This window comes from Pseudoalteromonas sp. T1lg65 (assembly GCF_051930985.1).
Lineage (GTDB): Bacteria > Pseudomonadota > Gammaproteobacteria > Enterobacterales > Alteromonadaceae > Pseudoalteromonas.
Genome location: NZ_CP196837.1, coordinates 3,805,515 through 3,863,185, shown reverse-complemented (window position 1 = coordinate 3,863,185; position 57,671 = coordinate 3,805,515). Strand labels below are relative to the sequence as shown.

Genomic DNA, 57,671 nt, shown 5'->3' with positions numbered 1-57,671 from the left:
CTCCATGTATTCTACATTAACAATATGTGAGCGATGTGTCCGTATAAATTTATCGGTAGCGAGGTGCTGTGCGAGTTGCTTAAGGGTGCAGCGTTTTAAAAATTGTGCGTCAGTGGTGTGGATTTCAACATAATTGCCAGCGGCGTTAATATGGGTAATGTTGTGTTGCTGTACTAAGGTTTTATCTTTACCGTGATCGACCAACAGACAACTTGGTCTAGTTTCAATGACTTGTTTTGGCTTTGCCGGCGAGTGTATGAATAGATGCCAGATCATCACATTGATAAACATCACCATAAGGTGAGTTGAGGCAAAATAGTAAAGGGTATAAACAATCGCATCTTGATAAAAGAAATAATCGAATACTGCTTGAACGAGCATAATGACCAAATACATAATGAAGCTAATTCGACAGGTTGTTTGCCAACGTAAAAGCCCATTTTTTGCCTGATTTTCTAGCCAGTAAAAAGTGATTGGCGTGAACAAATACCAAATTCCCCACTCTTGCAACGCAAACCAGACAGGGTCATCAATGGTTTCACCATCAGCGGCGATTTGATTGTACAGCCATTGAGTGGCCGTTAAGAATAAGATCGCAATGGTCCAGCCCAGGGTCGACATTGCCCATATCTTGTGGCTTTTTTCTGAGCTAAGGTGTGACTTTATCATCGGTATGATCATTTTAGCGTAGCCAGACTTCCTAAGATTAACCGAAAATGCATCTAAAGCACGCGCCCTGAGACCTCGCGATATAAATCAAGTCTCCCCCATGATTGAGCATTATTTGCCTAGAAAGACTTAAGCCAATACCTGAGCCTTGTTGCTTTGTGGTAAAGAATGGTACGAAAATCATATCAACCACATGTTCAGCAATGCCAGCGCCACTGTCGCTGACTTCGATATAGTATTGACCTGCGCTATTAATTCCGGTGCTGAGCGTTATCCGAGCGCAAGCATCTGGTTGATTTAGTCGGTGTTGTTGCACAGCTTCGATAGCATTTTTAGTCAAGTTAATCAGTACTTGCTCTATTTGTGCTATGTCCAGCATGACCAACTGGGAGAGGCGGGCGTTCAAACGCAACTCGATATGACTTTTTTGGCAGTCGCTTAGATGGAGTTGATAGATCCGCTCGACTACCTGTGAGAGCTGTTGTGGTAACAGGGCTGGGCTTGGAAGGCTACTAACTTGCCTAAATCGACCAATAAATTCACCGAGATATTCAGTGCGTTGTGCTAATGTACGCAGTGCTAATTGCAGGTCTTGTTTGTCCTCCTCATCGTCAAATGAGAGGGTTTCAGGCAACAAGCCTTCACAGGTTTGTGCAATGGAGGCCAATGGCGTAATCGAGTTTGCCACCTCATGAGTGAGTACGCGTGTTAGTCGCTTATAAGCTTGCTGTTCTTTATTTTGTAGGGCATCTCTAATGGATTGTAAGGTGACAATCTTGCGAATACGGCCTTGGATCTGCGCGACAGTGATTTGTATAGACAAGTTATCTTGCTGTTCACCATGGTGCCAATTGGCGATGGTTTTCAAGTGCGACTCACAACATTCCACCAAGCTACTGATATGCTCAAGATCTGAAATATGAATGATTGATTTTCCTAGAAGTTTTACAACTGCGGGATTGGATTCAATGACCTTGCCTTTATCATCTAATACTACAACGGCGAGGTCGATATGAACCAATAGAGTCTGTAAAAAATGCGCTTGCTGTTCTGCTTGAAAACGGGCGTGTTGAATGTTGTCCCGGATCTCTTCTAGGTGTGCACGCATCGGGTGGTTTTTACTTAAGCCTAAAGAGCTATCTCCGTTGGCAAGAGACTTGAGCACCAAGGTCATCAGTTTATTTTGTTTATTAAATTGGTGATGCAACGAGAAGGTTAACGCCAAGGTTAGTAAACAGAAAAGCAGCCAAGTTGCAGAAAAGCCACCTTGTATATACAAGAAGGTGACTACGCCAAATGCCGTAAGCAAACCGATTATCGTAAGATATAGAGTCAGCGTCGGATGGTTTTTGAGTTGTAGCAAAAAAATTCCTTAAAATGTCAGTTGGTATCGCGGTTATAGGCCGTATTTTTCTAAGCGGCGATACATCGCACCGCGAGTGAGTCCCAACGCTTTTGCAGCATGTGACACATTGCCCTGAAAGTGAGTGAGAGCGGCACGCACCGTGCGCTGTTCCAATTCTTCCAGGTTAAACGTATCGGCTTGAATGTTAGGTATTGCTTGGTGGTCAGTCGAAGCGTGTTGAGAGGCATTGGAACCTTGCACTACCGTTGAAATATCCAAATACGCTCCATCGCTTAAGATCACCGCTCGTTCAATGGCGTGTGCCAACTCCCTAACGTTACCGGGCCAAGAATACTGTTGTAACAGCGTCATATCTGATGTTTTGATGCTCAGAGTCCTTTTGTATTTTTGTGAGAAGTGCGTTAAGTAGTACTCACTCAATAACGGAATGTCTTCAACACGTTCACGTAGTGGCGGCAGCCTAATTTCTATGGTGTTGATACGATAGAGTAAATCTTGGCGAAATCGGCCCTCATCTACCGCACTTTGTAGATCATCGTTGGTTGCACAGATCAGTCGAATATCAACGGCAATGGGTTTGCTACCGCCTACGGGAGTGATTTGCCTATTTTGTAACGCCGCGAGCAAGGTTGATTGTTGATTTAACGGTAAGTTGCCAAGTTCATCAAGAAACAAGCTTCCTTCATTGGCCAGCTCGAAACGGCCGACTTTATCGGCTTTAGCATCGGTGAATGCGCCCTTCTTATGACCAAACAGCTCGCTTTCAAATAAGTTGTCGGCGATTGCGCCCATGTCCAAGCTAATAAAGGTATTGGCATGTCGAGCACTGGCTTGATGAATGGCGTGTGCCGCAAGCTCTTTACCCGTGCCACTTTCTCCGGTGATTAAAATATTGGCGTCGGTGGCCGCAGCTTTTTCAATGGTGGAAAATACTTGTTGCATGGCGGCACTTTGCCCCAAAAAGGCGAAATTGTTGCTGCCTGATGTTTGATTAAGCGCTTGATTTAGTCCCTGTGTTTGTCGAGTCAGTTTACCGACCTGCTGTTTGTCTTTAGCGTGCGCAAAAGCGGCGGCAACGGCGCCAAGTAATTGGTCATTTTGCCAAGGTTTAGCAATAAAATCAGCGGCACCAGCTTTGATAGCGTCAACCGCCAGTTGAATATCGCCATAAGCGGTCATCAGTAGCACCACAATACTTGGGTCTTGCGCGACAATTTTTTTCAACCAATAAAACCCTTCTTTGCCGCTAATTGCGTCTTGGCTAAAGTTCATATCCAGTAAGATAACGTCTATCTGCTCGGTGTTGATCAGGGTTTCAATATCGAATGGTGTGTCTGTGGTGAGGACTTGTTGGTAGTGTTTTTTAAGCAAGAGCTTTGCTGCTACAAGAATGTCCGTGTTGTCATCGACAATTAAAATGGTGCCCGCTTGTTTCATATCCTGTCCGGCTTTTTCTTTTTAGCCTAACTCAAGTGGGTACAGGGCGTCTATGAGTATGTGTTCATTTTTGGACACTTTGGCCTAACCTGAGTGTTCTATTAGCGGACACTGCGATACTTTCAGTTGGGGTTTTGTATAATTAAGTTATTGTAATATAGGGTTTTTATGTTTTTGGCACAGTGTTTGATTATATCCATACATTACTAGCTCATTAGTCACGCTAAACGGACACTAAGAGGTGTAGTCATGGATAAGAAAATACAACGCTCAGGATTTCAAAAACACTTTAAAAAAGGGATCGTCGTAGTCGCTATGTTCGCTATTGCAGCGGCCGCTGTTGCATTCACCAACACTAGCGCAACTGGACCAAGCCAGAATGTGGATCTCAATAGCCTTACCATCAATACGGTTTCACAGGGGGCGTTTGTTGACGCCTTGAATTTACGTGGACAGGTGGTGCCTAAAACGACCATTTACCTCGATACCATTGCAGGTGGACAAGTGGAGGAGCGCTTGGTCGAGCAAGGTGAATATGTCACCAAAGGTCAGCCTCTGGTGCGGTTAAGTAACACTGGCTTACAGCTTGATGTGATGAGTCGCGAGGCACAGGTGACTGAGCAACTTAACTTTTTGCGTAATACGCAAATGGCAATGGAAACCAGCCGTTTAAACCTTCGTCGCGACTTACTTGAAATCGACTTACAGATTAGCCACTTAGAACGCCGATTTAGGCAATCTAAGCCGTTGGTCAGCAAAGGTGTATTAGCAAAAGATCGATTATCAGAAATTGAAGAGGACTTGGCATATTACCGTGCACGCAAAGAGCTAACACTGGAGCGTCAGGCGCAGGAAAACTCGATCCGTAAAGTGCAAGTCGAGCAGTTAGAAGACAGTGCCAGCATGCTACAAAAAAATCTGCAATTTGCGCGTAAAAACCTCGAAAATCTGCTCATCAAGGCTCCGGTTTCAGGGTACTTAAGTGAATTAGATGTAGAAATTGGCGAATCAAAAACACCCGGTGCTCGTCTTGGGCAAATTGATATCCCCAATGAATACAAACTGGTTGTGCGGTTGGATGAATTTTATTTAAACCAAGTGCAGTTAGGTATGGCAGTGAATGTACTGCTGGATGGTACGCAGCTGACCGCGTCGGTAAGCAAAATCGATAGCCGAGTTGCACAATCTCAATTTCAAGTCGAAGTCGCACTGCCTTCGGGGATCAGCGACATCAAACGCGGTCAGAGTATCGACATTGAGCTCATGCTTGGGGGCGATAAACAAAATGCGCTGCTGTTAAATCGAGGGGCCTTTTTTACCAGCTCTGGTGGCAACTGGGTATACGTTGTTTCAGAAGAGGGTCGTTATGCCAAGCGCAGAGAAATTCGCTTGGGCAAGAAGAATCAACATTATTACGAAGTACTGGATGGGTTAGCCGCGGGTGACAAAGTCATCACCTCTAGCTACAGCAACTTCGATAAAGCACAACAACTGAATTTTTAAGGACATAACAATGATTAAATTAACTAACTTAAACCGTGTATTTCGTACTCAAGACGTTGAAACAACAGCGCTAAACAACATCAACTTGGCAGTAAAAGAAGGAGAGTTTGTTGCCATCATGGGCCCTTCGGGTTGTGGTAAGTCAACCTTGCTATCGATCCTTGGTATGCTGGATTCACCCACATCAGGCAGCTTCGAATTTTCTGGCACCGATATCGCGGGTTATAGCGAAAAACAGTTATCGCAACTGCGCAAAGCGTCTATTGGCTTTGTTTTCCAAAGCTTTAACTTGATTGATGAACTTACCGTTTATGAAAACGTTGAGCTGCCCCTGCAGTATCAAAACATTTCTAAAAGTGAACGAAAACAACGTGTCGATGCCATTTTAAAACGCGTGGCCATCGATCATAGAGCGGAGCATCTACCGCAGCAGCTTTCCGGTGGTCAGCAGCAGCGCGTAGCGGTCGCAAGAGCATTAGTTATAAATCCAAAACTGATTTTAGCGGATGAGCCTACAGGTAACTTAGACTCTAAAAATGGTGAAGAAGTGATGACCATGCTGCGGGAACTCAACCGCGAGGGCACCACGGTGATCATGGTAACGCACTCAGAAAGAGAAGGCAGCTATGCAGATAGAATCGTGCGCTTGTTAGATGGTCAGGTGATGCTGGATAAAGCCAATGCGGTTGCACATCAACATAAGGAAGAGGTGGCTTAGCGATGGTCGGAAATTACATAGTCACGGCCTTACGGTCATTTAAACAACAAAAACAACACTTTATATTAAATGTGTTGGGTCTCAGCGTAGGGCTGGCTGCAGCAATTTTAGTGGCGTTATTTGCCAAAAACGAATTGTCTTATGACCAGCAACAGCCCAATGCTGAGCGTGTCTATCGTGTCGCGCAGGACTTTTCTCAGTTGGGGCTTGGAGTGATCCCAGTTTTTAACTATATCGCAGGCACAAAAGCACTGGAATATAGCCAAATCGAGGAAGTGTTTGCTATCAATATGGTGGAGTTTACCCGTGAAGCCATGGTAGATGTAAAGGTGCATGGTCAGGGCTATAAACTGAATGCGTTATTTGGTGCGACCCCAAATATAGAAAACTTTATTGATGTGACTACTTTGTCTGGCGACTTAAAAGAAGCCATGAGCATACCAGATAGCATTGCGTTAAGTAGATCAGAAGCGATAAGGCTATTTGGCAGCACCGATATCGTTGGTCAAACCATGCAGCATCAGCAAGGTCAATATACGGTAAGAGCGGTATTTCAAGACTTGCCCGAGAACAGCCACTTTGCATTTAAAAACTTAACCTATGTATTTCAAGATCCTGAAAAGTCTCATATTACCTCTAGTTATGTGTACTTTAGGCTAGCGCCCGGTGTTGACGTCTCTGAATTAGAAAAAACCTTAACGGAGAAATATTTTTACGGCGAGTTGAAAGGCAAATTATCGCTGCAATTGCACCCACTGCTAGACCTGCATTTTACCGGCAAATCCCCTTTTGAAATGAAAGTCGGCGGTGCGAAACAAGTGGTGATGATCTGCGTCGGACTGAGTGTGTTACTGATCCTCATTGCGGGTTTTAACTTTATCAATATGACTGTCGCACAATCGACTAAACGTGCCAAGGAAGTGGGTGTAAGAAAAGCTCTTGGTGCGAGTAAAACCCAATTGGTGACCCAGTTTTTATCCGAATCGGTGATGGTTTCGCTATTGTCGATGATCATTGCTTGCGTGCTAGTGGAGTTATTGTTACCGAGCTTTAATCATCTCATTGATCGATCTTTGCGTGTCGATTATGCCTCTATGTTTAGCGTGGTGGTTATCTCTCTGGCTGTGGTGGTTGGTCTATTGGCTGGATTATATCCCGCGTTTTTTATCTCATCATTTAGTGCCAAGCGAGTATTAAGCGGTGATCTGCAGCGTGGCAATACCGCAATATTTGTACGTAAGAGCTTACTTACGCTACAGGCTTCTTTAGCAATAGGACTTATTGTTGCTGCGATTACCTTACAACAGCAACTCGCTTATCTACAAAACCTGCCTTTGGGTTATCAAACCGCGCAGCGCTTGGTGCTTTCAGAGATCCCAGTAAAAGAGGTTTTTACCAAAGAACCGACGGCGTTAATCAACAAAATTGCCGCGATCGACGGAGTACAGCATATCAGCATCATTGATACTCAGTTGACCCGTTCAATTAATAATACTTTGTCAGTAACTTGGCCAAATGGAGAAAAGGCTGCAGGACTCACCCCGGTGATCGGTAGTAGCTACGAGGTAGTGAAAAGTCTTGGCCTCACGTTATTAGCCGGTCGAGATTTCAGCCGTGACTTTGCTGGAGATTGGGCAACTTGGTCAGATGGTGTGACCAAAGTCGGTGTGATTGTCACAGAGTCAGTCGCTAAGCAAGCAGGCTATACGCAAGTGACAGAAATGATTGGTAAAACCATCAAAGATAACAACTGGAACGTGGAAATGCGTGTTGTCGGTGTTGTAGCAGACGTGAAAGTAGGAAACAGCCAAGAAGCCAATACTGACATCATGTTCTTATTGGGCTATACGCAATTTAATCCAACCTCAGAGGTGGTATTAACCATCGAACCTTCACAGCTGATAAATATTAGACAACAAGTGCAGGACCTGTTGGCGCAAAATGCCAATGTGTTTGAACCAAAAATGAACCTGTTATCAGATAGCTATAAAGTGATGCTACGAGGTGATGAGCGCATTTCTAAAGTGGTGCTTATCTTTACCGGCTTGGCGGTGTTCTTGACTTGTTTAGGGACTTTTGGATTAGCGTCTTTTGCAACCGTTCGTCGTCAAAAAGAAGTGGCGGTACGCAAAGTATTGGGCGCGTCACGTATCAGTATCGTCAACATTTTAGCGAAGGAATTTTTGACTCTAGTGGTGCTTAGTGTCGCTATTGCTTATCCCGTCACATATTGGCTGGTCAGCGATTGGCTGGCCAACTTTAATGACAGAATTACACAAGCAAGTTGGGTATACGGCCTTGCGGCAATTGCCGTGGCTTCAATCACCTGGTTAACCGTCGCTAGTTTGGCGTTTAAAGCAGCCAGTACTCGCCCGTCATTGATCTTGCGTTACGAATAATATTTGGTTGAGTGCAGGGGTATGATACCAATTCGCTTAAATATCTGAACAATTTGAGAGATAAAACCTGCTGCTAACTACGTTAAAAATTTCTCATTTAGAACAACTAAATAGCAAAATTTTTACCTCGTTATCAACTAGCTTTTCTCGACTCAAAATTGACCAACTAATTAAGAGAATTGGTATGAAAGTGGTTTTTCACTTTTAAGGAAGAAAAATGTTTATTGTTTATTTGAATACAGCGTTGCGGGCAGCGAAGAAGCAAAAGTTACACTTTGCGCTCAACGTATTGGGTTTTTCATTGGGTGTGTCTGCGGCACTACTTATTTTGCTCTATACGCTGCATGAGCTGTCATTTGACAAGTCTCAGCCCAATGCTGAGCAGGTATACCGAGCTGAGGTCGACTTTTCAAAGTTAGGTCTTGGCACAATACCTACGGTCAACTATCCCCGTTTGTTACAGGCCAAAGATCTTGTTCAAATCGAAGACATGTTTGCATTATTTAAAGCAAAAGATCATGACCCAGCATTTGGCTATGTAAGCACAGGTGAAAACCAATTTCAGTTGAACAATCTTTATTTTGCTTCAAGTAACATTTTGAGCTTCATTGATCTCAAAATACTAGATGGCAACATCGAAACTGCGTTAAGTACACCAGAGCAACTTGTTTTAAGTCGCTTAGAGGCAATCCGGCTATTTGGCCACAGTGATGTCGTGGGCCAGAGCTTGCAATATAAGTATGGTGTTTATACCGTCGCGGCCGTTTTTGAAGATCTGCCAGCCAATACCCATTTTGCATTTGATAGCTTGGTTTATTCACAGCAACCGAATGAAAATCTTTTTATGCACATGCATTACGTTTATGTGCGTCTTAACACCAGCGAGAATATTCCAGCGCTAGAGAGTGAGATCACGCAGCGATTTGTGGCTGAGAGAGAGAAAGGCGCGTTGTCTATTAAATTAAAACCGCTATTAGATCTTCACTTACACCATAATGGATCATTAGCAATGCGGCCAGGTGGCGATATTCAAGTGATCATTGTGAGCATTATTCTTAGCCTTGCATTGTTGTTTGTTGCCGCGATTAACTTTATAAACCTGAGCATTGCGCAAAGTGGTAGTCGTGTTAAAGAGATAGGTATCAGGAAATCTTTAGGCGCTTCAAGAGTGCAGTTATTTTGGCAGTTCATCTGCGAGTACCTGCTTATCGCTGTGGTAACGCTGGTAGTCAGTGCGGCAATGATAGAGTTGAGTCTGCCTTGGTTTAATCATTTAGTAGCTAGAGAGTTGCAGTTTACTTTCTTCAGTTGGCAAGGTGCATTGCTAGTTGTGTTATCGCTTAGTGTCAGCATGCTTGCAGGTATTTATCCAGCACTGTATTTATCTAAGCTAAATCCTAAGGTGATGTTGTCGGACATGCCGTCTATTTCGGGCGGAGCAATTTGGTTACGCAAAATGTTGTTGATGTCGCAATTTATCATTGCGATCGCCCTCATTATTGGCGCAATTACGCTGCCGAGACAGCTAAGCTTTTTACAAACTTTGTCTCCGGGTTATAAAGCGGACAGCCGGTTGTACGTGAGAGAATTACCTAAAGATGAAGTGCTATCAGGCCCAGAGTCGCCTTTTATAGCAGCTGTTAGCAACATTGCCGGGGTGAAGCAGGTTGGGCCCCTTGATACTGACTTGACTCATGATATCAACTACAGCTTCAACCCCATCATGCCAAATGGGAAAGAGTCTGAGCAAGCCATCGCAGGGATTGGAGTCGGATTCAACGCGGCTTCTCTACTTGGTTTAGAGTTAATCGCAGGGCGAGACTTTATCTCTGAATATGCGTCGGACTGGTATGTTCGAAGAGGCGACGAACGTTTTGTCAGTGTTATTGTCACTGAGTCTGTTACTAAATTGGCTGGGTTTTCATCACCGCAACAAATGGTGGGAGAAACGATGCGCCGAGGATCACTGACCATGAAAGTGATAGGTGTTGTTAGGGATATGCAAATTGGTAATGCGAAGCGAGATAAATTGCCAGCAATGTTATTGCCCGGATATAGCCTGATGCCCACTGCCGCCATCATGATCGAAGTAGAAAAATCGCAGATACAAAAAGTGACTTTGCAGTTGCAGCAATTGCTTGCCTCGCGGCTTGGGATTTATGAACCTGAAATTGAGCAAGTGAGTGCTAATTTCAACGCAAACTTCAATGAAGACGCGCGTTTTATTCAGGTTGTACAGACCTTTAGTGTACTTACCTTGTGCCTAGCCATACTCGGCGTGGTCGGGCTTACCTCATTTACCGTACTTAAGCGCCAAAAAGAAGTCGCGGTTCGCAAAGTATTAGGCGCTTCCCGTATCGGCATCATCAATATCTTAGCAAAGGAGTTTCTTGCGTTGGTTGCCTCCAGTATCGTCATTGCTTGCCCATTGGCCTATTGGCTGGTGGACAGTTGGCTGGCCAACTTTAGCGACAGAATTGCGCAAGCAAGTTGGGTATACGGCCTTGCGGCAATTGCCGTGGCTGCAATCACCTGGTTAACCGTCGCCAGTTTGGCGTTTAAAGCAGCCAGTACTCGCCCGTCATTGATCTTGCGTTACGAGTAGCGTGTCACGCTTCACAGTATACCAATGTTATAAGCTGTGAAGCGCCATCGAATCTTGTTTCTAGCCTAATCGCTAGAGCTGAAAAGGACTGTATATGTTGATTTCACACATTATCACTGCATGTAGAGTGTTTAAACGGCAAAAGCTGCATTCACTATTAAATGTTTTTGGTTTAAGTATTGGTTTGGCTGCGGCCATGTTGGTTGCGCTTTTTGCTGAATATGAGTTGTCATTTGACCGCTCAGGACCCGATCACGATCGAATTTATCGCTTACATGTTGATGTTAACGTCCCCGGGTTAGAGGAAATTCCGTTGACCATGGTCAATGTTGCGCAAACCCTAACGTCGCGCAGTGATATTGAGGATTTGCTGATCCTTACCGACATGGTAGACAGCGACTTGCTATCTGAACATGTGAAGATTGCCGGGCGAGCTTATAAGTTACGTAACTTGTACGGCTCTTCGGCCAATATTACTCGCTTTATTGATTTGCAGGTTAAGTGGGGAGATCTTACTAAAGCACTATCGACGCCCAATCATATCGCATTGAGTGAAAGTGAAGCATCACGCTTGTTTGGCAGCGCAGGAGCTGCGTTAGCAAAAACCATGCAAATTGATGAACAAAGCTTTACTGTTGCTGCGATATTTGCTGATTTATCTGACAACAATCACTTTTTGTTTCATGCGTTAGCGCCAGTTGATTTTAACGAGCATAATGAAATATCCAGTTTTATCTATGTGAAAACCCACAAGCAAGCTGATCTAAGCAGTATTGAGCAGCAGCTAGCTACCAGACTTATCGCGCAATATCAGCTGAAAAACAGCAAGCTGGAATACCGTTTGGTGCCGATGCGTGATATTTACTTTAAAGCACATTCGCCATTTGAGTTTAAGCCGGGCGGTTCTGCTTTCTTGGTCGCTATGAGCTTGGGGTTAAGCGTGTTGCTATTGGCGATTGCTGCGGCAAATTATATCAATATTGCGGTGTCGCAATTGCTGTATCGGTGCAAAGAAGTGGCGATGCGTAAGGCGCTTGGAGCGAGCAAAGCACAGTTGTTTTTGCAGTTTTTATTGGAAGCGGTGTTGATGGTGGCGAGCGCGACCATCTTAGCGTTGTGCTGGGTTGAACTCTTATTGCCGGGATTCAGTGACTTTGCTAACAGACCGCTGCAACTGTCTTGGAGTTGGATGCAGGTCGGCGCAATAGTGCTTATGGTAATGCTGCTTGCGCTTATATCCGGTGCGTATCCCGCGTATTGTGTTGCTAGAGCATCATTAAACACCTTATTGGCTGGGCAGCTACGTGTTGGTAGCTCAGTGCGAAAAGGGCTACTGATATTTCAAGCCGCAATGGCCATTGCATTAATAGTATGTAGTTTTGTGAGTCTACAGCAGCTTGCTTATTTGCAATCCTTGTCAGTTGGCTATGATGCTGAGCAGCGTATCGTTGTTCATGACCTTAGTAGTAAGCAATTAATGCAACAAGAGCATGCCATTTTAAATGAGATCCGTGCGTTGCCAGGGGTAGTACAAGTCACCACGACGGATACCGACTTAACCGAGAGTATCCTAGAGAGCTTTTATTTTCGTTGGCCTAATGGCTATGAAGAAAGTGAGCTTCCGCCGACCATCGGCACAGGGTTTCATGCAGTTGAGACATTAGGATTGTCGTTACTTGCAGGTCGGGACTTTTCACCACAATTTCAAAGCGACTGGTTACATTATACATCAGCAGATCATGACCCAGAGGCACCGCAAGCAATGGCGATTTTGGTGACAGAACAAATGGCTAAACGTGCAGGTTATCGTAACGTTGAGGATGTTGTTGGGCTACAAGTTACTGGACTCTATAGAAATGTCACCGCAACCATTGTTGGTGTTGTGAAAGACATCAAAGTAGGCTCAGCAAAAGATGATTGGCTACCTGTTTCATTTTCTAGTGGTTATAGCTCGCAATCTACGGTTCAGTTGGTGATCCGCACCGAGCAAGCCAACATGCCGCAGTTACTTGATGCGTTACGGCAACTCCTATTCAAATTTAACCTCACTGCCGATCCGAAGTTCAGCATGATGCAGCAAGATTTAGCGCAAGTGTATCGCATTGAACAAGATCTCTTTGTACTGATCCAAACCTTTTCTCTTTTGGTGATGGTACTGAGTTGCCTTGGCTTATTTGGCCTCGCCGCATTTGCAGCAAAGCGTCAGCAAAAGCAATTGGCAATTCGCAAGGTGCTCGGCGCCACAAGGCTCAGCTTAGTAAACCTGTTAGCGCGAGAATTTATGCGTGTTATCGTGATGGCGGCGGTGATTGCTTTACCGTTTGCTTATTGGGTGATGCACCAGTGGTTGAACAGTTTTAACGAACGTATTGAGCAAGCATTTTGGATTTACGGTGCGGCCGTGCTGGTGGTAGCGATGTTTACTTGGCTGGTAGTGGCTTCATTGGCGTTTAAAGCGGCGAGCACTCGACCTTCACTAATTTTGCGATGTGAGTAATTAAGCAATGTTATTCAATTACTTAATTACAGCGTACAGAGCTTTTGTTAACAACAAACCACACTTTTTGCTCTCCGTGTTTGGTCTAAGTTTGGGTATGGCGATCGTTATGCTTATTGGACTGTTTGTGCAGCATGAACGTTCTTTTGACCTCACCCAGCCTAATGTAACCAAGCACTTCCGACTGGTAATGCATGCACAAGAGAATAACAATGAGTACATTTTAACGACGCCGCGTGCGGCTAAGCGGCTCAACGAGATCGCGGGTATAGAAGATGTTTTCTATCTATTTAAGACGTTGATGGTCAGTGACGATAAGGTGGTTGTGGGTAATAATGCTTTGCAGTTATCTGCCAATTATGCGGCCACTGCCAACATAACTAATTTCGTTAACATTAAAATACTGGCGGGGAGTTTATACAGTGCACTCAATGAGCCAGATAAAATAGCTTTATCGCGTTCAGAAGCATTGCGTTTGTTTGGTAATCACAGTCAGCTGCAGTCCTTACAGGGTAGAAAATTACAACTTAAGCATAATAACCAAATACTTACCGTGACGGCGATTTTTGAAGATTTGCCGATCAATAGTCACTTTTATTTCCGGTCTTTGGTGAGCTTTTCGCCCTACGAGAACATTCGGGGCAATGTTGCGCATACCTACGTGGCTGTGAGTCCAGAGGCTAATACCGAGCAACTAGCGGAAAAAATAACCGAGATATTTCAGCAAATTTGGCAATGGCAGGGAGTAAGCTATCGTTTACAAGCAATACGAGACATCCATTTAGGAAACAATTATGCACAAGACATGAAAGTTGGCGGTGCACTAAGTTCGGTAATGATCTCTGTGGTGATGGCAATCCTGCTGCTGCTTATTTCGTGCGTTAACTACGTAAATTTCAGTATTGCGCAAGCCTCGCAGCGGGCAAAGGAAATCGGTATACGCAAAGCGCTGGGAGCGAGTCGACTGCAGTTGTTCAGCCAGTTTATGACCGAAGCTATGCTATTGGCATTGTTGGCGATTGTTGGTGCGTGTGTATTGGTAGAACTGGCATTGCCTCACTTTGTTGAGTTGTTAGGTCGACCATTACCATTTACAGGATGGCAGAGTATGCTCTGGCAAATTTTAGGATTGAGTTTGCTGGTGGGAGTGGCTTCTGGTGTTTATCCAAGCCTGTATCTTTCTAGGTCAAATACCAAAGCCATTCTTAGCGGAAAGCTGCAGCGTGGTCGAGCTGCGACTTGGCTTAGGAAAAGCTTGTTATCGGTGCAGGTTGTTTTGTCTATTGGGTTGCTGATAGGGTCACTTACAATAACCAAACAATTGCGATTTTTGCAGTCTTTGCCAGTCAACTATGGAAAGTCGACACAATGGGTGATTGAAGATATGCCAGCTTCGATCATTACCGAACCGAGACACCGTAATATGCTAGACATATTAAAGCAACAGGAAGGTATTCAGGCCGCTGTCGCGTTGGACTTTTCGATTACACAATCAACCAATGCAGGCATTTTTATCGATGATCCGAGCACGCCAAATAAGCCGTTCTCATTGTCACTTGCAGGTGTTAGTGGAAACGTAGTTGAAGCACTAGAGCTGCAATTATTGGTTGGACGAGATTTCTCAATTGCACATACATCGGATTGGTATAGCGCAAAAAACAATCAAGCGTTATTATACCAGAGTCGGTACTGCCTTTACTTGGTTACGAAGACCCAAAAAGTGCACTTTCCCAACAAATTACCTTTGCAGCTGGACCTGTGTCTCGGGCAACTGGGACCATCGTTGGCGTAGTTAAGGACATTAAAGTTGGCCCCGTTAATTACCAAGGAGCGCCTGTCGTGTTTGTTTGTGGCTTGGGTGTTGGTGGCAGTTATTCGCTGATTGTTAAAGTTGACAATCCCAATTCAAAGCAGCTTAAACAATCCCTTACGCACTTTATTGAGTCGCGGTTCAACATTGCACCGCTCAAATTGTCGTTACTGGATGATAACTATCAAGCTTTGTATCACGAGCAGCGACGCCTTAATCAGGTAGTCGGTATTGCCAGTGTGTTGTCAGTTGTGTTGATTTTGTTGGGGGTGTTTGGATTAACGCGCTTTATTGTCAAGCAAAGACAAAAAGAAATCGCGATGAGAAAGGTGCTAGGCGCTGGCCAGTGCAGTATTGTGAATACCATCGCGAAAGAGTTCTTATTTTTGGTACTTTGTAGCAGTGTGGTTGCAATGCCGGTGTCCTATTTTGTGCTGGGAAATTGGCTCGCAGGATTTAATCAGCACATTCCTCAATCGATTTGGACATACGTAACCGCGATATCGGCGGTGTTAGTTGTTACTTGGTTGACTGTTGCCGTACAGGCATATAAAGCCACCCGCGTGCGTCCATCGTTGATTTTACGGCATGAGTAAACTTAGCTTGAACGTAATCACGCGAGAAGTGGCTATTTGCAGACAGAGTAGAATATGAAAGCGATAGGTCTAATAATCTCGCGTGTAACAACCGCACCTCTAATATCATTAACATTAGATTACCTAACGATAGATTGTTGGCTTTTCTGGTGATCTAGTGGTGTTTTGTGCTGAGCAGAGCCTCACCGTGGCTGCGTTTTTGAGTCTTTGGACACTTCCAGTGGCCAGCTATTACTACCAGCAAACGCTTTGATATTAAAAACGACTCTCATTGGGCGTGAATAACAGGTTCAAAGTAATAGGGTTTTTCCAAAACCTACATTTATTTTAAAGACGGGGTGAATAAAAAATGAACTATGTTGTGGTTTTGTGCGTTTAACATTTTAGTTATACCAATATCATTGGGCATTCCTTCAGTAAGAGGACCAGGTTATGTTAGCGACAGAGTTAAGAGAAAAATTAGCTGAGCATGCATTAAAAGCGGTGGTGTTGAGCTACGCGGATTCCAATCACTACTTGGCAGGCGGGCAGGATGCCAAAGGCGAGTTTTATTGTTTAAGCGACGAGGCTGGTCGTTTTAAAGCGTTTAACTCACTGCGTGAAGCCGAACAAGCATTACAGAGTTTAGGTGCTGAACAGGCATTGTTTCGAGTAGAATCAGCATACGATGAGTTCGGTTCTGAACAGCATAGTTCGGTTACTATGGAGCGCGGAATGTTTAGTTAACCTCAGCTGCGCATAAGCGAATTTGCCCAATAAAGCTATTTTGCCACACTCTCTTTGTTGTTTTCACTCGTAATAGCCGACTATTACTTCGTAAAAACGCCTTGATATTGAGCAAAATACCACCATTGGATGTTAAAAGCTAAGCGCCATCTTAATTTTGGATTACCAAAATCCTTATTCGCAGCTGAGGTTAGGTAAGATGCCAGCCAAGCGCTGGCATCTTTGGCAGTTATTCGGTAACTGTAATGAGGGTCGAAACCTGTTTAACTGTGGTTAATTCCCCATCATTGGCGGTCACCGTGACCAAATAGCTCCCTGCCTTACTAACGGTAAACTCTGTGCTTTGGTAGTTCGGACGAGAAAATTCAACCTTGGCTCCTAAGTCATCTTCAACAGACCAATTGAATACCAGTGGATCTTCGTTAGGGTCTGTAGCGATAGCTTCCAAGAGAATTGGCTTATTGACCTTAGGGTTGTCATCTACGTTAACACTTGAAATCACTGGGGCTTGGTTGTTCGGCCGGCGAAGTGTCATTGCCTTAACAAAAGGTTTGCTTGTTAGATGACCGTCGGAAGTTACCAGTGTGATTTCATAACTGCCACCGAAATCAAAAATGAGCTCAGCTTCATAGTAATTCAGAGCAGCGATTGTTGCCGAGCTATGTGCGGGCTTTTTGGTAATTTGCCAGTGATGCTCAAGTTGAGATTCGGACTGCTCTGCATCTTTGCTATTGGCTTCAAGCACCACTCTTTTTCCTTGATTAATCGCTGGTTTTTTGACGACAAAGCTGGCCGAAGGCGGCGTATTTGCAGTGACTGCATGGAAAACATGAACTTTGGTATTGCTTGATTCACCATCGGAGACGGTTAGGCTAATTAAATAACGTCCAACATCTTCTGCTACAAAAGTGGCCTGCGGGTCTTGGGTTGTGGTTAATGTATATTTTGTTCCTGCAGGTTCGCTTACTTGCCATTGGTAGCTTAACTGATCACCATCTGGATCATGGCTGGTTGAACCATCAAGAATGATTTCTTGGTATGTTAAGCCACGTTTTGGTGCATTGACAATGTTTGCGGTTGGTACAGCATTATCGCCTTCAGCCACGACAGTTATAAGCTCAATTGTTGAGCTTTTATCTTTATCGCCTATTAACATGAGTTGTACGGAGTATTCACCTGCGACATCAGGGGTAAAGCTGGTTTCTAGCGTGCTATTACTGGTGAGTTCTGTTTCACTCTCTTTCGGTCCACGATTCAGGAACCACAAAATAGTGGTTCCTTTATACATGGTGCTATCGGCGGCACTTATATGAACAACATCACCAACTTTGACAGCAGCAGGTAAGGAAATAACAGGTTTTAGCGGTGTATTGGTCACATCAATATTTGCTGAAAACACTTCAGTGTCGACCCCATCTGATACCAGTACCGATACTTTGTATTTGCCAAGCGTTGTGGCTTTGAAAGAAATTTTTGCTTTATTCTCATCGCTTACCGTAAATTCAGCGTTCTCGGTTGGCGCGTTCACAATCCACTGGAAGGTCAATCTATCGCCATCGGGATCGGAACTTCCACTGGCGTCGAAGGTGGCGACTTCATCGGGATAGAAGTTATCAAACTTATAATTGAATCTTGCTACCGGTTTTTGATTGGCTTTATCTGTAAGCGTGGAAAAACGGGTGCGCGTGACTGAGCGTTTGTCGTCACTATCAATGATAAATTGCAACTCATACTCACCTTCCACATCCACGGTAAAAGTGGGCTGTAATGATTTTGGATCACTGAGTTCAGATTTACTAGCTTCCGGCTTTTGCAACCATTGCCACTGATATGATGCGCCCTTTGGGATTAGGCTGCTGGTAGCATCAAGCGTAAGCTTTTTACCCACTTTGGCTGTCGTGACAGGTGCTATCCGAGCAACCGGCTGCTGGACATTCTCCGTATCTATTACAGGAAGGCCGGTAGAATATGAATCGCCACCACAGGCTGTCAGACCAATGGTGAATACCACGGCTGCGATAAGTGTTATCGCTTTCATACAATCACCTTTGATTATGGCTTAAACTTGGACTTGCAGACGCAAGTCCTATCCTTCATTTATCATTTTAAAGATGCCAGCGGTAAAACTGGCACCTAGATTGGCAGGTTATTCGTTAATGCGAACACCCTTGGATCGCGGAATACGGCTTTCTAGAGTGCCATCACTGGCATAAACACCGACAACGTAAGCCCCTGCTTTGTATATCGTTAATTCTGCTTTCGACGTTGTTGATGGCTTGAGCTCATAGCTTCCACCACTCAATGACCTTACTCTCCACCGAAAAGTGAGAGGCGCGCCTTCAGGATCAGATGCAATCGCTTCCAGAGTGATCGGTACACCGATTTCTATGTTTTCGGGAATAATAATTTTGCTAACAACGGGTCTTTGGTTTGTTTCGTGCTCCAGCTCAAGTTCCTCGGTATAAGGTTGACTTTCCAACTGTCCATCTGACGCGACGACTTGAACTTTATAAATACCACTGGCGTCGAAAGTTAACTCTGCATGTTCATGATTAAGTTGCTTGATGCTTGCTTTGCTACCATCAGGCTGATGTTCGATGGACCATCTATAAATCAGAGTGTTGTTTTCATCATCGCTACCACGCGCTTTTAATATTCGCACAGGCTTAAGAGGCTCTTTGGGATATAGTACTGAAAAGCTTGCGGTTGGTGCCGTATTACCTGACACAACTCGGTGTGTTAAGGTGGCTTTATGGCTTAACTCACTATCTGACACCGTCAAACTAAAGCGGTAACTTCCTTTGGTTTCAGCCATAAATGTGGCGTTCGCTTCGCTTGTGTTAGTGAGGGTGTAGCGAGCACCTTCAGGCGCTTCAACTTGCCATTGATAGCCTAATGTATCACCATCGGGGTCAAAGCTGGCTGCGCCATTAAGTGTGACTTCTTCATGGGTTGTGCTTTGCGTCGCAGTATTTCGGATAATCGCTGTTGGTGACGAATTGGTCTCATGATTTTGAACCGTGATCTCCGCTATTGCTGTGCTGAAATCACCGCCTTCGTCAGCAAGCATTAACTGCACCGAATACAAGCCTGCCACATCAGGAATGAAACTGAGTGCCATGGTATTACTACCATGTAGCTCAACTTTACTATTCTCTGGCTTATTATTTAGTCTCCAGGTTAATTCAGTGTTGCTATTTAACGTGCTATTTCCTGCTGTTAAAAATACCTCATCACCAATTTTGGCAGACGATGGGGCAATAATTACGGGTTTTAATGGCGACTTAGTGACGTCAATGGTTTTACTGAAAGTATCAGTCAGGGTGCCGTCCGAAACCGTTAAGTTGACAACGTACTTACCAACTGTTGCTGTGCTAAATGTGGCTTTAACCGTATTTCCTTCAGTGATGGAGTACTCCGCGTTATTTCTAAAAGTATCGACGCTCCACTGATAAGTTAGCTGGTCTCCGTCGGGATCGGAACTGCGACTGGCATCAAACGTCACGGCTTCATTGGGATAAAGGTTGGTAGTGTCTGCAGAAAAAGTCGCTGTTGGTTGTTGGTTTTCCGTTGATTGTTCCAGAGTAAAACTCACATTGGCAGCGGATGTTTTGTCACCGTTGGTAAGAAGTAGTTGTACCTCGTATTTACCTGCGACGTCGACCGTAAAACTTGGCTGTAGCGTTTTGGTGTCACTCAATTGTGCTTTGCTTGACTCTGGTTTTTCTAACATCAGCCAGAGGACCATGGTACCTTCGGGGAGCGAGCTGGAGGAGCCATCTAAAGTGATGGTTTGTCCAATCTCGACATCATTAACAGCATTTACTTTAGCTACTGGCGGTTGTGACTTTACCTTGCCATCATCGACCTTTGGTGGGGGGTCTTTTTTGGGGGATGAACTTGAACTACCGCCGCAGGCAGTTAGTCCCAAAGTTAAAATTGCGCTTATCATAAGCGTGACAGCTTTCATAAAATTTCCTTTTTAAGTTCCTTTTTTAGGGATGTTATAACAAAATCAATACCACCACATAAATTTGCGGTGATTTTTATCTATGATTTTGTTATTTGAATACTGGAAGTTAGTTCAATTTGGAATAAACGCTCTAATTCAGGACGCGATAGCATATTTGAATACCAGGAACCATGAAGGAATTAAGCGCCGAGTAGGGCGCTTAATTCCTTTTACAATTTTACTCTACGGTCAAACTGAACGCTTTAGTTGCAACCGCACCTGATTTGTCGTCCACCACATTGAGTTCCACGTGATAGTTTCCCGTGTCGGTAGGGGTAAATTGTAAGCCAACGCCCTGTTGAATTGTGTCCGTAATCACTTGGCCTGTTGGGGAGAACACTTTCCAGAAGTAAGTTAAATCACTGCTTTCACTGTCTTGATCTACCACAGTGGAGGTAAGTTGGAGTAGCGAGTTGCGTGATGGTGTCCCTTGGTAACCTATTGATGTGATGCTCGGCGTACTATTTTGCGCTTCACTCACTTTAACTGCTGCCACGGTCCAAGCCTCTAACTCTCCGTCTGAGGCGACACATTTCACAATATAGCTTCCTGCTACATCAAAAGTGATTGCAGCTTGATCGCCAGTATCATTAATGACAGCTTGACTGTTATCAGGCTTTGCGTAAAGAGACCAAGTGTAAGTCAGCGTATCGCCGTCTTTATCTGAACCAGTGACATAGAAAGTTTTGGTTTCACCTTCTGAAGCTACAGTGGTTTTCGGACTAATTTCTATTCTGGGTGCGTAGTTCTCAGGGTCTACGTATAAATGTCCTGGTGCAATGTCACTCAACTCGCCATTACTGACTTCAACTTGATATTTGTAAAACCCTTCAGAGTGCGGTGTAAACTTAACCGTATGGGTGTTTTCGTCTTCAACAGAGTAGGCCATGTCGGCTGTTTTAGGTTCGAATGTCCATTTGAATGTGAGTGGTCTGCCATCCAGATCTCGACTTCTTTTGGCGCTTATTTCAACCGTATGGTTTACTCTACCAGATTCCGGTCTGTCTAGATAAACCAAGGGCCTAGATGGGTCGCCATATTGCGCTGTAAAAGTATGGGTATCTTCACTGAGTTTTCCATTTCTGTCTTTAAAGCTTAAGCGGATCTGATATTGTCCGGGTTTGTCCACAGTCATGGAAGTATCGAATCCATTAACACCAAGGATAACAGGGTTGCTATCCTCTGGTTTACTATCAATGCTCCACAAAGGTAAAACACTGCCATAAAACTGGCTCTTATCGGTACTGTTGAGCGTCACTAGGGTGATCAATCCACTAAGGGTGACTTCGGTTGGTGCGGTGATAACGGCATTGAGAGGCTTAGCCGTTGCAGGCGGTTCACCGGCAACGGTTATGTTGGCGGATTGACTATGAGATGCTTTGCCATCTGTCACCGTTAATGTAATGGTGTATTCCCCTGGAAAACGAGAGGCGAACGAGGCCACGCTATTTTTTGGGCTGACCAAGATATATTCAGGAACATTTTCAGGCGCTTTAACTTGCCACTGATAACTTAAGTTATCGTTATCTTTGTCCGAACTAGCTCTACCATCAAGCTTTAAATATTCATTTACCGCGATTTCTTGCTTGGTGAGTGTAAAGCTGGCAACTGGCGGTGTATTTTCTGTTGGTGGCGTTTTGTCTTTTATCGTAATAGTAAATTGGGCTGTGGCTTCATTTGCACCAGAGCGAATAAATAGTTTAACGATATAGGTACCCGCGACATCAGCGGTAAACTGGGTCAGCGTGGCGTTAGGATCTGCAAATTGCGCCGTGCTCCCCGTCGGTTTGGCAGCCCAGCTCCACGCTAGTTGAGCATTTGCTGGGATGGTGCTGCTTACAGCACTTACTTGCAGTGTATCGCCAGTATAACCTAGTACGCTAGATTGGATTTTAGCGATGGGGATGATGGTAGCAGCTTTATCCTTTATCGTGATTGAAAACTGCGCTTTAGCTTCATTTTCGCCTGATGTTATAGTCAATTCAACGATGTAAGTACCTGCCACATCCGCTGTAAAGTATGTTTGTTGGGCATGTTCATCGCCAAATTTTGCCGTGCTGCCATTCGGTTTGGTTTGCCAGCGCCAAGACAACTTAGCATTGGCAGGGATAGTACTACCAGCTGCGCTCACCTGCAGTGTATCACCTACATAGCCTTGCGCAGTCGATTGGATCTTAGCGACAGGAGTTACGGAATCAACTTTATCTCTTACGGTAATGGTAAATTGTGATTTGGCCGTTTTTCCATTTGATTCAATCAATAGTTCAATGATGTAAGTACCTGCCACGTCCGCAGTAAAGTGCGTTTGCTGTGCTGTTGTGTCTGCAAATTGCGCTGTGCTGCCATCAGGCTTGCTCTGCCAGCGCCAAGACAACTTAGCATTAGCAGGAATAGTGCTACCAGCAGCGCTTACTTGCAGTGTATCACCAGCGACACCTGATGCACTCGATTGAATTTTGGCAACGGGTTGTGTGCTGGTTGAACCTCCACCAGTAGTGCCGCCGCCTCCAGGAGAGGTATCTACAGGTTTATCTGAAGATGATTTGTTACTTGAGCCGCCACATCCAACAAGTAACAAAGAACAGCAAAGTATTGATGTTATTAAGCTTTTGTTCATTTAAAAATCCTTCTTGTACCTTGAATCGGGGAATTTATACTTTTGTATTAAATTATTCCAGTTAAAAAGTGTACAAAGTAAAAAAGTGATTGTTTCAGTTTTAAAGTTTCGACTATAATCCGGTTAAATTTCGAATCGAAACTTAAGTGATGACAAAACGAAACACTCAACAACGCAGGCACACAATACTTTCCAGAGTGAATGAACAAGGTGAAGTCAGTGTTGATAACCTCGCTGCTGAGTTTGAAACTTCAGAAGTTACGATCCGCAAAGATTTAACCGCGTTAGAAAAAAGCGGTTTGTTACTGCGTCGTTATGGTGGCGCGGTGGCGCTGCCAAAAGAGATTATCGCCAGTGACAATGGTAAGCAGGATTCACAGCGTAAGCAGGCGATTGCTAAAGCAGCTTCATCTCTGATTAAAGATCACTACCGCATCATTATCGACAGCGGTAGAACCACCGAAACCTTAATTCCTGAACTGGCTAATAAGCGCGGTTTGGTGGTGATGACTAACGCTATTAATATCGCTAACCGATTGCTGTCACTAGAAAATGAACCTACTTTATTGATGACCGGTGGAACTTGGGACCCGCATTCGGAGTCTTTCCAAGGCCAAGTTGCAGAGCAAGTGCTGCAATCGTATGACTTTGATCAGCTATTTATTGGTGCTGATGGTATTGATGTAGAGCGTGGCACGACTACCTTTAACGAGCTGATTGGATTGAGTCGCGTGATGGCACAATCTGCACGCGAAGTCGTGGTGATGGTTGAATCAGAAAAAATAGGCAGAAAAATACCAAATTTAGAGATCCCATGGGCACAGATCACCACTTTGATCACTGACAACAACTTGAGCGACGACATGCGCCAAGCGATCAAAGCGCAAGGTATTCAATTGATCTGTGCTGAACTTAATCAACCAGCTCAATCCGCTGGTTAATTGACACACAACGTGCAAATAACGGAGAGATTATGTGTGGAATCGTAGGTGCTGTAGCAGAGCGCCCAGTAAACAAAATTTTAGTTGAGGGCCTTAAGCGCCTTGAATACCGTGGCTATGACTCTGCTGGTGTAGCATTGGCTGATGCTGGAACATTAAATGCCGTCAAAGCGGTAGGTAAAGTCGTTAATCTAGAAACTGCGCTTAACGATGCACAAGTTAAAGGCACGACCGGCATTGCGCACACTCGCTGGGCAACCCATGGTGGCGTCACAGAAGCCAACGCCCACCCGCACATTTCTAATAATGAGTTAGCACTGGTTCACAATGGTATTATCGAAAACCACGAAGGTTTGCGTTCAGCATTAAAAGAAGACGGCTACGAGTTTTTATCTGACACTGACACCGAAGTGATGGTGCATTTAATTCACCAACTGCGCCAACAACACAACAGCTTACTTGAAGCCGTTATGGCAGCGGTTAAGCAGCTGGAAGGCGCGTATGGCACGGTGCTATTCGATAAAGCTAACCAAGACGAGATGATCGTAGCGCGCTCAGGGAGCCCGCTGGTTATCGGTCTTGGTTTAGGCGAAAACTTTATTGCATCTGATCAGTTAGCACTGTTACCGGTAACGCGCAGCTTTATCTTCTTAGAAGAAGGCGATGTTGCTCGTATTACACGTGAAACGGTAGAAATTTATGATCTGAACGGCAATCGCGTGGAGCGCGAGGTGGTTGAGTCAAACATCAGCCAAGATGTGTCAGGCAAAGGCGAATATCGCCACTACATGCTAAAAGAAATCTACGAGCAGCCAATGGCGGTCCGCAATACATTAGAAGGCCGTCTAGACAACGATCGTGTTGCGGTGGACGCTTTTGGTGATAAAGCCAACGAAATTTTCAAAGACGTAAAACACGTACAAATTATTGCCTGTGGAACTTCTTATCACTCAGGCATGGTTGCGCGTTATTGGCTAGAGCAATTCGCAGGCGTGAGCTGCAATGTAGAGATTGCTTCAGAGTTTCGCTACCGCGAATCGTTCGTGCATGAAAACAGCTTATTAGTAACCATTTCACAGTCGGGCGAAACCGCAGACACGCTCGCGGCATTACGTCTAGCCAAAGCGCAAGGTTACATGGCCTCAATGACTATTTGTAACGTACCCGGCTCATCGCTGGTACGTGAATCAGATTTAGCCTTTATGACCAAAGCGGGTGCAGAAATTGGGGTTGCATCTACCAAAGCCTTCACGACACAACTTGTCGGCTTGTTGATGCTAACAGCGTCAATTGCGCAGGAAAAAGGCCGAGATCAGAGCGTTATCGTCAACGCCATTAAAACCCTACCAACCAAGCTTGAAGAAGCCCTGAGCATGGCCGACGGTATTGAAGTATTGGCTGAAGAATTTGCCGACAAACACCATTCACTGTTTTTAGGTCGCGGCTCACAATATCCAATCGCGATGGAAGGCGCACTAAAGCTCAAAGAAATTTCCTACATTCACGCTGAAGCCTACGCTGCAGGTGAGTTAAAGCACGGCCCACTGGCACTGATTGACGCCGACATGCCAATCATCGTCGTTGCTCCAAACAATGAGTTGTTGGAAAAGCTCAAATCCAACGTTGAAGAAGTACGCGCTCGTGGCGGCATCATCTACGTATTTGCAGACAAAGACTCAAACTTTGCCTCAGACGACACCATGCGCGTGATGAACGTCAACCACGTTGAAGACATCATCGCCCCAGTTGTCTATACAATCCCACTCCAGCTACTTTCCTACTACGTAGCGGTGATCAAAGGCACCGACGTAGACCAACCAAGAAACCTAGCCAAGAGCGTAACGGTAGAATGATGAAAGGCGCGAAAGCGCCTTTTTTTGTGGGTGAACAATAAAGTTTCACCCCATACAATAAAGTATCATCCCAAACAATAAAGTTTCATACCGGTTATGCGGTTCTGTCCGGTGCCATAACTTATACAAAAGTTAAGATGTGGGGTAGCCGCCATTTTTGTTTCAACTAACAATTCACTGATAGCACTACTCGAATTGGTTCCACTCTATTTTTTAATCCAGTTTAAAATACATTCCAGCCGCAATTACGAATAATGACGTCATCAAGCTAAGAGTTGGTAGGTTATTTCTCCGAGATACTCACCTTCGAGACATGCCTTTGGTGTACGGTCTCGGCCATTTTGCTGTACAGCAAATTCATCTTTCCGACTCTGCTAGATTGTTTTGTATCCAAATAATTGTACTTTAAAGAGGTATTCAATATGAAACTACGAGATAAGGGCAAGATAGAAGTAAAAGGCGTTATGAGTAAAAAAGGCGCTGATGAGGCTTGTAGATTAATTGCCAAGGGGCTGTGTTTTGAGTCTACTTGTCGTGGGTATTCTCTGCTGATTGCTGCTGCGTGTCTATTGATCAAATCTATTCTAGAGGTGTGGCTGTAAAGTAACGCTAATTTTTTTAACTCTGGCCAGAGTTAGTTGATGTTTTCACTGGATTTGAGCGCTCACAGTGACTTCATGAATTAATAAATTTGCATCACACTTTCACTCTAGCCATGCTGAAATTTCAATCAGTTATAGCGGTATATCATGTCTAGGAAGATTGGCCACACTGAGGCGCAATATCGTAAGTGGATTAAAGAGGGGCGCGGTACTGGCGAGGGCAACATAGAATCAATGACACCCACCATTATTTTCACCCATGCAGGGAAAATAAGCGTTAAAAAGGTCGAAACACATCAATCACTGGGGTCAAAAGTGCTCATAAATGAAGAGTGATTGGCGCTCAAGCGTATCTCATGATTAAAACAGGTTTATCGCGCACTACAACGCACTGTAAATACAGCAGTTAGAAATATAGAGTTGACAGTGTTCGGTCTACTAAGCTAACAAACGCGCGCAGTTTGCTAGGTTTTTTCGTCGTCGTTTTTGAAGCGTATGGCAGTAAGCGGTTATTGTTTGCTCTCGGCCAACAGCACCGTGAAATACTCGAGAAAATTGCGTGGTGAGTTTTATCCAGTTCTCAGGTTTTATATTTAGCCGAGTGAGAATGGGTTGCGCTTCGTTGATGTAACCATGTTTGTCAGCACGAATGATTTTGCCTGTTAATTCAACCAATTCAATATAGGATTTGAGCTCAAAGGGCAGTCCTTTTGGCATCTTTTTTCGTGGGCTGCCAGCAAAGCGTAGTAGGCTTTTTGGTTGTTTTCCCAGCTTTGCGTGGTCAATACGCTTCTTAATACTGGTGTAGCCTGAGGTTGCAGGTGTTTTAGCGATGTTGGCCCGAATAGGATTTAAGTCCACATATACCAAACAAGCAGCCAGTGCTGCCTCGTCCAGTAGGGCTTGAGATTTAAAGCGTCCTTCCCAAAATCGGCCAGTACAATTGTCTTCTTTATTTGCTCGACGGGCGATGTCTTCGTTGAGCACCCGCATAAACCAGCTAATATTAGCCAGTCTTTCTCTGTACTTGGCGACATGCTCATCAAGTATCAACTGCTCAGACTCACTGAGTGGCTCACCTTCAATAAGTTTATGGCTAAGCAAATTGCCTTTAAACAACTTGTGCCATCGTAATACAATCGCTTTATCCGACAGGCGCTTAGCCTTTTTATCGTCAACATATAAAACTACGTGAGTATGATTACTCATCACAGCATAAGCACAAACATCGATACAAAACACAGACCCCAAAATCAGGAGCTTTTCTTCAACCCAATCACGGCGATGTTCGTATGATTTTCCAGTGAATTTATCTTCACCGCATAGAAATGAACGCCTTACGCAGCGTGAGATACAGTGGTAGTATTTTGTATCGGTTAAACTGATTTGTTTTTTGCGAGCAGTTGCCATAGTTTGGCTTCCTCAATCCTTTGAGTTCAGAACTAAATAGTAGACGACACTGTGGAGTGGCACAAATTTGTGGTGGGTGTCAGCTATTTATCCTTCCCAAAATCGGCCAGTACAATTGTCTTCTTTATTTGCTCGACGGGCGATGTCTTCGTTGAGCACCCGCATAAACCAGCTAATATTAGCCAGTCTTTCTCTGTACTTGGCGACATGCTCATCAAGTATCAACTGCTCAGACTCACCGAGTGGCTCACCTTCAATAAGTTTATGGCTAAGCAAATTGCCTTTAAACAACTTGTGCCATCGTAATACAATCGCTTTATCCGACAGGCGCTTAGCCTTTTTATCGTCAACATATAAAACTACGTGAGTATGATTACTCATCACAGCATAAGCACAAACATCGATACAAAACACAGACCCCAAAATCAGGAGCTTTTCTTCAACCCAATCACGGCGATGTTCGTATGATTTTCCAGTGAATTTATCTTCACCGCATAGAAATGAACGCCTTACGCAGCGTGAGATACAGTGGTAGTATTTTGTATCGGTTAAACTGATTTGTTTTTTGCGAGCAGTTGCCATAGTTTGGCTTCCTCAATCCTTTGAGTTCAGAACTAAATAGTAGACGACACTGTGGAGTGGCACAAATTTGTGGTGGGTGTCAGCTATTTATCTTTCTTACAGTAACAGTCCCGCGAAGTCTATCAACTTGAACCCGGCTTTACACTGCGATATCAGGGTGTTGACATTATGTTTCCAATTCAGTAACTTATTTCTGAGTAGTGTTTAAAAGATTTTTAAATAGATTTGGTTTTATCAAGAGCGAAGTAGGTAATCTCTATAGTCTTCTCATTTCAAGGGCTAAATGGAGTGTAACCTCCTATTACCAACACTAGCCGATTTATAGCCAAAAATGACGGTAAGCTGATAGGTATATAATCAGTACCTTTAACTGTTCGAAATGTGAAAAGTTTTTCTGGTAAGGCAATGCTTAAAAGCCTTGTTAGAAATAAAAGCGGCTGTTTTTAGTCAATTTCAGTAAGATAGCTAAAGTCAGACTAAGTAGTGGCCAGGCTTGGTAAAAGATAACCGGATTTACATACAGGAAATATCCGATTTAAAGGAGTATATAACTATGCGTAACTTAGACTTAAACGAATTACAAAAAGTAAGTGGTGGTGATAAGGACTCTGATGCTTGTTACCGTGATGGTAAAAAGTATTCTGATGGAGCTAGAGTAGTGCTCGCAGATGGCACTTCTCAAGTTTGCCAAGGTGGCATATGGCAAGAGAGTGAAAAATAATATGCGTAAAATAAATATAAACGAACTTGAGCTGGTGAGTGGCGGCAATAGCGATACAGGTAGTGATACTGATTGCACTTATGCTGATGTCACATACAAAGACGGGGACACCATCACGCTTTCAGATGGAACCACTCAAACTTGCCAAGCTGGCACATGGCAATAAAATTAAGGTAGGCGTGATGAAAAAAATAGTTTTAGGTACTCTTTTTCTCCCCTGCGTAATTTTTGCTGCAGAAGGAGACTCTACGCAAAAAGAAAGCATGATTACTAAAAGTGATGATGAAACTCAGTTTTGCTATTACGCAGATAACGAATTCTCCGAAGGTGCAAGACACTTTCAAGTAGATGAATGGAAAATCTGTACTAAAGCAGAAAGTGGATTTTTGGTTTGGAAATCGGCTCCACGCGGTATGTTTAATAAGCCGAAGTCGTCACCCAACGATCAGAACCGTCAAAAATCACATCAGTGAGTTGCCCGTTTACGGTGATAATCAATTGAATTAAAAAACTAATTAAGCTAGACAGTCACTCAAACTTGAAACCTGAGTGACTTGTCTAAGCTTTAAGTTCTTCATAATAATTTCAAAATTTCCGGTTCAAGGAGTGAACAATGGGATTAGCAAGGAAGCGGCAAATCAGTTTGTCAGATACTCGGCAAGAATCAAAGAATCAATGACACCCACCATTATTTTCACCCACAAAACCCAGAACTGCCGTTCAAAGCGAACTTTTTTGTGGGTGAACACTTTATATGTACATACTAAAAACATAATCAAACTCAGTTTCTTCCGTAGCTTGTATTTTGTTCCTGAATTATTTACACTTGCCGCGATTAACCATTCATTCACTGTAGAGGAGAGAAAAATATGACATATACATCGTTATCCTTTGCAGGTCTTGCTCTGTAATTCGCGAGCGCTATTTATCATTTATTAGCTTGCGAAAGCATCTGACAGCCTCTTTATATCGGTGATCAAACTTTCTTCCGATCGTTGCTGTAAAAAAGCCATTCTTGACCTGCCAATACACAAATTTTTTAACCTTGTTTCTAATTCTTATAGAAAGGTATTGGTATTATGGGCAAATCCGTCCAAAAAATTTCTGATCGTGTGTGTTTATTCGCTTCCCAAGACACTTGGATTGAAGGCGCGGCGATCCAACAACTGACAAAAACTTCTGAATTAGCCGGTATGCATCGTGTGGCCGGAATGCCTGATCTGCATCCCGGTCGAGGCTATCCAATTGGAGCAGCATTTTTTAGTTGCGATAGACTCTATCCTGCTTTGGTGGGCAACGATATTGGCTGCGGTATGGCGTTGTGGCAAACCACCACAAAGGTCTCAAAAGTAAACTTAGATAAGTTTGCTAAACGTCTGGAAGATATTGAGCTGCCCTTGGATTCAAGTTGGCAGGAAACCATCAAAGCTGAGCAGGCTATTCGTGGTATTGCCGAGGGGCTATTTGAAAGTGCGCTAGGTACCATTGGCGGTGGTAATCATTTTGCTGAGTTTCAAGCGGTGGAAAGTGTTCACAATGCTGCGGCATTTGTTGCACTCGGGCTTGATACAAAACAGTTACAGCTACTAGTACATTCAGGGTCTCGAGGGGTGGGGCAATCTGTGTTAATGGACCACATTTCACGGTTCAATCATGATGGTTTGGCAGCTGATTTGGATGCACAAAGTGAGTGTTCACAGTATTTAGCGCGTCATGATGAAGCAGTTCGCTGGGCTGAGCTCAATCGTTTTTTGATTGCGAAAAGGTTCTTAAAGGCCATTCGTAGTGATGGTCAATGTGCACTCGATGTGAATCATAATTTGGTATCCCCCAAGGTCATTGATGGTAAAGCTGGATGGCTACACAGAAAAGGTGCCACACCCAGTGACAAAGGCGCGGTGGTTATTCCTGGCTCACGGGGGGATTATAGTTATTTGGTACAACCGTCAAACAACCAAGCTGCGTTAAACGCTAGCTTATATTCTTTGGCTCATGGCGCCGGACGTAAATGGAAAAGGGGAGACTGTCAAAGTCGCCTAAGTCATAAATACAAGCGCGAAGATCTGTATCGTACTGCGTTTGGCAGTCGTGTGATCTGTGGTAATAAAGAATTGCTATACGATGAAGCGCCTCAAGCCTATAAAAAGTGTGAAACTATCGTTAGCGACTTGGTTGATGCGGGGCTGATAGAGGTGATAGCGACGCTACGCCCGGTGCTGACATTTAAAACTAATGGGAGTTGCTCATCATGATCTTATTGCAACTTTCCGCAGGAAAAGGCCCAGCCGAGTGCGGTAAAGCCGTTGCTTTGGCGCTTCAGCTTTTTGAGCAACAAGCAAACACGATAGGTGCAGAGTACACTATTCTCAGCCAAGAAATGCACGAGCAGAAAGGCTGTATCAAGTCTGTATTGATCCAATTGGCTGAGAGTGCACGGCGACTTGCTGAGTATTGGCATGGTCCGCTGTTATGGGTAAATCCGAGTCCTTTTCGGATCAAACATAAGCGTAAAAACTGGTTTTTTAGCGGGAAAATGATGATAGTGGATGAGGTTAAAATGGCATCGGAAATTCGCTTCCAAACTTGTCGTGCATCAGGAGCTGGCGGGCAACATGTGAATACGACCGACTCTGCGGTCCGAGCTACACATATTGCCTCAGGGTTAAGTGTGAGAGTGGAAAGCGAGCGCAGCCAGCATGCTAACAAGCGGGTTGCTAAAGCATTATTGTTGCAGAAAATTGCTGAGCAAAGCGAAGCCATTGAAATGGTGAGAGACAAAGCTCGATGGCAGCAACATCAGGCTCTACAGCGTGGCGATCCAAAGTGTACTTTTAAAGGAAACCACTTTGTTCCAACTACGCCCTTTATTTGTGGAGGTAAGCGTTGATGACGCACGTATTGTTTATCTGTAGTCGTAATCAGTGGCGCAGCCCAACAGCCGAGCGAGTTTGGCGAAATCATCCGGGTATTGAAGTTAGGTCTGCGGGTACCAGTGCTAAAGCAAAGCGCGCAGTGAGCAAGAAGGATATTGTGTGGGCCGATAAGATTTTGGTGTCGGTTAAACTGATTTGTCTTTTGCGAGCAGTTGCCATAGTTTGGTTTCCTCAATCCTTTGAGTGCAGAATTAAAGCTTAGGCGGCATCTTAGGAAGGTGCAAATTAGTGGTGGGTGTCAGCTATTTATCTCACAGAACTAAATAGTAGACGACACTGTGGAGTGGCACAAATTTGTGGTGGGTGTCAGCTATTTATCAGCTTTTGAGTTCAGAACTAAATAGTAGACGACACTGTGGAGTGGCACAAATTTGTGGTGGGTGTCAGCTATTTATCTCACCCGTCTATCAAGTTCTAATTAAAAACGACAGCGACTACAGGCATTTTGTGTGTAGTCGCAATGTCCAGTTTCTCTGCGTTTTAGGTTAGTTACGAACATGATTAAACGAAAGAGTATATTAAACATAACTGTGATGTTTATTTGTACTCCAATATGTTGATAAATTTTGCTGGTGTTTGGGTCGTTTTATATCCATGTTCCTGATCAGCGTTAAATTTGATTTGCTCTCCTGATTTTACTAAGTGCCATTTCCCATCATAAAAAACTTCAAGCTGCCCCTCTAGAACGGTTATTGATTCTTCAGCGACATTTTTATGAGCTTCACGTGTATGTAGATTAAAGGGGGCGAAAGAAATATGAAAAACTTCCGTTTTTTTAGCTTCTTTTGAAGCGTAGACAGGGGTAAATATTGCTCCCTCATGGTCGATGGCGTTTTCCATTAAATTAGCTTCTTTTGAATTAAGTAAAGCTGTATATTCGATATTGAGTCCTTGCGATAGCTTCCATAGTAATTCAACAGTAGGGCTTGATTCGAATCTTTCTATTTGGCTGAGCATAGCCTTAGATATCCCAGTATCTTTAGATAGTTGACTAAGGCTTAGCCCTCTCTCAATCCTCAGTGCTTTTACAGAGTGACCTAAATTAATAGAAATTTCAGATTTTACTTTCATATTTGTTTGTACGTTATAACAGACGGTGGTATGGTCGTATGTTATAGCGTACAGAGAAGATAATTTCAATTATAAGGAATCGTATTATGGTTTATAAGTATGTGGTCTGCGCAATCTTGTTTACTTGCTTTACCAGTTTTGCGTCAGACTATTCTGACTTAGACAACTATATTGTTAAGGCCAAATCACTAACACAGTCAGTATCAGGTACATCTGTTGTTTTAATTAAAGACGGAAACATCGTCCATGAAGTCCATGTTGGGATGGCTGATGTAAAAAACAAAATCCCCGTTGATACCAATTCAGTCTACTATTTTGCCTCAACAACCAAAGCCATAATGGGCCTTGCTGTATTGCAGGCAGAGCAAAAGGGTTTGCTAACAAAAGACTCTACGTTGAAACAGTTATTTCCTAACATCAAGTTTAAATACATTGATGCGAATAATTACACAGTGAGAGATTTACTGTCTCATACCTCTGGGCTTGAGAATGAGGCAATGACATGGGCTTTTTCTTACACCGGGGATCACGATAAAGCGCAAAGGCTGAGTTTTGTCGCGTCGCTTAAAAAGCATCCAGAGATAAAAAAAGGTGAATTTGATTATTCAAACCTTGGATATAATTTAATGGCCATATGGTTTGATGAGAACTACACAGGAGGGTGGGGTAATGCTATTAATGAACTTGTGTTGTCTCCAGTTGGTATGAAAAACTCAACGGCAGATGTGGACAACGCAAGGCGAATAGGCTGGCCAATTCCCAAACCATACACATATAAATATCAAGATGGCCAAGCCGAAATCTACATGAATAAAAGTAACAGTACGCTGTATTCGGTGGGGATATTTGCTAGACCCCGTGATTGGGCAAAGTTGATCACGCATTTAATTCCTTCAAACGTAGAGAAATCTGTATTTCCCAAATCGGTTTTAAATGATTCGCGTACACTTTTGGTCAGCAATCTTGACAGTTACTTTTCGGGGTATGGATGGGGCTGGATGCACTCAAAAATAGCAGATGTGCCTGTATTAGCTCATACAGGGGGGTTCGATGGCGCCTCCGTTGAGGTTTCATATTCACCTCAAAAAAATATTGGCGTTGTCATTGTGCATAATGAAAGTGGCCTAATTGCCAATGAGTTAAGTGGTAGTATTTCTGAAATAGCTTACAAGATGTTAACTGGGCAGAAGGTAGCTAATTTAATCGCCTCACACCACAAAGAAATGAAAGAAAATTCGCTGTTTGTCGAAGAGGTTAAGGTTAAGCTTGCAAAAAAACGCAATGAGTTGTCAAATTATGAAGACCGTTTCGCCGAGCGTCATTCATCACTTATTGGTAAATATGTCCATGCTGATGCTGGGACTATTGCTATTAAACCTAAAGACAAAGGGTTGCAACTGTTTTGGGGAGACTTGCAAAGCAAAGTATACCCAAGTAAGTACGACGATAAGTTTATTTTGGAACTTAGGCCAGGCAAATTTTATGATTTAAACGTGTCCAAAGATAGCGCAGTTATTACCCTGAGAGGTTGGAAATTCACGAAACAATAGTGTTTTGAGGGCTCGGCTTAGCTTTGGGAGTTTAGCATTGTGAAGCCGAACCGTGTGCTCAGCAGTTATGAGAAGACAAGTTCGGGCATAATTGGAGTGGCTAATACTTTCGCTCATCTTCGGTTACTTGTTTGTTCGCTAACGCACCCGTAGAGGCAACAAATACGTCTTCAAGCTGCCTTTACCTTAGGGGCAGTTTTCTTACTATAATTTTTAATTGCTAGGCAAAGATCAGACCCTAATGGGCATCGATCATACAACCAAATGTCAGTTTTATTTGCAACTTATCAATGAACTAAAACATCTATTTGCCCACATCACCTAAAATTCAGCCATAAATCAGCCTCACATCATTTGTTTTTCTAGACCCTCATTTAATTTTCAAGTGTTCGATTTACCTACGTTTAGGTATTTCTTGTTGTTAATGGAGAAAATTATGAAGATCAGTTCTACGTGGAAAAAAGTCCTTATCGCTTTGGCTGTTGCGTTGTTGGTGGTTTTGGCTGTAGTTATACATGCCTTGGCAGGGTTGAGTACACAGCCAATTACCTATGCCGAGCCGCCGGTATTTGTCGCGCAATATGCTGAAAAAATGCAGCATTCTGACCCATTATCTATCCCAAATGGGAGGCATACAGGCATTGAAAAAGACAGTGATGCCGAATATGCGAAATGGATGGAGGGATTCTCTTACGAAGAAGCTTTGGTATTTAGGGCGATAATGGTGGGTGAGTCGCTGGAGGAACTTTGGGGGTTGTTTACCCATCCCGATAAAGCCGTACGGATTAAGATAGCGTCAGCATTTGCTGCGGTAAACATTAAATTTAGTCATCATGATGAAAGTGGCTTTCCGCCAAAAAGAAACCAGTTTTGGAAGGATTTGGGTGAGCAATTACCAAACGTAAGAAATGCATTGTCAGAAGGGCTAGTCGAAACTGCCAAACACGGAACCGCAACACGCATTCCATATACTTTGGCTTGGTTGCCAGAACAAGGCCTTGAAACACTTAAGTTATTTGAATGGGCGGCCAAGCATCACCCAGATCCTGGTGTAAGAAGATCTTCCCTGTATTACGTTGCCTATATCGGTCGCGAAGAGGTATTTACTGCCCCTTTGTTGCTCAATCGAGCGCATGACCCTGAATATAGTGTTCGTGAATTAGCGTTGGGGTTGCGTTTTAGACGCTTAGTGGGAGATTTATAACATTGGCTTAAGGATGTAAATGTCAGTAAGCCCAAATGAACAGGGAGGTGATTTGGATTTGCCTATCATTTTTGCAAAAAGGCACTCACTAGCGAAAATAACACCTAGGAAAAACCGATAACTTTTTAATAAGTAATGATAAGTTTTTTATTTTGGTTTGTCTTTTCGCGAGTGTTTCTTGAGCTACCACTGTATGCCAAGTTGAACATTTTATCGTTCTCAGAACAAAATCATCTAATAATCATGACCACGTCAGGTGTTGAATCGTGGTTTTAGTTAGGGTGAAGGAATCTTGTAGCTGCAATAAGTTGTTTGTTTTGAGTAAGGAGCATCATGAAGTTAAACTACTTTTCAATCCTTTTATTGTTTTCAACTGTGATAATGGCTGGCGCCAGTCATAGCCAACAAAAACCGGCGGTTTTAGAAGGTCGTTATTTTGGACAAAAATCTCCGGGGTTAACACCCAAGCCCTTTGCGCCCGGCATTATTGCAACCGAAGCGCACCATGAAACGGAAGTGTTATTTTCAACGGATATGACGGAACTGTCGTTCACGCGTGCCGAAAAGGGTTACTTAAACCGAGCGTGGATACTGATGCAATATCAAGACGGTAAGTGGCATAACAAAAAGATTGCTGCGGCAGACATTCCAAGCTATCAGCAACGCTTTAGCCCACCTCTGTCGGATATAAAAAAGCATGACCGTTTTAAAGATATCCCAATTATCGGTTATACAACGTCAGCCAAAGGCACCTTTTATTTTTACGTTTTAGACTTCAAAGATGGCAGCGGGCACCTAAGCTATTCTCGCTTAATTGATGGTAAATATGAGCAGCCTCATAAAATGAGCGACGCGGTAAACAAAGGCAAATACATAGCACATCCTTTTATCGCGCCTGATGAGTCTTATCTAATGTGGGACGCTGAAGTTGACGGTGCATCGACACCAGATATTTTTATCAGCTTTCGCAATAAAGACGGTTCATGGGGAGAGGCTATCAGTATGGGTGGCGCCATAAATACGCCATTGTATGAGCAGCGGCCGAAGGTTACACCAGACGGTAAATACCTGACTTTTTGGCGTGGAGAGGTGAAGACACGCGCTGATGGAAGTCGTTATCCTATGGGTGATCCTTACTGGGTAGATGCGAAAATCATTGAAATATTTAGAGCTAAATATAAGCAGAGTAATGGTTAATTAACCTGAACTCCGGATAAGCGACATGCTATTGCGCTATTTTTTACGGATTGTCCCCTAGCAATGACAGGCACACACTTCCTGCCATTGCTAGGCTGTTTGGTAGTGATTTACCCTTTGTGGACTAAAGGAAGTATATCCACTGCTTTTTCTAGCCAATTTTGGTATAGCTCAAAAACCCGTTGGGTATAATCTTGTCGGTGATGAAAATCAAAAGCCGCTTGATCTACAAATCGTTCAACCAGAGTGAGTTGAGTACGAGCTTCATTCTCATACAGTTCAAATCTTAGACACCCAACTTCGCTGCGTGTTACCGGTAAAATCGCAACAATGGCATCGATACAGTCCTGATAATGTGTCGGTCTTGGGGTGATGTGGGCCACAAAGTTAACATTATTGTGTTTTGCCATAGCACTTCTCCATAATACGTTGGGTAATGGTTGAAACTGGGCCTGAAAGTAAATATGCCGCTACGAACGAGGCGGGCCAGGCATTGCAAAAGGCATGCGCCCAACGTGCGGTAAAGTTTGTGACGAGTCCTAAATTGATGTAGGTGACCCAACCTGACACCATGAAAGACAGGCATAATGACAGTAATAACGTGAATATAAGTTTTTGCATGTTTTCTCCTTTGGCTGTTGGTATGATTGTAAGGCGTTGACATAAAAGAAGAATGGCTGAAATGGAAAGCAAAGATTGCCAAGGTAAACATGCTAGATGATTTAATACTTTTTATAGAGATCAGTCGCCGGGGTAGTTTTGCGAAAGCTGCGGCACATCTAGGTGTTGGTGCTCCAAGTTTGTCAAAGCGGGTATTAGCGCTGGAAGAAAGGCTTGGCTATCCGTTGTTGATACGTAGTGCCCGAGGTTTGACCCTGACCAATCATGGTCAAACCATTGTTGATAATATGGCAGACCCTTTATTGGCACTACAAGCACAAAGTGATGCTTTGCCAAGGCTTGAAGTGGAATCTTTCAACTTACTTTGTCCGCAAAACTTGATGATAGGACCTTTATATGAGGCGTTGCAGTCATTCCAAACGCGTTACCCGCGTCTTAAATTGCACGTGGAGCCGGCAAATAACATTGAATTGCTCAGTCAGAAACGCTTTGATTTAACAATACGAGTTGGTGAGTCGTCAGATTCTAGCGTATTTCAAAAACGTTTAGGCCAAATTGTGGTCAAAGCGATTGTCGCGAAGCAAAGCCAAGACTCCACCACTTTATTTTTACCTTTTAAAATGTCTCAGTTGCCAGCCACTAATGAATGGCGGACGTTGTTAGCTCGGTTTGATCAGATTTCTTACATTGGTGATATCACCTTAGTACGTAAGTTGGTTGGTTCGGGGAATGGTGCTGGTGTATTGCCCATGACCGAAATCGCGGAACTGATTTCGTCTCCTTCCGAGGCGTTTAGCTACCTAAGTGATTGCCAATTTACCCGTAATGTTTACGCGCTTTGGCCGAGTCAGCGCGTTCCCCCCGTTCATACTCGTGATTTTATCGAGGCACTTCAAGCGCAATGTCAAAAGCTGAGCTATCTGCAAGGTCAAGTGTTGAAGCTATAGTTTTGATTGCGCAGCCAATGAATGGTGCTGTTTATCGATACCTAATCATAGGCTTAGAACGCAGAAGTAAACCCCGATGGTGTTGATTTGCAACCGAAAGGGGTTGGTATAAATTGGTCGTGCTATCGCTGTTTAGCGTGAGAAGTTTGTTGATCAGAGTGGGCTTTGATCTGTTGTTTGAGATCGGACTCGTACAGCGAAGCTGCTATTTTTTGTGTATTACTCTGTGCGGAGTTTAAACTCTTTTGCGCCACTGTAGAGGCTGTTTTTGTCGCGTTTTCCTTTAATTCTGCGGCAAATTTTTTATAAAACTCCAGTGATGCTCTATTGTGTTTGGTCCATCCCTCTTGACCAACTTCGAACTCTAAATTTGCGTATAACTGTTTAAAAAGCTGCTCAATATTATGATCATTCCATTGCTGCTCTGGAGGGAGTGGATTCTTCTGTGGCCCACCATCGATTTGCAATCCATAAATTTGAATATGCATTCTAAACATCAGAATGGCTTTGTCGCCCTCACTCATTCCATCTGTCGATGCTTCCCATGCATCTTTGACAAACTGTGGTGCATTAACTGGTGGAAAATGAATGGTTTTTGCAACTCCGACTTCAACAATGCCATCATTATTCAAATCGACTAAGCCTGTACCATCAGGTCTAGCGAGCAGGTTTTGTGCACCTTCTTTAGTAAGCTGTTCAATATTGATTGTGTCAGCCAGAGAATTTGCCTTGCGCACCAGTTCTAGATCTTGGGCCGATAGCGAGTTTAAAAAGTCTTTTGCGAATCCGTCGTGTTGTTTTGCGTCGGCTAAAATATTGGAGAATTGCTTTATTTCGTTGCCTGTCAGCGAGCGAGCTTGAAGTAATTGCATCCCTTGTTGGCTAAATTGTATAGGCGTCATTATAAGTCCTTCTTTCAAAAGTGAGATCCCGCGCTATCCTCGTTCCGGCAAAATATTGCCAAAAAGCATCAGTAAATCAGAGTAGATAAACAGATACTGAAACAGTACAAAAAATGTGCCAGTTAGGGTTTGTGCTCAAACATGAACTGGAGGCAAGGTTACACAAAGCGCGTTATCCTTCCCAAACCTATGCATGTAGTTTGTAAACGACAAGGTGTCTTGTCTCAAAATGAATCAGTGGTTGGAGCCGCTGGCGTGATGATTTACACGCCAGCATCATCTTTAGAAGTTGTAATTAACGCGCAGCATTACATTTCGCTCTTCGCCAGGCATTCCGCCTAAGAACATTGCTTTGCTGTAATATGTCTTGTTAAACAGGTTGTTGACTTTTAGCTGCATACCCCAGTGCTTAGAGTTGTAAGCAACCGCCGCATCAAACACGGTGTAACTTGGCACGAAACCATCTGGAATACCGAAAGATGTCGATTGAGTGCTGCGTTTGTCTACGTATTGTAAGCCCAGGCTAAATTCTATCGGTGCATGTTGGGTAAAGGCATAACTCGAATGTGTTACCCAACTGCCTACTGTGACGTAAGGGATACCTTTTTGTCGAGTGTCATACGTGTCCCGGTTAGGATCTTTCTGATCTCGCGCATCTTGATAGACAGCATTTACATTGATTTTCCACTGTTCATTTAAGAATGCATTTAGGTCTAATTCAACGCCGTCGGTTTTTTCTTTACCATCATAATAATAGCGAGGGATGTGTGATGATGATACTCCTTCTTCAAAGTCAGGGTTGCCATAACGTAGGTTAGTGCGGCTTGATTCAAACACGACGAGTGAGGCAACGAGTTGATCATCAAATGCTTTTAAGCGCATGCCGATATCATTACTGATTGACTCGGTATCTTCTCTATCATTTTCATTACCAACTACTTCTCCAAGTACACTATAGGCGGTGCGGCCTTTTGCATGGTTCGCAAAAACAGAAAAGTTGTCCGTTGGCATATAGGTCACGCCTAGGTTATAGGTTAAACCACTGTCCTCGGTATCTTGCTCAGGTCTAGGTTTTGCTGCGCTGGCTCTATAACGTGGGTCGACACCTAAATGCGTATAGCTTTGACTGATTTCGTTATAGGCCAATCCCACACGGGTGGTTAAACCAAAATCAAAATAAGCAACGTGTTGTGCGCCGATGCCCCACGCGCTAACCGCTTTGTTGTAGTTACTGGTGTTTAACGGGTCGTGATCTTCAAAACTGCCTTCAGCCCAGTTCGGTGAGCGGATATCAAGAATGTAAGGCAAGGTACCTTGGTAGATCGTCTCACCTTCTGAGTTTTTAATCACTTTATCTGCGTCGTATATTGAAAACTGCTTGAAGCGGATGTCTCGGTCTTCATAGTTGGCATTGATCAAAAACTCATTGTCGATACCGCTGATGCTAAAATCGTAACGCAGATCCGCGAAATACTGCCATGAGCGTTCGTTTGCTTCTACTTTACGATACTCTTGGCGTCTAGCTGCAAAGGGATAAAGTTCTCCGTCGATAACCAGTGGTGCACGAGGATTTTCATTAACTTTTCCTCTACGTTGCCAATAAACATAATTGTATGCGCCAGTTTGACGGGCAAAGCCAGAATCATAATTGCGGTACTGTAGCTGATGGTTAAAATACAGGCTATCGGTTAAGTCGATATTGTGAGTCAGTTTAATACGTAATTCTTCGCCTTCGTTGTCTTTGGCCATTGGTGAGATAATACCGTTGTGGCCAAAAGTATAAGGCGTGAGACCATCATTACTCGCGAGTGAATCCGCAAGTTGTTGACGTTGTGAGTCCGTGAGCAATAAACCTTCACCATTCGGGTCGTTGATAAGATCTTCCCAAGTAACGTCACTTGCCGTTTTGCCACCCGTCGATGCGGCGTTGTAAATACGAATAGGATGACCTATTGAGTCAACCGCAATGCCATCTTTGATATAAGCGCTTGAAAGCATCACATCGTGGCTATCATTAAATTGATACTTAAAACTGACATAGGCTTCGTCTCGGTCGTTGTTTAAATCGCGATAGCCTTTGCTACGGGCCGATTTAACTAACACACGGTAAGCTAATTGCTCAGTCAGCGCATCGGTAGAATCCAGCTCAAATGCGTGTGTGTCCCATTGACCTAGCTCAGCGGTAACGGAATGCGCAGCGCTAAATTCTGGCTTTTTCTCTATTAGGTTGATCACACCGCCGGCGCTGCCCATTCCGTATAGTCCAGTTGCGGGTCCTTTTAACACTTCCACCGATTCAACGTTAGTCATGGAACGAGTCGGATTAAACGTGTTGCCAAGGCCCGCTCCGCCGTACATGCCATCGTAGGTGTAGTTAGCCCCTAAACCTCGGATCACAAGGTTGTCACCAATACCATAGTTGTTACCCGCTTGAGTAACACCACTGATATTGCGGATCACATCTTGTAGATTATTGATCAATTGTGCATTTAACAGTTCACTGTCGATCACCACGACTGCTGCGGGTGTTTCCATTAGTGACATATCCGATTTAGTCGCCAGTCCGGAGCTCTGTACAACTTGGTTTTGGCGATGATATACACTGATCCGCTCAATATCATCCATATTGGTTGAGGCGAAAGTGATCGGACTGGTGGTGGCACAAGCAAGCGCTAGCAAGGACAAATTAAACGGTTTCATAAGGGAATTTACATCTTCATTTAAGAATTTTGCGAATGATAACGAGAGTTATTGTTATTTAGCAATGGGGGAAAGTGAGGTTTAACGGTTATTCAATCTAACTACAAACAGTAGGCATAAATTATTTACAGCTGGCACACATGTTAGGGTGTTTATTGTACTGTACAAAATAGTTCTCAGGATCAGATTACAAATACAATCAATAATTGTTATCATTTATGATTATCTAAACTCAAATACTGTCGTACTGTGAACTCTGCGCGTAAAACTCAATCAATCGTTAACTATGAAGTTGTGCTTCGCATTCTTATTGTCGTCCTGGTCGGTTATCCGCTTGCGATGATGATTGCCATTGTTATATCTCAATTATTACCACTTTCGAAACCTGACTCGGTTGCTGCGGCCTCCTTTTTAAGTTTTGCCGTTTATACCGCCTATATTATGTGGGCATTTGCGCAGAAAGCATGGCAGCGAGTGCTGCGAGTAAGCTGCTTGCTGCTACTGGTTTCGAGTGCACTGCATTTGGCAATTGATTGGCTGATGGGGGCAATATGAAGAGTGGTTTCAGACAGTCGATGGCATGGTTGCATACTTGGACCGGTATCATCGTAAGTTGGTTGCTATATTTTATCTTTGTCACTGGTACGTTAGGTTACTTCGATAGCGAAATCGACGCTTGGATGCAACCGGAGTTACCGCGTAATACGGCATCGGTAAACACCGCGCTCAATACAGCGCAAGAGCATCTTGAGCAACATGGACAAGAGGCAAAGGATTGGCGTATTTATTTACCAATGACACGTACCGAATCTCATCTTTGGCTTGGTTATCAGCAGAAAAATAATGAGCACAAGTTGGTGAATGTTAGGCACAAAATAGCGGCCAATACCGGCGAGATATTACAGGCGAGAGACACCGGTGGCGGCCAAACGCTATATCGCATGCACTATCGTCTGCACTATCTTCCAACCAAGTTGGCGTATTACTTTGTGGGTGTTTTTACCCTGTTTATGTTATTGGGATTAGTGACAGGGGTCGTTGTTCACAAAAAGATATTCAAAGAGTTTTTTACCTTTAGGCCGAATAAAGGGGCGACGTCCTGGCTTGATGGCCACAATTTAATGAGTGTGATGAGCCTACCGTTTCATTTGATGATCACTTACTCGGGCCTGATCATGTTTACTTTTACCTATGTACCGTTTGTGATGAATGCCAGTTATGGCTTTGGTGAACCCAGCAAAAAGCAGTTTTATGATGAGTATTATCAGCGTGGCGCACCAAATGAGGCATCGGGCAAGCCCGCTAGTATGCTGCCGTTACTTGAACTCTACAACAACGCCAATATTTACCTGACTGAACAAGGTAATCAACAAGCCAATTACGCAATACGGCTATATCATCCATATGATGAAAATAGTGTGGTGGTGTTCTCGCCTGAATTATCAACAGCCAGCAATGACGGTACTAAGCTGATCATGAGTGCCGTTACAGGAGAGGTGATCAGTTATCAGCCGCATTACACAGGTGTGCGTCAAATACAGTCTGTCTTTTTAGAGTTGCATGAAGGGATCTTTGCGAATTGGCCAATTCGTTGGTTGTACTTTTTTAGCGGATTAGTTGGCTGTGTGATGATAGCCACAGGGATGATTTTATGGACGACCAAACGTCGTAAAAAGGCGCTGAGCAATCCCGGTGGTGTACCATTCAGCTTTAAACTGACCGAAGGGTTAAATATCGGCACCATTGTGGGGTTACCTGCTGCCGTTGCGGTTTATTTTTTAGCGAATCGATTGTTGCCAGTCTCTTTAGATACACGAGCAGATTGGGAAATGCATGGTTTCTTTATTACGTGGCTGGTGTTTTTGTCACATGGCATGTGGTTGAGCTGGAGAAACAATGGACGAAAAGCGTGGTATCAGCAATGGTTGTTAGCAGCCGTCCTATTCACGCTGGTTCCCGTCGTGAATGCACTTACGACACAGCGTGGTTTATTCGCAAGTATCGCGAGTGCGGATTGGGTTTATGTGGTATTTGACTTAACTAATTTTACCGCGGGCTTGGTGTGTTTTGGTATTGCTTATCAAGTTAAGCGCGCTGGCCAAGTAACGGTGAAAATACCAAGGCGTAAGGCTGAGAAAGAGGTAACCGCATGATTTTATTCCTCGTTATTGGCTTTGTTTGCTTGGCGATGTGCTTATTTTTACTCTCAATGCGCAAGTACACCAAAGTCCTTGGTAAAGAATATAACCCCAGTGAAAAACAGCAGAAGATCAGACGAGTTGCGGCTTGGAGCGTACTTGCATTTGCACTTTACTTAGCAAGCCTTGAGCTCGGTGTCGTCAATAGCATCGTGTTTATGTTTGGCGTCGTTACCTTGTCTGGATTGTCGTTATCATTACTTTTTCAATATTACCCGAGCGCTTTTGCAAAAGCCTTTTATTGGTTAAAGCCGGAGATGGCTAGGCGCGCAGATAACTAGATTGGTTATTTTATGGCGCTGATAATTCAGCGCCATAAAGCAATACAGATATTAGCTGCTATTTGTCTTTGAGAAACGCCTTGATTTCTGCCGCAGCGATATCTCGTTGTGTGGTGTTTAATATTGCATGTGGCGCCCCATCGATAGCAACTAACTTAGGTTTCACTTTGCCTTCAAATAATGCTGCATGAGCTTGTGCACCTTCGTACTGTGTTTTTGGATCCAGTGTTCCTTGCAGAATGAGTACAGGAACATCGCTGTCGGGTACGTGTCCATACCACTTATCTTTTTCGTATGCTGGAATTTGATTTTGCGCTATCAGGTACGGTAGTGGGCTACTAAAAGCGAGCGATTGCTGTTCCTTTAATGCCTGTTCTTTTGTGCGGTCTAAGCGAAGGTTGTTCTCAGATTTAGTGATCAGCTGCACCAACATGATTGACATGCCTTCGTTACTGTAGCTACCAGACATATTGCTCAGCCAATCTTGAAAATCTGAGCCGGCTGCTTGTAATGGCGCACTGTTGCCTGTGGCTAATTGGTCGACAATATACGGTATCTTTGCTCGTATTGTTTCATGGTCAAGTAGTAGGCCAAGATACTGTGACAAAGCTATTTGTGGCAATGCGTTATTGAGGTCTGACAGTAACGGGTATTGTTTCTGAAAGGCGAGAATCTTTTGCTCTATTTTGTGTGGTTCATCGCTGAATTTTGCTAAAGCTTTTAAACCAACCTGATTGACTACTTGTGAACGATTAGAAAGATCAAATCGCTTGTCCAGTTGGTGAGGAACGAATGAGTCAAGAATGACACCGTCTAATTTCACTTTGTTCAGTGACATCAAGCGTGTGGCTAGTTGTGTACCATAAGACACACTGTAAACATAGGTTTTACCTGTGCCATAGTGGTCAATGAGCTGGGTTAAATCTTCAGCAGCATTACTTATGCTAAAGCTTTTTACATAGTCTGGGTTTTGAAAAATGTGTCCAAAACAAGGCCCCCATTCATTGGGTGCGATAGTGACACCTTGCTCTGATTCGATTGTCTCCTGTGGGCAAATTGCACTCGATGCTCCGGTACCCCGATGGTCTTGAACATAAATATCAAATCCTGGGAATTGGGCTGCAAACCAATCAATCTTGTTATAAAAAGAGGCGCCTGATTCTCCCGGTCCGCCAGCTAATAACCATAATGTTCCTTTTGGTTTTCCTTGTGTAGGGAATTTGCGTACAAAAACGCTAACGGTTGAATTTGTGGCTTTGTCTCCGGTTTGGTGATAATTGAGTGGTAGCTTGGCATAAATGCATTCGCTTCCGGCAAGTTCAGAGTGTTGCTTGTCGAGTTCGCAAGCTGTAAATGAAGGTAAGCTAGAAACGGAAAGTGCCGCTGCTATAAGTGTACCGAGCATAAAATTCCTTGTTCATTAATTGGCATCGTCTGCGTAAAGGTTTTTGGCATTAAGATACTACAGATATCAAGTAACTGAAATAGGTACCTAAGCGGTAGCAGGACGCGAGAGCGGTGCCTACACGGACGTAGGTACCTTGGCGGTAGCAGGACGCGAGAGCGGTGCTATCGCCAAGTTTTCCTTGCCTCAAAATAGATCACTTCATTAAGTGGATTGGTATGACTTTAGGATCCGTAATTACATTGACTTGTTTTAAGGTTTTCTTTGATACGGTTGAGAAGGCTGAGTTGCTTATCTTCTGAATCAGATAGCAGTTCGAAGAACATGACACCAGCCAATTTTTTGTCGTTGATATAATGTATTTTTTTAGTTACGAGGTTTGGTGTTTCAAAATAAATATCTTCATATTTTCCATTCGTTAGCGCTGACTTACGGGTATCTAATTTCTTTAGTATTTCTCTGTAAGATACATGTTTAATCTGCTTGTTTTTTCCATCTATAAACTGAATTCCATATGACGGTATGCCGACTATTAATTTACTTTTTTCGAATCCTTGTTGAATGACGAAGTCGATCGCTTTTTTGAAGGTAGGGTAATCAGCGTGGTGAGCAACAGGAGAACTTGGCCAAGCGCCTGTAAAATCATAGGCCATTAGGTTGACGTAATCGACATGATTTTGCAGCTCAGGTAAATATTGTTTTCCCACCCAATTACCAGCAAAAATATCGGTGGTGAGTAAAATACCGTTAGGCAGCTTTGCTCGAAGTTGTTGTAGCAGCTTTACTAAATAAGCGCTTTCAATGGGGTCATTACCTCCTTTTCTCAACTCGTTTTGATACGTCCAATATTCCCAATCAATATCAACGCCATCCACTCTATGCTTCACTGCAAAAGCGACGATATTTTTAACTAACAATGCTGAGGCAGCTTCATCTTTGCTTGCCGCTATAAAGCCCTGACTTCCTTTGTTGCTGCCTCCAACAGAGATAATCACTCTCTTATTCTTTGCCTTGGCTTTACTCACCAGCTCATCGATAAAATGATCGACGCTGTCAGTATGCAAAGCACCATCAGCCAGAGGGTAAATTGACGCAATTGCCAAATAATCAAATTTGTCCCAGCGAATAGTTTGCTGATTTGATGGGGAATCATGCCATGATGGATATACTGCAATAATCGGTTTACATGACTGCGCTTGTGATTTAGAGGTTGCTAGCAACGAGCAAAAAAGTAACAGATAAATGGTGAACTTCATGGCCTTCCTTGTCAGGTTTAAAGGGGTAAATCGGCGAGCTACATAATCTCAACTGCGGATAAAGAACAATACACTTTTGAAAATACGTGTGTTTGCGGCTAGTCGTCAAGGTTGTTTTTTGAGCTAAATTGTAAGAGAAGATAAATAAAAGATGAGAAGGAAAGGTAATAAAAAAGAGTAAGGCAACAATGCACTTACTCTTTTTAGGGGTTATGTTTAATAACATGTTAAGCAGTTAATTATGTCGCTTCTTTTGAATAGTTGTTGAAGTCAGAGATATAGCCCGTCTCTTTTTCAGATACTACACTGAACACATGTTCAATCGCGTTATGGATCCCCCAAATGTCGATATACTCAGGTTCTCCTTCTGCAAGGTTATAAAGCGCTTTTTCTCTGTTGTACCTAGCGTTTACCCAATCAAAACATAATGGCTTTCTGTGGTGGTAATCATGTTGTGGTAGATCACCAACCAGAATAAATAGCCTAATTGGTAAGTGATAAAACAGCTGTGCGAAGTACCATTTTAGCTTTTTAAAAATGCCTTTCTCTGGGTGTTTTGAGCCGCAAAATCTACCCCAAGAGATATCACTGTAAAAGTACGGATCTTCCAAAAGCTCTTGTTTGTTTTTTATATTGTTTTCAAACCAAGCGTGCTCACTACAGATTTCGATGAAGGCACTAATTTGATACAAAAACACCACCGGAATGATGTAGGCGAAGAACAATGCGCTGAAACCACCTGTTAAATAGTACGGCACCACTAATAAGGCGGTGATGTAGGCGATGGAGAATAGACTTCTAACGCTTCTTTCGGCACTGATGTTGTAGCCCAAACGCGTGATAAAGAATGAGATATGGAAGATTGGAGAGAAAATACTGATGAAGAAGTTCATATAAAGATTCTTCTTTTTCTCACCAAGATCGATACCAAATACCGAAAAAAACTGCACTATCGGATCATATTTTGTGGCGAATGTAAGTGGACCATGGTGTATTTTACAGTGATCAACTTTGTAGGTTTTGTAGTCCTGCGTTAGCATCAATAATGTCACAAAGTCGCCGAGCAGCATGTCAAAGCGGCCATTCCCACTCAGTCTCTCGTGTACGCTTTGATGTAAAATAACGGCGGCCATACGTCTTGTCGAAAAGACCAAGCCTGCCCAACATAGCAGCATGACTGCAATGCTTTGCCCTTCCACTTGGTTATAAAATCCGACAAAGTAAGATAGGAAAAAAATGCTCAGTACAAATAGTACGTATACTGACCAGTGTGTTTTTATAAGAGGTTTCTGATCCGCGCACGGTTTTCCAGTTAACCAAGTTGCAAATGATTTAGGAAATAATGAGTTGTTATATGATTCTCTAATTTGTGCACTTTGTTCTTTATTCAACTTCATGGGGTAATTCACTCTACTGAATTATTTCAATATCTGATTTTGGATAGCTCTGACACGCCAGCAACCCGGCCGCATTAGGTGATGTTTTTACTTCACCCGACACTAAGTGGTAGCGGCACTGGCCGCACTCTCCGGAGCCACAGCTATATTTAAAGTCAACGTCTCTGGCACGTAAAATGGTGTCAAGAATGGTCTTACTCTCTTTTCCTTGCATTACGCAGTTGTTGACTGTGATGTTGAACTTTTTACTTCTTTTGAAAAACACGCTATCTCCTTTAGGTCAAAATAAAGTTTTTTAACACAAAAAATACCGCCATACTGGCTAACACCACGACTAAAGTATTTTTCACGAAAAGACTTAATAAAATGGTAATGACGCCCGCTATCAGGAACGGGTTATTGATATCTGTTGTGGTAAATTCCATCGTGCCGAATACGATGGGAGCAGCCATTGCGGTTAAAATGCATGGCGCCGTAAAGCTTAAAAATCGCTGCACTCTTACATCAAGTTTGATTGGTAATTTGTCCATAAAGAATGCATATCGCATAAAAAAGGTGATGCAAGCCATCATGGCGATAAGAAATAGGCTCATGACTTCGTCCTTAATCGTTGTCTTTATCTAAGTAGTAGCCAACTACCATGCCAATCAATGCAGATAGTAGAAGCTCATTCGGTACTTTCATTTTGTGAAAGACCACAGCACAAGTTGCAGAAACGAGCACTGCCGCAAGGACGGGTGAAGACTTTATGTTTGGAACCACCATGGCAATAAATGTGGCTGCAATAGCAAATTCCAGACCTAGGCTTTCGAGATTAGGAATGCTAGTCCCTGCGATGATCCCAACGAATGTAGATAGGTTCCAGATGACGTAGAATGTCGCACCGGAGATTAATGCATAATCAAGTGGGAAGCGGCCTAGCTCCTTGCGTTTGTTTTCAGTGACTGCAAACATTTCATCGGTCAATAAAAAGGCAAGCAGAATTTTGTGACCAAAGGGCAGTTTGGTTGCGCATTCTCGAAATGTTGCTGAGTAAAGCAAATGTCTGGAGCTTATTACTGCAGTACTCCCCAGTATAGTGGTGATGCCACCACTAGCTCCAACAATGGTTAGTGCTGACAATTGTGCTGCGCCCGCAAAGACAAGTAGAGACATCAATTGAGACTGAAGTGGGGTTAAACCCACCTGAATAGCCAAAGAACCACACAGAATGCCCCACGGTATCACTGCGATAGACAATGGCAAAATGTCAAAAAATGCGGCCAACTTAATGGAATTAGCCGACTTAGCTGAATAAACACGCTCCGTGCTCATGATACATACCCAATACATCGTCATGAAAGAGACAAAGAATAGCTATTTTCTCGATTGTTTACTTTTTATTCATCGAAGATATGACGCTATCCTGATATTGTCAGTGATTCAATTACAAATTTTCGGCGGGGAATGTACCCTAAATTGGGTCTTTTATCAACATTAAATAAACATTAAATAAACAATGTTAATGGTGTGTTTGTTTTTTTGTTTTGGCTATTCTTATCATTGTGTTACATGTTTTTTTTTAGGCCTTTCTTGTATTAAATAGAAGTTATCTAGATGACCTTAGTATCCCAAAAAATATAAGAGAGTAAATGCTCTACATCGAGATGTTGCGCATATTTTTTTTATAAACGACTATAAAAACAAATAAAATACCCACTCATTATTGTTCTTTTATTTGCATTAAACTGAAATACACGTGATCACCAGGCTGATTTTAAAGAGGCACAATTTACGTTGCATTATCGGTCTTCATCAATTCGCCAAGTACGAGATAGAGCTTGTCTAAATCAATAGGCTTAGCGATATGCCCATCAAAACCCACTTTGCGATACATTCGCACGCTCTCGGTCATGACATCAGCTGTCAATGCAATGATAGGAATTTCAGGGTTAATTGATTTGATTGATTGACAGGCTTTAATACCATCCATCACTGGCATGTGAATATCCATTAAGATCAGGTCCGGTTTAATTTGCTTGAGAATATTGACAGCTTCTACGCCGTTTTTCGCCGTTTTTAAAATGGCGTTAGTTTTAGACAGCATCGAGTCGATAACGATTTGATTGATATCATTGTCCTCTGCGACCAAAATGGTTTTACCAGATAAGTCGGGCGGAAGAATAGATTCAAGTTTACTGACGTTTTCAGCTGGGGTTGTTGATTTTTTGAGTGGTAGTTGAATCGTGAAGGTTGTACCAACGTTTTCTCGACTTTCAACATGAATACTACCATGCATGATTTCTATCAGGTTTTTGGTGATAGCCATTCCCAAACCCGTGCCGCCAAAACGCCTAGTGATAGTTGATTCTGCCTGTGTAAAGCGACCAAAGAGGTTATCTAGCGCGACTTTACCCATGCCAATGCCTGAATCGATAACGAGAAACTGCAGCATAGTTTGTTGTTGTTTTGATATGGTGCTGACATGGACATCGACTCCCCCTCGTTCTGTAAATTTTACGGCATTAGAAACGATATTAAGTAGTATCTGGCGCACTCGGTAGGGGTCGCCTAGCCAGATCTCATGGTTATCTTCTTCTATGTGCGTATTGAGAGAAAGTTGTTTTTTTTCTGCAATGGGAGCCAGATCAGACGTTACAGAGTCAATAATTTGTTTCACCGAGAATGGAATGGACTCTAATGAGAGCATTCGCGCCTCTATTTTTGAAAAGTCGAGAATATCATTAATCACAGCAAGCAGTGACTTTGAAGAAAACAGCGCGCTAGCAACCAGCTTGTTGTATTTATGGGCACCTAAGTCATCATGGAGAATTCTTAGTGTACCCATGATGCTGTTTAAGGGGGTTCTAATTTCATGGCTCATATTTGCCAAGAACTCACTTTTTATTTGACTAGCCTGTTGTGCTTTCATTCGTTGGGTTTTGATATCTTCTTGATATTTCTCTAGTTCTGTAATATCTCTGATCAGTGCGACAAACAATAGAGTATGTTTCAACTCGACTTTAGACACGACGATTTCTACTGGGAATGCCTCGCCATTCTTTTTAATAGCAGCTAGCTTGCGTGTTTTTCCCAGCACGGATTTTTCAAAGTTATACTGGTTGCTTTGCATGTAGTCATCATGGTGTATCGCGATGTCTTGGGGCATTAACATTTTTACTGAATGCCCTATTACCTCTGATTTTTTATAACCAAATAACCGCTGGGCTTCATTTGAAAATTCCTTAATCTCACCTCCTTTATCAACAACTACAAGCGCTTCCCCGAGCTCTTCTACAAAAGTTTTTTGCATCTCTAGGCTTTCAACGAGCAGTTCCTCTTGTTTTCGTAACTTGGTGAGTACATCCTGGTTCTGACGCCAATAGTGCATGGCAAGACCAAGCAAACAAGACAAGAGTAGCCCCAATATTAATGTAATTTCAGGCAAAGGCGTGCGAAACTGAGCGATGGTTTGAGGGAGTGTGTGAATTTGCAGCTGATATTTGTTGAGCCAAGTTGTACTTGCTGTGATGTTTCCTGAAAAACGCCTTAAATCGTCTTCAGATTGATAGATTGGCATATCGTTGAAATAAATCGCGATGCCAAACTCATCGATGAAACCCTGTTTCATAATGTAGTCGAAGAATTGCGTTAAATCGTAAATGCCCAACATGTGCCCACCAAACCTTTTATCATCGAAAAAGATAGGGGCAGCCATCAGTAATCCATCACCACCTTGTATTAGCGTTACCGGACTTGATAGCACAGTAGTGTTGTAATTTCTTGAGTACTCAAGAACTTGGCGCCTTTTAGGCTCAAATTTAAGATTGATCCCTAGTTCTTGCTCGTTGCCAGTTTCTGGAGATACCCATCTTACGGTTCCGTTTCTGTCAACCCACTCGATGGTTCGATGCCAAGGTTGGTCTTTAATATAGTTATCAGCGTCTTGTTGCCACAACTTATATGTTGTGCCTTCAGCAGCTTCCCAGCGGTCAGCCATTCTAGCCAAGGCGAGTTTGGATTTCTCATAATGAGCATCCAAGGCTGAGGTCAGATTATTTAGCGTGTTATTTGTATAAACTTGAGCGCGATTGACCTCTGTGTTTGTAAACCCAAGCCAAGCTGCGACACTGGCCAGTGAAAGCAATAACATAACATAGCTACTGGCTCGAAATAGTAGCTGTTTAAGGCGCGTGGCCACGCTTAAAATGAGATGCAGGGTAATTAGTGCAAAAGCTATTATAGTTGGAATTGACATTCGAGCTATATGCCCTTCACTTAAACTTCTCTCTAATCCGAGTAATATGCCAGCTAGTGATACCCCAGCGACACTGATTGGAACGGTGATGAGTGCAAAAGCAATTTCTACCGCAAAGGTTCTGCTTTGCCATATTTTATTTATGGTGAAAGCTGTGAAGCAGGCTAGAAAACAGATTGCAGTAGTTGGTGCCATTCTACCAGGAAACAGATCATTGCTGGCCTTTGGGGTAAAAAACAAGGTATCAACACCGATATCAATCTTGAAAATATACTGAGCAAGAGTGGTCACAGTGATAGCCAAACCGATAAAAAGTGAGAGCCAGCTTAGGGCCTTAATACGGTGATGTGTGGACAGTCCTGTCAAAGCGAGTAAAGCGAAACAAAGGGCTGTATTCACCTGCATTTGCGGTAGCGTTGGCACAAAATAAGTCAGTGCTAGGGTATTTGAAAACCAACCATACAGAACAATCAAGCACAGCAGTAGCAAGGAAATATCAGTTATCTGAAGTGTCTTTCGGGTGGTCATCAGCTTCCTTGGGCGTCAGTTAGTAGCACAACGGTTAGTATAGGAACTATCTATAAGGTTCGCCAAAGGACTGTGCTTTTTAGCTTCGGTTCAGGGTTTCAGATAAGCAGAAAACAATCATTTCATAATTTTTGGGTGTGGTTACAATAGCGTCAATAAAAAGTTCTCTTAGTTGTTTGAAAAATGAAGTATCGATGTGCAGGCTATATCCTGATGTTTTACGCAATTCTGGGCTTGTTTGTCTGTCTTTCTATGATAGTAGACAACCAAACTCTGTCGGCAACAACGCTGTTCAGTGGCGTTATCTGCTATATCGTGTTACCGATTTATGGGATTGTTGGGGTAAAAAAGAAAGATCTAACAGCATTGCTTGTGATGGCTTTGTTATTTTTGTTTATCAGTGTTCGTTTTACCGGAGAAGCAGCATGGTTACCCGTTATCTCACCGATTGCGATCTCATTTCCCATAACCGATTTTCCAGAAGGTGAAGGTTATTTACTCGATGTTTTCGCACTGCTGATGACGGGCTGGTTTTGTTGGTTGCTGATAGATGTGCTTAAGCACCGGAATAGGCAACTTTGACTTTATCAAGCGCAGCCCTCAAAACCCACTGAGGGGAACAAAAATCAAACAGCAATCAACAATCAACAGGCCCTAGGAGAAGGCGGTGCTTGAAGTCAGTGAAATTTTCTACGCTTAGACTGGCACCGAGCACGTTGCACATCCGAGGGTTCTTTCCCGAGCTTTGATGGTCGAAAGTTAGGGAAGTGTATAAGTTATCTATGTCTGCTGTGTTATGCTGCGCATCCTAATTTGTAGAAGTAAATAAAAAGAAACCTATGGCTATTTTGGAAATACTCACCGTGCCTGATCCTAGGCTCAAAGTTAAAGCAGAACTGGTTCAAGATATTGAGGCTGTTCAACCATTAATTGATGACATGCTTGAAACAATGTATGCAACAGAGCATGGAATAGGCTTGGCAGCAACACAGGTGGGCCGTAAAGAAGCGATTGTTATTATTGATATTTCAGACACCAGAGATCAGCCACTGATCTTAATCAACCCGCAAATAGTGAGTGGAACAGACAAAGTAATGGGTCAAGAAGGGTGCTTATCAGTGCCTGATTATTATGCAGATGTTGAGCGTTATAGTGCTGTGGTTGTATCAGCGTTAGACAGAACGGGTCAGCCAATCACCGTAGAAAGTGACGACTTCCTCGCTATCGTAATGCAGCATGAAATTGACCATCTCTCTGGCAATGTGTTTATCGATTACCTATCACCACTAAAGCGCCAAATGGCGATGAAAAAGGTGAAAAAGTATCTAAAAGCGACGGCGAGTTAAGGCGTTGACAGGATAGCAGATAGTCAAGATGCAAAACCGAATATTGGAAGTAGTGGAATATAATCCACACTGGATAACCCAATTCGAGCGAGAACAAAAAGTGTTGTCTGCTGTACTGGGCGATACGCTGTTGCAAGTTGATCATATTGGTAGTACTTCAGTAGCAGGATTAGTGGCTAAGCCAATAATTGATATTTTACTCGAAGTATCTTGTCTCAAGCAGCTAGAACAAAACAACGATCTACTGGCAGTAAGAGGCTATACCGCAAGAGGTGAAAATGGCATAGTGGGTCGCCGCTACTTCCAAAAAGGAGGCGTGCAGCGTAGTCACCATGTACACGCCTTTGTTCGCGGTCACATTGAATTGAAAAAGCATAGAGCTTTTCGCGATTACCTTCGTGCATTCCCAATGCATGCTGCAGAGTATGGACGTATCAAACAGCTGGCTGCACAACAAGCTAATCACGATATACCAGTCTATATTGCGTTAAAAAATGACTTTATTGAAAAGCATTTAGCTAAGGCGATGAAGTGGTATCAAGCAACAGTGTAACGTTTAGATTCCTGTAATATGTTGCTTTTTCGGGGTGCGGGTTAGTCACAAGACATAAAAAAGGCCAAATATGATGACATATCGAGCCTGTTTTATCGTTGAATTACTTCAGTGAGTGTTGACCATCGATGATGACGCTTCCTGAGATATTTCGGGTATCGACGGAGCCAGAGGTATCATCAGAGATGGTTAACGACCCAGCCTTAACCACTCGGATGTTACCAGATTCATCTTCAATCTGGACATGGCCGGAAATGTTTTCAATATCTATGTTGCCACTGCTATCGACAACGGCTACCTTACCCTCAATATCTCGCACATAAATACCACCTGAACCGTCGTCAATTTCAACGTCTTTGGCTGTGACTATCGTGATAGAACCAGAGCCATCATCAATTTCTATGTTACCTGCGACTTTTATATTGATGTCGCCTGAGCCATCATCAATCTTTAAGTCGTTTGCTTGCTCAATAGAAATGTCGCCACTGCCGTCGTCAATTTTAGCGCTGGCAATATTACGCAGAATAATATCACCCGAGCTATCATCGATTTCCATCCTACCCTGAATATTGCTGATCTCGATGTCACCCGAACTGTCATCCAAATTGACGGCAAGATTACTAGGAATAGAGATTGTTAGATCGATTCTAGGGCTTTGCCCGTTGTACCAGTTAAGGTTGCTATTGGTGTTCGCTTTAGCAATAAGTTGTGCTCTGTCACCATGTTGCTCCAACGTTAGGCGGAAGCGCTCGTCCTTGGTAGTAAGAATATTGGCGTCAACACGTATTTCTGACAACCCATCTACACCAATAATTTTGATATCGCCACTATCTACATTGGCATGCAATGATGAAATCTGTGTTGTAGATAAGGTTAGTTTTTTTTCCAGTTGATGATTGGCTGGCGACTCTGGGCTTATATGGATAACGCAGCCGGATAAATTACTAACGGCTAATAGACTGGTTAGGATTTTTTTCATTTTTATATTTCCTGTTAGTGGCTCCAAAGCATTTATTCAAAGCATTTTTGCGGAGCATCTAAAACGTATGGAAACTATGATAAGAGCAAATAGCGAAGCTGGCAGTAATAGTGTGCAGTTATTTTGTAACTTTTCGTGAGTGACAAAAAAGAGCTCTTCTCAGACTGCGTGAGACGAGGCTTAAGTTAGATCAGAGGTATCGTCGATCGGAGCAGCCGATGGTTTACTAAAAATATAAATTAGCACTACGATTTCAATCAATGCCACACTCAATAATATCCATGCAGAAGGGCTTTTTAGCCACAACAATGTAAATCCAATGCTCATTCCTAACGCAGCACCAACTTTACCTTTACGTGGAATAACTCGATGGTGATGCCAAGCTTGTAAGCTTGGTCCAAACTTGGGATGCTCGAGCAACCATTGGGCAAATTTGGGAGAAGAGCGAGTAAAGCAGGCTAAAGCAAGGATGAAGAATACCGTCGTTGGCATAACTGGCAGCGCCATACCAACAAAGCCCAGTCCAACAAAGATAATACCCGCCGCGTGTAGCCAAAAGCATTGATTGAACAAAGACTTTTTATCCGCTTTTGGTGTTGTTTTTTGCATCATGCTAGTTGCTGCTACTTGCTGCTCGGTTGGTATGTTAAAGCTTATCACAGTCACCGCGTTTCGCGAGTTTTCTACTAAGCTATCCGTATTGGGAATGTTATGGAGAGGATAGTGGATATTAATATTGAACGATTAAAATCAACCTTAATGGAATTATCGAAATTTGGATATCGAGAGGACGACAAAGGGATCTATCGTCCAGGCTTTAGCGAAGCGGATTTTGCAGCGCGAAAATGGCTGATGTCGATAGCTGAGCAGGAAGGGTTCATAACCAGAATGGACGGTGTCGGAAACGTGATTATTGAATATCATGCTGAAGATGTCGCGCCGGATACGCCAGCGGTGATGATTGGATCGCACCTGGACAGTGTGCCTGCTGGCGGGATGTTCGATGGCACCTTAGGTGTGATTGCTGGATTAGAGTGTATAAGAACGTTGAAAGCGCAAAATATAAAGCTAGCCAAGCCTATCTGGGTCATTGGCACCAGTGAGGAGGAAGGGCGCTTTGGTGGTATGATTGGCGCTCAAGCGTTAACGGGAAAGCTCACCCCACATCAAATACTCACTAGTCATGACCCTGATGGCATCATGCTATCAGATGCCATGCGTAGCCAAGGTTTGGAGCCTATGGAAGCATTGAGTGCGAGGCTAAATCCAAATCTGATTGATAGCTTTTTTGAACTGCATATC

Annotated in this window: 50 protein-coding genes and 1 pseudogene (2 of these 51 cut by a window edge); 29 read left to right on the top strand and 22 right to left on the bottom strand. The window is 43.3% G+C overall.

All coding sequences use genetic code 11. The annotated features are described in order from the left end of the window. The 3 genes from ACSLBF_RS17165 to ACSLBF_RS17155 form a co-directional block, all read right to left on the bottom strand. On the bottom strand, positions 1-621 hold the 5' portion of the coding sequence (locus ACSLBF_RS17165; RefSeq protein WP_440054555.1) for a LytR/AlgR family response regulator transcription factor. Its footprint begins 129 nt before the window's first position; 621 of the gene's 750 nt are visible here — the first part of the coding sequence; its start codon is at positions 619-621; its stop codon lies beyond the left edge, outside the window. 85 nt (positions 622-706) lie between these two features. Beyond that, complete coding sequence (locus ACSLBF_RS17160) at positions 707-2,032, bottom strand: sensor histidine kinase (protein WP_440054554.1); 1,326 nt, start codon at positions 2,030-2,032, stop codon at positions 707-709. A 33-nt stretch (positions 2,033-2,065) separates the two neighbouring features. After that, positions 2,066-3,472 (bottom strand): sigma-54-dependent transcriptional regulator, encoded by a 1,407-nt coding sequence (locus ACSLBF_RS17155; protein WP_440054553.1) that lies wholly within the window; start codon positions 3,470-3,472, stop codon positions 2,066-2,068. Positions 3,473-3,721: 249 nt separating this feature from the next. On the opposite strand from ACSLBF_RS17155, the gene ACSLBF_RS17150 reads away from it, so the two are divergent. The 8 genes from ACSLBF_RS17150 (at position 3,722) to ACSLBF_RS17115 (ending at position 16,326) form a co-directional block, all read left to right on the top strand. Then, the gene (locus tag ACSLBF_RS17150) at positions 3,722-4,975 is read left to right on the top strand and encodes an efflux RND transporter periplasmic adaptor subunit (RefSeq protein WP_440054552.1); all 1,254 of its coding nucleotides are present in this window, start codon (positions 3,722-3,724) and stop codon (positions 4,973-4,975) included. 10 nt (positions 4,976-4,985) lie between these two features. Then, positions 4,986-5,693 (top strand): ABC transporter ATP-binding protein, encoded by a 708-nt coding sequence (locus tag ACSLBF_RS17145; protein ID WP_440054551.1) that lies wholly within the window; start codon positions 4,986-4,988, stop codon positions 5,691-5,693. A 2-nt stretch (positions 5,694-5,695) separates the two neighbouring features. After that, on the top strand, positions 5,696-8,092 hold the full coding sequence (locus ACSLBF_RS17140) for an FtsX-like permease family protein (RefSeq protein ID WP_440054550.1): 2,397 nt from the start codon (positions 5,696-5,698) through the stop codon (positions 8,090-8,092). Positions 8,093-8,309: 217 nt separating this feature from the next. Continuing rightward, positions 8,310-10,697, top strand: a complete 2,388-nt coding sequence (locus ACSLBF_RS17135; RefSeq protein WP_440054549.1) for an ABC transporter permease — start codon at positions 8,310-8,312, stop codon at positions 10,695-10,697. A 94-nt stretch (positions 10,698-10,791) separates the two neighbouring features. Then, a complete protein-coding gene (locus tag ACSLBF_RS17130; RefSeq protein WP_440054548.1) occupies positions 10,792-13,194 on the top strand; it encodes an FtsX-like permease family protein in 2,403 nt (800 codons plus the stop codon). A 97-nt stretch (positions 13,195-13,291) separates the two neighbouring features. Further along, positions 13,292-14,986 carry an ABC transporter permease gene (locus tag ACSLBF_RS17125; RefSeq protein WP_440054547.1) on the top strand — a complete coding sequence of 565 codons (1,695 nt, stop codon included), beginning with the start codon at positions 13,292-13,294 and terminating at the stop codon, positions 14,984-14,986. Continuing rightward, positions 14,953-15,600: an ABC transporter permease gene (locus ACSLBF_RS17120; protein WP_440054546.1), complete on the top strand. Its 648-nt coding sequence runs from the start codon at positions 14,953-14,955 to the stop codon at positions 15,598-15,600. Before ACSLBF_RS17125 ends, ACSLBF_RS17120 begins: the two co-directional genes overlap by 34 nt. 432 nt (positions 15,601-16,032) lie before the next feature. After that, positions 16,033-16,326 (top strand): DUF6482 family protein, encoded by a 294-nt coding sequence (locus tag ACSLBF_RS17115; protein WP_440054545.1) that lies wholly within the window; start codon positions 16,033-16,035, stop codon positions 16,324-16,326. A 229-nt stretch (positions 16,327-16,555) separates the two neighbouring features. Here ACSLBF_RS17115 and ACSLBF_RS17110 read toward each other — a convergent pair whose 3' ends face one another. From ACSLBF_RS17110 to ACSLBF_RS17100, 3 genes are all read right to left on the bottom strand, one after another. Next, the gene (locus ACSLBF_RS17110) at positions 16,556-18,364 is read right to left on the bottom strand and encodes a PKD domain-containing protein (RefSeq protein WP_440054544.1); all 1,809 of its coding nucleotides are present in this window, start codon (positions 18,362-18,364) and stop codon (positions 16,556-16,558) included. A 108-nt stretch (positions 18,365-18,472) separates the two neighbouring features. After that, entirely contained in the window at positions 18,473-20,296 is a 1,824-nt protein-coding gene (locus ACSLBF_RS17105) for a PKD domain-containing protein (protein WP_440054543.1), read from the bottom strand. A gap of 220 nt (positions 20,297-20,516) precedes the next feature. After that, entirely contained in the window at positions 20,517-22,955 is a 2,439-nt protein-coding gene (locus ACSLBF_RS17100; protein ID WP_440054542.1) for a PKD domain-containing protein, read from the bottom strand. A gap of 149 nt (positions 22,956-23,104) precedes the next feature. On the opposite strand from ACSLBF_RS17100, the gene ACSLBF_RS17095 reads away from it, so the two are divergent. The 4 genes from ACSLBF_RS17095 to ACSLBF_RS17080 all read left to right on the top strand — a co-directional run bounded on the left by ACSLBF_RS17095 (position 23,105) and on the right by ACSLBF_RS17080 (position 26,687). Further along, entirely contained in the window at positions 23,105-23,896 is a 792-nt protein-coding gene (locus ACSLBF_RS17095) for a DeoR/GlpR family DNA-binding transcription regulator (RefSeq protein ID WP_440054541.1), read from the top strand. Between the two features lie 32 nt (positions 23,897-23,928). Then, complete coding sequence (gene glmS, locus ACSLBF_RS17090; RefSeq protein ID WP_440054540.1) at positions 23,929-25,749, top strand: glutamine--fructose-6-phosphate transaminase (isomerizing); 1,821 nt, start codon at positions 23,929-23,931, stop codon at positions 25,747-25,749. 422 nt (positions 25,750-26,171) lie between these two features. Further along, positions 26,172-26,351: a hypothetical protein gene (locus tag ACSLBF_RS17085; RefSeq protein ID WP_440054539.1), complete on the top strand. Its 180-nt coding sequence runs from the start codon at positions 26,172-26,174 to the stop codon at positions 26,349-26,351. A 147-nt stretch (positions 26,352-26,498) separates the two neighbouring features. Continuing rightward, on the top strand, positions 26,499-26,687 hold the full coding sequence (locus ACSLBF_RS17080; RefSeq protein ID WP_440054538.1) for a hypothetical protein: 189 nt from the start codon (positions 26,499-26,501) through the stop codon (positions 26,685-26,687). 102 nt (positions 26,688-26,789) lie between these two features. On the opposite strand, the gene ACSLBF_RS17075 is transcribed toward ACSLBF_RS17080, so the two are convergent. Both ACSLBF_RS17075 and ACSLBF_RS17070 read right to left on the bottom strand, forming a co-directional pair. Further along, positions 26,790-27,761 carry a transposase gene (locus tag ACSLBF_RS17075; RefSeq protein ID WP_440054537.1) on the bottom strand — a complete coding sequence of 324 codons (972 nt, stop codon included), beginning with the start codon at positions 27,759-27,761 and terminating at the stop codon, positions 26,790-26,792. Positions 27,762-27,851: 90 nt separating this feature from the next. Continuing rightward, a pseudogene (locus tag ACSLBF_RS17070) lies at positions 27,852-28,343 on the bottom strand (transposase); the annotation flags it as partial. A 553-nt stretch (positions 28,344-28,896) separates the two neighbouring features. Between ACSLBF_RS17070 and ACSLBF_RS17065 the strand changes: the two are divergent. The 6 genes from ACSLBF_RS17065 (at position 28,897) to ACSLBF_RS17040 (ending at position 32,199) form a co-directional block, all read left to right on the top strand. Continuing rightward, positions 28,897-29,064 (top strand): hypothetical protein, encoded by a 168-nt coding sequence (locus ACSLBF_RS17065; RefSeq protein WP_440054536.1) that lies wholly within the window; start codon positions 28,897-28,899, stop codon positions 29,062-29,064. A gap of 1 nt (position 29,065) precedes the next feature. Next, positions 29,066-29,230, top strand: a complete 165-nt coding sequence (locus ACSLBF_RS17060) for a hypothetical protein (RefSeq protein WP_440054535.1) — start codon at positions 29,066-29,068, stop codon at positions 29,228-29,230. A 16-nt stretch (positions 29,231-29,246) separates the two neighbouring features. Further along, positions 29,247-29,537, top strand: a complete 291-nt coding sequence (locus ACSLBF_RS17055; RefSeq protein WP_440054534.1) for a hypothetical protein — start codon at positions 29,247-29,249, stop codon at positions 29,535-29,537. 606 nt (positions 29,538-30,143) lie between these two features. Further along, positions 30,144-31,316 (top strand): RNA ligase RtcB family protein, encoded by a 1,173-nt coding sequence (locus tag ACSLBF_RS17050; RefSeq protein WP_440054533.1) that lies wholly within the window; start codon positions 30,144-30,146, stop codon positions 31,314-31,316. Then, a complete protein-coding gene (prfH, locus tag ACSLBF_RS17045) occupies positions 31,313-31,951 on the top strand; it encodes a peptide chain release factor H (protein ID WP_440054532.1) in 639 nt (212 codons plus the stop codon). The genes ACSLBF_RS17050 and prfH overlap by 4 nt, the downstream gene beginning before the upstream one ends. After that, a complete protein-coding gene (locus tag ACSLBF_RS17040) occupies positions 31,951-32,199 on the top strand; it encodes an arsenate reductase/protein-tyrosine-phosphatase family protein (RefSeq protein ID WP_440054531.1) in 249 nt (82 codons plus the stop codon). The genes prfH and ACSLBF_RS17040 overlap by 1 nt, the downstream gene beginning before the upstream one ends. Positions 32,200-32,534: 335 nt before the next feature. Here ACSLBF_RS17040 and ACSLBF_RS17035 read toward each other — a convergent pair whose 3' ends face one another. Next, positions 32,535-33,068, bottom strand: coding sequence for a helix-turn-helix domain-containing protein (locus tag ACSLBF_RS17035; RefSeq protein WP_440054530.1), 534 nt, complete (start codon positions 33,066-33,068; stop codon positions 32,535-32,537). An 86-nt stretch (positions 33,069-33,154) separates the two neighbouring features. Between ACSLBF_RS17035 and ACSLBF_RS17030 the strand changes: the two genes are divergently transcribed. The 3 genes from ACSLBF_RS17030 (at position 33,155) to ACSLBF_RS17020 (ending at position 37,019) form a co-directional block, all read left to right on the top strand. Continuing rightward, a complete protein-coding gene (locus tag ACSLBF_RS17030) occupies positions 33,155-34,618 on the top strand; it encodes a serine hydrolase domain-containing protein (RefSeq protein WP_440054529.1) in 1,464 nt (487 codons plus the stop codon). A gap of 436 nt (positions 34,619-35,054) precedes the next feature. Further along, positions 35,055-35,822, top strand: a complete 768-nt coding sequence (locus tag ACSLBF_RS17025) for a HEAT repeat domain-containing protein (RefSeq protein WP_440054528.1) — start codon at positions 35,055-35,057, stop codon at positions 35,820-35,822. Between the two features lie 333 nt (positions 35,823-36,155). After that, entirely contained in the window at positions 36,156-37,019 is an 864-nt protein-coding gene (locus ACSLBF_RS17020; RefSeq protein ID WP_440054527.1) for a hypothetical protein, read from the top strand. A 110-nt stretch (positions 37,020-37,129) separates the two neighbouring features. On the opposite strand, the gene ACSLBF_RS17015 is transcribed toward ACSLBF_RS17020, so the two are convergent. Both ACSLBF_RS17015 and ACSLBF_RS17010 read right to left on the bottom strand, forming a co-directional pair. After that, a complete protein-coding gene (locus tag ACSLBF_RS17015; RefSeq protein ID WP_440054526.1) occupies positions 37,130-37,429 on the bottom strand; it encodes a putative quinol monooxygenase in 300 nt (99 codons plus the stop codon). Then, positions 37,413-37,640 carry a DUF2798 domain-containing protein gene (locus tag ACSLBF_RS17010; protein ID WP_440054525.1) on the bottom strand — a complete coding sequence of 76 codons (228 nt, stop codon included), beginning with the start codon at positions 37,638-37,640 and terminating at the stop codon, positions 37,413-37,415. The genes ACSLBF_RS17015 and ACSLBF_RS17010 overlap by 17 nt, the downstream gene beginning before the upstream one ends. 89 nt (positions 37,641-37,729) lie before the next feature. Here ACSLBF_RS17010 and ACSLBF_RS17005 point away from each other — a divergent pair, with 89 nt between their 5' ends. Next, positions 37,730-38,587, top strand: a complete 858-nt coding sequence (locus ACSLBF_RS17005; protein WP_440054524.1) for a LysR family transcriptional regulator — start codon at positions 37,730-37,732, stop codon at positions 38,585-38,587. A gap of 122 nt (positions 38,588-38,709) precedes the next feature. Here the strand turns inward: ACSLBF_RS17005 and ACSLBF_RS17000 are convergent, their stop codons facing one another. Together ACSLBF_RS17000 and ACSLBF_RS16995 are read right to left on the bottom strand one after the other, a co-directional pair. After that, positions 38,710-39,489, bottom strand: coding sequence for a hypothetical protein (locus tag ACSLBF_RS17000; protein WP_440054523.1), 780 nt, complete (start codon positions 39,487-39,489; stop codon positions 38,710-38,712). Positions 39,490-39,771: 282 nt separating this feature from the next. Then, on the bottom strand, positions 39,772-42,189 hold the full coding sequence (locus ACSLBF_RS16995; RefSeq protein ID WP_440054522.1) for a TonB-dependent receptor: 2,418 nt from the start codon (positions 42,187-42,189) through the stop codon (positions 39,772-39,774). A gap of 249 nt (positions 42,190-42,438) precedes the next feature. Here ACSLBF_RS16995 and ACSLBF_RS16990 point away from each other — a divergent pair, with 249 nt between their 5' ends. Genes ACSLBF_RS16990 through ACSLBF_RS16980 form a run of 3 tightly spaced genes read left to right on the top strand, consistent with a single transcriptional unit; the run spans position 42,439 to position 44,668 of the window. Continuing rightward, positions 42,439-42,744, top strand: coding sequence for a hypothetical protein (locus ACSLBF_RS16990; RefSeq protein ID WP_440054521.1), 306 nt, complete (start codon positions 42,439-42,441; stop codon positions 42,742-42,744). Beyond that, positions 42,741-44,342 carry a PepSY-associated TM helix domain-containing protein gene (locus tag ACSLBF_RS16985; protein WP_440054520.1) on the top strand — a complete coding sequence of 534 codons (1,602 nt, stop codon included), beginning with the start codon at positions 42,741-42,743 and terminating at the stop codon, positions 44,340-44,342. The genes ACSLBF_RS16990 and ACSLBF_RS16985 overlap by 4 nt, the downstream gene beginning before the upstream one ends. Further along, the gene (locus ACSLBF_RS16980; RefSeq protein WP_440054519.1) at positions 44,339-44,668 is read left to right on the top strand and encodes a DUF3325 family protein; all 330 of its coding nucleotides are present in this window, start codon (positions 44,339-44,341) and stop codon (positions 44,666-44,668) included. The genes ACSLBF_RS16985 and ACSLBF_RS16980 overlap by 4 nt, the downstream gene beginning before the upstream one ends. Positions 44,669-44,726: 58 nt before the next feature. Here the strand turns inward: ACSLBF_RS16980 and ACSLBF_RS16975 are convergent, their stop codons facing one another. The 7 genes from ACSLBF_RS16975 to ACSLBF_RS16945 form a co-directional block, all read right to left on the bottom strand. Continuing rightward, positions 44,727-46,073 (bottom strand): alpha/beta hydrolase, encoded by a 1,347-nt coding sequence (locus ACSLBF_RS16975; protein WP_440054518.1) that lies wholly within the window; start codon positions 46,071-46,073, stop codon positions 44,727-44,729. A gap of 224 nt (positions 46,074-46,297) precedes the next feature. Then, the gene (locus tag ACSLBF_RS16970; protein WP_440054517.1) at positions 46,298-47,329 is read right to left on the bottom strand and encodes a glycosyl hydrolase family 18 protein; all 1,032 of its coding nucleotides are present in this window, start codon (positions 47,327-47,329) and stop codon (positions 46,298-46,300) included. Positions 47,330-47,568: 239 nt separating this feature from the next. Continuing rightward, positions 47,569-48,726: a fatty acid desaturase gene (locus ACSLBF_RS16965; protein ID WP_440054516.1), complete on the bottom strand. Its 1,158-nt coding sequence runs from the start codon at positions 48,724-48,726 to the stop codon at positions 47,569-47,571. A 13-nt stretch (positions 48,727-48,739) separates the two neighbouring features. Continuing rightward, the gene (locus tag ACSLBF_RS16960) at positions 48,740-48,991 is read right to left on the bottom strand and encodes a 2Fe-2S iron-sulfur cluster-binding protein (protein WP_440054515.1); all 252 of its coding nucleotides are present in this window, start codon (positions 48,989-48,991) and stop codon (positions 48,740-48,742) included. 10 nt (positions 48,992-49,001) lie between these two features. Next, positions 49,002-49,319, bottom strand: a complete 318-nt coding sequence (locus tag ACSLBF_RS16955; RefSeq protein WP_440054514.1) for an AzlD domain-containing protein — start codon at positions 49,317-49,319, stop codon at positions 49,002-49,004. 10 nt (positions 49,320-49,329) lie between these two features. Next, a complete protein-coding gene (locus tag ACSLBF_RS16950) occupies positions 49,330-50,040 on the bottom strand; it encodes an AzlC family ABC transporter permease (protein ID WP_440054513.1) in 711 nt (236 codons plus the stop codon). Positions 50,041-50,497: 457 nt separating this feature from the next. Further along, entirely contained in the window at positions 50,498-53,491 is a 2,994-nt protein-coding gene (locus tag ACSLBF_RS16945) for an ATP-binding protein (RefSeq protein ID WP_440054512.1), read from the bottom strand. Between the two features lie 183 nt (positions 53,492-53,674). Between ACSLBF_RS16945 and ACSLBF_RS16940 the strand changes: the two genes are divergently transcribed. The 3 genes from ACSLBF_RS16940 (at position 53,675) to ACSLBF_RS16930 (ending at position 55,390) form a co-directional block, all read left to right on the top strand. After that, positions 53,675-54,073, top strand: coding sequence for a hypothetical protein (locus ACSLBF_RS16940; protein ID WP_440054511.1), 399 nt, complete (start codon positions 53,675-53,677; stop codon positions 54,071-54,073). 257 nt (positions 54,074-54,330) lie between these two features. Continuing rightward, the gene (gene def, locus ACSLBF_RS16935; RefSeq protein WP_440054510.1) at positions 54,331-54,837 is read left to right on the top strand and encodes a peptide deformylase; all 507 of its coding nucleotides are present in this window, start codon (positions 54,331-54,333) and stop codon (positions 54,835-54,837) included. A 28-nt stretch (positions 54,838-54,865) separates the two neighbouring features. Continuing rightward, on the top strand, positions 54,866-55,390 hold the full coding sequence (locus ACSLBF_RS16930; RefSeq protein ID WP_440054509.1) for a GrpB family protein: 525 nt from the start codon (positions 54,866-54,868) through the stop codon (positions 55,388-55,390). 103 nt (positions 55,391-55,493) lie between these two features. On the opposite strand, the gene ACSLBF_RS16925 is transcribed toward ACSLBF_RS16930, so the two are convergent. Both ACSLBF_RS16925 and ACSLBF_RS16920 read right to left on the bottom strand, forming a co-directional pair. After that, a complete protein-coding gene (locus ACSLBF_RS16925) occupies positions 55,494-56,369 on the bottom strand; it encodes a hypothetical protein (protein ID WP_440054508.1) in 876 nt (291 codons plus the stop codon). Positions 56,370-56,549: 180 nt separating this feature from the next. After that, positions 56,550-56,981, bottom strand: a complete 432-nt coding sequence (locus ACSLBF_RS16920; protein ID WP_440054507.1) for a YbaN family protein — start codon at positions 56,979-56,981, stop codon at positions 56,550-56,552. A 111-nt stretch (positions 56,982-57,092) separates the two neighbouring features. Between ACSLBF_RS16920 and ACSLBF_RS16915 the strand changes: the two genes are divergently transcribed. Next, positions 57,093-57,671, top strand: partial view of a Zn-dependent hydrolase gene (locus ACSLBF_RS16915; RefSeq protein ID WP_440054506.1) — the 5' portion only. 669 nt of this gene lie beyond the right edge of the window; 579 of the gene's 1,248 nt are visible here — the first part of the coding sequence; the start codon lies at positions 57,093-57,095; its stop codon lies beyond the right edge, outside the window.

Bases quoted from the DNA above. Each gene is read 5' to 3' on its own strand.
- ACSLBF_RS17155 (WP_440054553.1), bottom strand. From the start codon at position 3,472: ATGAAACAAGCGGGCACCATTTTAATTGTCGATGACAACACGGACATT.
- ACSLBF_RS17150 (WP_440054552.1), top strand. From the start codon at position 3,722: ATGGATAAGAAAATACAACGCTCAGGATTTCAAAAACACTTTAAAAAA.
- ACSLBF_RS17145 (WP_440054551.1), top strand. From the start codon at position 4,986: ATGATTAAATTAACTAACTTAAACCGTGTATTTCGTACTCAAGACGTT.
- ACSLBF_RS17140 (WP_440054550.1), top strand. From the start codon at position 5,696: ATGGTCGGAAATTACATAGTCACGGCCTTACGGTCATTTAAACAACAA.
- ACSLBF_RS17135 (WP_440054549.1), top strand. From the start codon at position 8,310: ATGTTTATTGTTTATTTGAATACAGCGTTGCGGGCAGCGAAGAAGCAA.
- ACSLBF_RS17130 (WP_440054548.1), top strand. From the start codon at position 10,792: ATGTTGATTTCACACATTATCACTGCATGTAGAGTGTTTAAACGGCAA.
- ACSLBF_RS17125 (WP_440054547.1), top strand. From the start codon at position 13,292: ATGGCGATCGTTATGCTTATTGGACTGTTTGTGCAGCATGAACGTTCT.
- ACSLBF_RS17115 (WP_440054545.1), top strand. From the start codon at position 16,033: ATGTTAGCGACAGAGTTAAGAGAAAAATTAGCTGAGCATGCATTAAAA.
- ACSLBF_RS17110 (WP_440054544.1), bottom strand. From the start codon at position 18,364: ATGAAAGCGATAACACTTATCGCAGCCGTGGTATTCACCATTGGTCTG.
- ACSLBF_RS17105 (WP_440054543.1), bottom strand. From the start codon at position 20,296: ATGAAAGCTGTCACGCTTATGATAAGCGCAATTTTAACTTTGGGACTA.
- ACSLBF_RS17100 (WP_440054542.1), bottom strand. From the start codon at position 22,955: ATGAACAAAAGCTTAATAACATCAATACTTTGCTGTTCTTTGTTACTT.
- ACSLBF_RS17095 (WP_440054541.1), top strand. From the start codon at position 23,105: ATGACAAAACGAAACACTCAACAACGCAGGCACACAATACTTTCCAGA.
- glmS (WP_440054540.1), top strand. From the start codon at position 23,929: ATGTGTGGAATCGTAGGTGCTGTAGCAGAGCGCCCAGTAAACAAAATT.
- ACSLBF_RS17085 (WP_440054539.1), top strand. From the start codon at position 26,172: ATGAAACTACGAGATAAGGGCAAGATAGAAGTAAAAGGCGTTATGAGT.
- ACSLBF_RS17080 (WP_440054538.1), top strand. From the start codon at position 26,499: ATGTCTAGGAAGATTGGCCACACTGAGGCGCAATATCGTAAGTGGATT.
- ACSLBF_RS17075 (WP_440054537.1), bottom strand. From the start codon at position 27,761: ATGGCAACTGCTCGCAAAAAACAAATCAGTTTAACCGATACAAAATAC.
- ACSLBF_RS17065 (WP_440054536.1), top strand. From the start codon at position 28,897: ATGCGTAACTTAGACTTAAACGAATTACAAAAAGTAAGTGGTGGTGAT.
- ACSLBF_RS17060 (WP_440054535.1), top strand. From the start codon at position 29,066: ATGCGTAAAATAAATATAAACGAACTTGAGCTGGTGAGTGGCGGCAAT.
- ACSLBF_RS17055 (WP_440054534.1), top strand. From the start codon at position 29,247: ATGAAAAAAATAGTTTTAGGTACTCTTTTTCTCCCCTGCGTAATTTTT.
- ACSLBF_RS17050 (WP_440054533.1), top strand. From the start codon at position 30,144: ATGGGCAAATCCGTCCAAAAAATTTCTGATCGTGTGTGTTTATTCGCT.
- prfH (WP_440054532.1), top strand. From the start codon at position 31,313: ATGATCTTATTGCAACTTTCCGCAGGAAAAGGCCCAGCCGAGTGCGGT.
- ACSLBF_RS17040 (WP_440054531.1), top strand. From the start codon at position 31,951: ATGACGCACGTATTGTTTATCTGTAGTCGTAATCAGTGGCGCAGCCCA.
- ACSLBF_RS17035 (WP_440054530.1), bottom strand. From the start codon at position 33,068: ATGAAAGTAAAATCTGAAATTTCTATTAATTTAGGTCACTCTGTAAAA.
- ACSLBF_RS17030 (WP_440054529.1), top strand. From the start codon at position 33,155: ATGGTTTATAAGTATGTGGTCTGCGCAATCTTGTTTACTTGCTTTACC.
- ACSLBF_RS17025 (WP_440054528.1), top strand. From the start codon at position 35,055: ATGAAGATCAGTTCTACGTGGAAAAAAGTCCTTATCGCTTTGGCTGTT.
- ACSLBF_RS17020 (WP_440054527.1), top strand. From the start codon at position 36,156: ATGAAGTTAAACTACTTTTCAATCCTTTTATTGTTTTCAACTGTGATA.
- ACSLBF_RS17015 (WP_440054526.1), bottom strand. From the start codon at position 37,429: ATGGCAAAACACAATAATGTTAACTTTGTGGCCCACATCACCCCAAGA.
- ACSLBF_RS17010 (WP_440054525.1), bottom strand. From the start codon at position 37,640: ATGCAAAAACTTATATTCACGTTATTACTGTCATTATGCCTGTCTTTC.
- ACSLBF_RS17005 (WP_440054524.1), top strand. From the start codon at position 37,730: ATGCTAGATGATTTAATACTTTTTATAGAGATCAGTCGCCGGGGTAGT.
- ACSLBF_RS17000 (WP_440054523.1), bottom strand. From the start codon at position 39,489: ATGACGCCTATACAATTTAGCCAACAAGGGATGCAATTACTTCAAGCT.
- ACSLBF_RS16995 (WP_440054522.1), bottom strand. From the start codon at position 42,189: ATGAAACCGTTTAATTTGTCCTTGCTAGCGCTTGCTTGTGCCACCACC.
- ACSLBF_RS16985 (WP_440054520.1), top strand. From the start codon at position 42,741: ATGAAGAGTGGTTTCAGACAGTCGATGGCATGGTTGCATACTTGGACC.
- ACSLBF_RS16980 (WP_440054519.1), top strand. From the start codon at position 44,339: ATGATTTTATTCCTCGTTATTGGCTTTGTTTGCTTGGCGATGTGCTTA.
- ACSLBF_RS16975 (WP_440054518.1), bottom strand. From the start codon at position 46,073: ATGCTCGGTACACTTATAGCAGCGGCACTTTCCGTTTCTAGCTTACCT.
- ACSLBF_RS16970 (WP_440054517.1), bottom strand. From the start codon at position 47,329: ATGAAGTTCACCATTTATCTGTTACTTTTTTGCTCGTTGCTAGCAACC.
- ACSLBF_RS16965 (WP_440054516.1), bottom strand. From the start codon at position 48,726: ATGAAGTTGAATAAAGAACAAAGTGCACAAATTAGAGAATCATATAAC.
- ACSLBF_RS16955 (WP_440054514.1), bottom strand. From the start codon at position 49,319: ATGAGCCTATTTCTTATCGCCATGATGGCTTGCATCACCTTTTTTATG.
- ACSLBF_RS16950 (WP_440054513.1), bottom strand. From the start codon at position 50,040: ATGAGCACGGAGCGTGTTTATTCAGCTAAGTCGGCTAATTCCATTAAG.
- ACSLBF_RS16945 (WP_440054512.1), bottom strand. From the start codon at position 53,491: ATGACCACCCGAAAGACACTTCAGATAACTGATATTTCCTTGCTACTG.
- ACSLBF_RS16940 (WP_440054511.1), top strand. From the start codon at position 53,675: ATGAAGTATCGATGTGCAGGCTATATCCTGATGTTTTACGCAATTCTG.
- def (WP_440054510.1), top strand. From the start codon at position 54,331: ATGGCTATTTTGGAAATACTCACCGTGCCTGATCCTAGGCTCAAAGTT.
- ACSLBF_RS16930 (WP_440054509.1), top strand. From the start codon at position 54,866: ATGCAAAACCGAATATTGGAAGTAGTGGAATATAATCCACACTGGATA.
- ACSLBF_RS16925 (WP_440054508.1), bottom strand. From the start codon at position 56,369: ATGAAAAAAATCCTAACCAGTCTATTAGCCGTTAGTAATTTATCCGGC.
- ACSLBF_RS16920 (WP_440054507.1), bottom strand. From the start codon at position 56,981: ATGATGCAAAAAACAACACCAAAAGCGGATAAAAAGTCTTTGTTCAAT.